General features: G+C 37.4%; 52 protein-coding genes, 1 tRNA gene, 1 rRNA gene and 2 other annotated features (1 of these 56 running past the window's edge). Of the genes, 43 read left to right on the top strand and 11 right to left on the bottom strand.

The window, feature by feature from the left end; translation table 11 throughout:
* The 3 genes in view from B096_RS0103700 to B096_RS0103690 are tightly spaced (at most 8 nt apart) and all read left to right on the top strand, a layout consistent with a single transcriptional unit that may run on beyond the window.
* Positions 1-670, top strand: the 3' portion of a protein-coding gene (locus tag B096_RS0103700; protein ID WP_018579441.1) for an RluA family pseudouridine synthase. The gene continues 239 nt to the left of window position 1, outside the view; 670 of the gene's 909 nt are visible here — the last part of the coding sequence; its start codon lies beyond the left edge, outside the window; the stop codon is at positions 668-670.
* Positions 670-1869: a rhomboid family intramembrane serine protease gene (locus tag B096_RS0103695; RefSeq protein ID WP_018579440.1), complete on the top strand. Its 1200-nt coding sequence runs from the start codon at positions 670-672 to the stop codon at positions 1867-1869. Before B096_RS0103700 ends, B096_RS0103695 begins: the two co-directional genes overlap by 1 nt.
* 8 nt (positions 1870-1877) lie before the next feature.
* The gene (locus tag B096_RS0103690) at positions 1878-2357 is read left to right on the top strand and encodes a deoxycytidylate deaminase (protein ID WP_018579439.1); all 480 of its coding nucleotides are present in this window, start codon (positions 1878-1880) and stop codon (positions 2355-2357) included.
* Here the strand turns inward: B096_RS0103690 and rnhC are convergent.
* On the bottom strand, positions 2344-3225 hold the full coding sequence (gene rnhC / locus B096_RS0103685; protein ID WP_018579438.1) for a ribonuclease HIII: 882 nt from the start codon (positions 3223-3225) through the stop codon (positions 2344-2346). The two genes, B096_RS0103690 and rnhC, sit on opposite strands and share 14 nt — an antisense overlap.
* An 83-nt stretch (positions 3226-3308) precedes the next feature.
* Between rnhC and B096_RS0103680 the strand changes: the two genes are divergently transcribed.
* The 22 genes from B096_RS0103680 (at position 3309) to B096_RS0103575 (ending at position 28679) form a co-directional block, all read left to right on the top strand.
* Positions 3309-3974 carry a CvpA family protein gene (locus B096_RS0103680; RefSeq protein WP_018579437.1) on the top strand — a complete coding sequence of 222 codons (666 nt, stop codon included), beginning with the start codon at positions 3309-3311 and terminating at the stop codon, positions 3972-3974.
* On the top strand, positions 3967-6255 hold the full coding sequence (locus B096_RS0103675; RefSeq protein ID WP_018579436.1) for an endonuclease MutS2: 2289 nt from the start codon (positions 3967-3969) through the stop codon (positions 6253-6255). The genes B096_RS0103680 and B096_RS0103675 overlap by 8 nt, the downstream gene beginning before the upstream one ends.
* Entirely contained in the window at positions 6252-8024 is a 1773-nt protein-coding gene (gene uvrC, locus B096_RS0103670; RefSeq protein WP_018579435.1) for an excinuclease ABC subunit UvrC, read from the top strand. Before B096_RS0103675 ends, uvrC begins: the two co-directional genes overlap by 4 nt.
* Positions 8011-8760 carry a glutamate racemase gene (gene murI / locus B096_RS0103665; protein WP_018579434.1) on the top strand — a complete coding sequence of 250 codons (750 nt, stop codon included), beginning with the start codon at positions 8011-8013 and terminating at the stop codon, positions 8758-8760. The genes uvrC and murI overlap by 14 nt, the downstream gene beginning before the upstream one ends.
* Entirely contained in the window at positions 8757-9227 is a 471-nt protein-coding gene (locus B096_RS0103660; protein ID WP_018579433.1) for a metallophosphoesterase, read from the top strand. Before murI ends, B096_RS0103660 begins: the two co-directional genes overlap by 4 nt.
* Before the next feature lie 58 nt (positions 9228-9285).
* Positions 9286-9361: transfer RNA gene (locus B096_RS0103655), tRNA-Arg, on the top strand.
* 154 nt (positions 9362-9515) lie between these two features.
* Positions 9516-10343 carry a CAP domain-containing protein gene (locus B096_RS0103650; protein ID WP_018579432.1) on the top strand — a complete coding sequence of 276 codons (828 nt, stop codon included), beginning with the start codon at positions 9516-9518 and terminating at the stop codon, positions 10341-10343.
* A gap of 65 nt (positions 10344-10408) precedes the next feature.
* Positions 10409-11407: a sugar-transfer associated ATP-grasp domain-containing protein gene (locus B096_RS0103645; RefSeq protein WP_018579431.1), complete on the top strand. Its 999-nt coding sequence runs from the start codon at positions 10409-10411 to the stop codon at positions 11405-11407.
* Between the two features lie 126 nt (positions 11408-11533).
* Entirely contained in the window at positions 11534-12169 is a 636-nt protein-coding gene (locus B096_RS0103640; RefSeq protein WP_018579430.1) for a hypothetical protein, read from the top strand.
* A 114-nt stretch (positions 12170-12283) separates the two neighbouring features.
* Positions 12284-13555, top strand: coding sequence for a trigger factor (tig, locus tag B096_RS0103635; protein WP_018579429.1), 1272 nt, complete (start codon positions 12284-12286; stop codon positions 13553-13555).
* Positions 13556-13601: 46 nt separating this feature from the next.
* The gene (lon, locus tag B096_RS0103630) at positions 13602-15917 is read left to right on the top strand and encodes an endopeptidase La (RefSeq protein WP_018579428.1); all 2316 of its coding nucleotides are present in this window, start codon (positions 13602-13604) and stop codon (positions 15915-15917) included.
* Entirely contained in the window at positions 15917-16492 is a 576-nt protein-coding gene (yihA, locus tag B096_RS0103625) for a ribosome biogenesis GTP-binding protein YihA/YsxC (RefSeq protein WP_018579427.1), read from the top strand. Before lon ends, yihA begins: the two co-directional genes overlap by 1 nt.
* 60 nt (positions 16493-16552) lie before the next feature.
* Positions 16553-17575 carry a sugar-transfer associated ATP-grasp domain-containing protein gene (locus B096_RS0103620; RefSeq protein WP_018579426.1) on the top strand — a complete coding sequence of 341 codons (1023 nt, stop codon included), beginning with the start codon at positions 16553-16555 and terminating at the stop codon, positions 17573-17575.
* A 68-nt stretch (positions 17576-17643) separates the two neighbouring features.
* Positions 17644-17846: a binding site (T-box leader), on the top strand.
* Between the two features lie 32 nt (positions 17847-17878).
* The gene (locus B096_RS0103615; protein WP_018579425.1) at positions 17879-18454 is read left to right on the top strand and encodes a GNAT family N-acetyltransferase; all 576 of its coding nucleotides are present in this window, start codon (positions 17879-17881) and stop codon (positions 18452-18454) included.
* Complete coding sequence (locus B096_RS0103610; protein ID WP_018579424.1) at positions 18426-21011, top strand: valine--tRNA ligase; 2586 nt, start codon at positions 18426-18428, stop codon at positions 21009-21011. The genes B096_RS0103615 and B096_RS0103610 overlap by 29 nt, the downstream gene beginning before the upstream one ends.
* 84 nt (positions 21012-21095) lie before the next feature.
* On the top strand, positions 21096-21617 hold the full coding sequence (locus tag B096_RS0103605; RefSeq protein WP_018579423.1) for a DUF2812 domain-containing protein: 522 nt from the start codon (positions 21096-21098) through the stop codon (positions 21615-21617).
* Positions 21618-21687: 70 nt separating this feature from the next.
* Complete coding sequence (locus B096_RS0103600) at positions 21688-22704, top strand: LacI family DNA-binding transcriptional regulator (RefSeq protein WP_018579422.1); 1017 nt, start codon at positions 21688-21690, stop codon at positions 22702-22704.
* Positions 22705-22789: 85 nt separating this feature from the next.
* Complete coding sequence (locus B096_RS0103595) at positions 22790-23872, top strand: galactose ABC transporter substrate-binding protein (protein WP_018579421.1); 1083 nt, start codon at positions 22790-22792, stop codon at positions 23870-23872.
* An 80-nt stretch (positions 23873-23952) separates the two neighbouring features.
* Positions 23953-25455: a sugar ABC transporter ATP-binding protein gene (locus B096_RS0103590; protein WP_018579420.1), complete on the top strand. Its 1503-nt coding sequence runs from the start codon at positions 23953-23955 to the stop codon at positions 25453-25455.
* Positions 25456-25467: 12 nt separating this feature from the next.
* Positions 25468-26478, top strand: coding sequence for a galactose/methyl galactoside ABC transporter permease MglC (locus tag B096_RS0103585; RefSeq protein WP_018579419.1), 1011 nt, complete (start codon positions 25468-25470; stop codon positions 26476-26478).
* A 2-nt stretch (positions 26479-26480) separates the two neighbouring features.
* Complete coding sequence (locus tag B096_RS0103580; protein WP_018579418.1) at positions 26481-27641, top strand: galactokinase; 1161 nt, start codon at positions 26481-26483, stop codon at positions 27639-27641.
* Positions 27642-27692: 51 nt separating this feature from the next.
* A complete protein-coding gene (locus B096_RS0103575) occupies positions 27693-28679 on the top strand; it encodes an aldose epimerase family protein (protein WP_018579417.1) in 987 nt (328 codons plus the stop codon).
* 132 nt (positions 28680-28811) lie between these two features.
* On the opposite strand, the gene B096_RS0103570 is transcribed toward B096_RS0103575, so the two are convergent.
* The 6 genes from B096_RS0103570 to B096_RS10220 all read right to left on the bottom strand — a co-directional run bounded on the left by B096_RS0103570 (position 28812) and on the right by B096_RS10220 (position 34333).
* Positions 28812-29855, bottom strand: a complete 1044-nt coding sequence (locus tag B096_RS0103570) for a PTS fructose transporter subunit IIC (RefSeq protein WP_018579416.1) — start codon at positions 29853-29855, stop codon at positions 28812-28814.
* A complete protein-coding gene (locus B096_RS0103565) occupies positions 29852-30175 on the bottom strand; it encodes a PTS fructose transporter subunit IIB (RefSeq protein ID WP_018579415.1) in 324 nt (107 codons plus the stop codon). Before B096_RS0103565 ends, B096_RS0103570 begins: the two co-directional genes overlap by 4 nt.
* 10 nt (positions 30176-30185) lie before the next feature.
* Complete coding sequence (locus B096_RS0103560) at positions 30186-30632, bottom strand: PTS sugar transporter subunit IIA (RefSeq protein WP_018579414.1); 447 nt, start codon at positions 30630-30632, stop codon at positions 30186-30188.
* Positions 30625-32574: a BglG family transcription antiterminator gene (locus B096_RS0103555; protein WP_018579413.1), complete on the bottom strand. Its 1950-nt coding sequence runs from the start codon at positions 32572-32574 to the stop codon at positions 30625-30627. Before B096_RS0103555 ends, B096_RS0103560 begins: the two co-directional genes overlap by 8 nt.
* A gap of 26 nt (positions 32575-32600) precedes the next feature.
* Entirely contained in the window at positions 32601-33206 is a 606-nt protein-coding gene (locus B096_RS0103550) for a bifunctional 4-hydroxy-2-oxoglutarate aldolase/2-dehydro-3-deoxy-phosphogluconate aldolase (protein ID WP_018579412.1), read from the bottom strand.
* A 143-nt stretch (positions 33207-33349) separates the two neighbouring features.
* On the bottom strand, positions 33350-34333 hold the full coding sequence (locus B096_RS10220; RefSeq protein WP_018579411.1) for an excalibur calcium-binding domain-containing protein: 984 nt from the start codon (positions 34331-34333) through the stop codon (positions 33350-33352).
* Positions 34334-34512: 179 nt separating this feature from the next.
* Between B096_RS10220 and B096_RS0103540 the strand changes: the two genes are divergently transcribed.
* The 4 genes from B096_RS0103540 (at position 34513) to B096_RS0103525 (ending at position 39175) form a co-directional block, all read left to right on the top strand.
* Positions 34513-35652 (top strand): exonuclease SbcCD subunit D, encoded by a 1140-nt coding sequence (locus B096_RS0103540; RefSeq protein WP_018579410.1) that lies wholly within the window; start codon positions 34513-34515, stop codon positions 35650-35652.
* Positions 35649-38723 (top strand): AAA family ATPase, encoded by a 3075-nt coding sequence (locus B096_RS0103535; RefSeq protein ID WP_018579409.1) that lies wholly within the window; start codon positions 35649-35651, stop codon positions 38721-38723. Before B096_RS0103540 ends, B096_RS0103535 begins: the two co-directional genes overlap by 4 nt.
* Before the next feature lie 96 nt (positions 38724-38819).
* Positions 38820-38930, top strand: a complete 111-nt coding sequence (locus B096_RS09975) for a putative metal homeostasis protein (protein ID WP_018579408.1) — start codon at positions 38820-38822, stop codon at positions 38928-38930.
* On the top strand, positions 38930-39175 hold the full coding sequence (locus B096_RS0103525; RefSeq protein WP_018579407.1) for a type B 50S ribosomal protein L31: 246 nt from the start codon (positions 38930-38932) through the stop codon (positions 39173-39175). Before B096_RS09975 ends, B096_RS0103525 begins: the two co-directional genes overlap by 1 nt.
* 46 nt (positions 39176-39221) lie before the next feature.
* On the opposite strand, the gene B096_RS0103520 is transcribed toward B096_RS0103525, so the two are convergent.
* On the bottom strand, positions 39222-41024 hold the full coding sequence (locus B096_RS0103520; RefSeq protein ID WP_018579406.1) for a hypothetical protein: 1803 nt from the start codon (positions 41022-41024) through the stop codon (positions 39222-39224).
* A 148-nt stretch (positions 41025-41172) separates the two neighbouring features.
* Positions 41173-43761 (bottom strand): magnesium-translocating P-type ATPase, encoded by a 2589-nt coding sequence (gene mgtA / locus B096_RS0103515; protein WP_018579405.1) that lies wholly within the window; start codon positions 43759-43761, stop codon positions 41173-41175.
* Positions 43762-44025: 264 nt separating this feature from the next.
* Between mgtA and B096_RS0103505 the strand changes: the two genes are divergently transcribed.
* The 9 genes from B096_RS0103505 (at position 44026) to B096_RS0103465 (ending at position 52510) form a co-directional block, all read left to right on the top strand.
* Positions 44026-44763, top strand: coding sequence for an HAD family hydrolase (locus B096_RS0103505; RefSeq protein ID WP_018579403.1), 738 nt, complete (start codon positions 44026-44028; stop codon positions 44761-44763).
* On the top strand, positions 44763-45890 hold the full coding sequence (gene ald / locus B096_RS0103500) for an alanine dehydrogenase (RefSeq protein ID WP_018579402.1): 1128 nt from the start codon (positions 44763-44765) through the stop codon (positions 45888-45890). The genes B096_RS0103505 and ald overlap by 1 nt, the downstream gene beginning before the upstream one ends.
* 29 nt (positions 45891-45919) lie before the next feature.
* Positions 45920-46906 (top strand): zinc dependent phospholipase C family protein, encoded by a 987-nt coding sequence (locus B096_RS0103495; protein ID WP_026254102.1) that lies wholly within the window; start codon positions 45920-45922, stop codon positions 46904-46906.
* 28 nt (positions 46907-46934) lie between these two features.
* Positions 46935-47477: a ribosome hibernation-promoting factor, HPF/YfiA family gene (hpf, locus tag B096_RS0103490; RefSeq protein WP_018579400.1), complete on the top strand. Its 543-nt coding sequence runs from the start codon at positions 46935-46937 to the stop codon at positions 47475-47477.
* Between the two features lie 52 nt (positions 47478-47529).
* Positions 47530-47934, top strand: coding sequence for a cell division protein SepF (locus B096_RS0103485; protein ID WP_003775374.1), 405 nt, complete (start codon positions 47530-47532; stop codon positions 47932-47934).
* Between the two features lie 9 nt (positions 47935-47943).
* On the top strand, positions 47944-48426 hold the full coding sequence (locus B096_RS0103480; RefSeq protein ID WP_039736893.1) for a DivIVA domain-containing protein: 483 nt from the start codon (positions 47944-47946) through the stop codon (positions 48424-48426).
* Positions 48392-48599: a binding site (T-box leader), on the top strand. Its footprint overlaps the gene before it by 35 nt.
* A gap of 33 nt (positions 48600-48632) precedes the next feature.
* Positions 48633-51353 (top strand): isoleucine--tRNA ligase, encoded by a 2721-nt coding sequence (gene ileS, locus B096_RS0103475; RefSeq protein ID WP_018579398.1) that lies wholly within the window; start codon positions 48633-48635, stop codon positions 51351-51353.
* Between the two features lie 2 nt (positions 51354-51355).
* Positions 51356-52063 carry a TrmH family RNA methyltransferase gene (locus B096_RS0103470; RefSeq protein WP_018579397.1) on the top strand — a complete coding sequence of 236 codons (708 nt, stop codon included), beginning with the start codon at positions 51356-51358 and terminating at the stop codon, positions 52061-52063.
* A gap of 9 nt (positions 52064-52072) precedes the next feature.
* Entirely contained in the window at positions 52073-52510 is a 438-nt protein-coding gene (locus B096_RS0103465) for a GNAT family N-acetyltransferase (RefSeq protein ID WP_018579396.1), read from the top strand.
* Positions 52511-52649: 139 nt separating this feature from the next.
* Here B096_RS0103465 and B096_RS0103460 read toward each other — a convergent pair whose 3' ends face one another.
* Both B096_RS0103460 and B096_RS0103455 read right to left on the bottom strand, forming a co-directional pair.
* Positions 52650-53261, bottom strand: a complete 612-nt coding sequence (locus tag B096_RS0103460) for a superoxide dismutase (RefSeq protein ID WP_018579395.1) — start codon at positions 53259-53261, stop codon at positions 52650-52652.
* A 55-nt stretch (positions 53262-53316) separates the two neighbouring features.
* Complete coding sequence (locus tag B096_RS0103455) at positions 53317-54786, bottom strand: carboxypeptidase M32 (RefSeq protein ID WP_018579394.1); 1470 nt, start codon at positions 54784-54786, stop codon at positions 53317-53319.
* A 133-nt stretch (positions 54787-54919) separates the two neighbouring features.
* On the opposite strand from B096_RS0103455, the gene B096_RS0103450 reads away from it, so the two are divergent.
* The 5 genes from B096_RS0103450 to B096_RS0103425 form a co-directional block, all read left to right on the top strand.
* Positions 54920-55405, top strand: coding sequence for a phosphatidylglycerophosphatase A family protein (locus tag B096_RS0103450; protein ID WP_018579393.1), 486 nt, complete (start codon positions 54920-54922; stop codon positions 55403-55405).
* A gap of 43 nt (positions 55406-55448) precedes the next feature.
* Positions 55449-56138 (top strand): hypothetical protein, encoded by a 690-nt coding sequence (locus B096_RS0103445; protein WP_018579392.1) that lies wholly within the window; start codon positions 55449-55451, stop codon positions 56136-56138.
* Between the two features lie 82 nt (positions 56139-56220).
* On the top strand, positions 56221-56742 hold the full coding sequence (locus B096_RS0103435) for an energy-coupled thiamine transporter ThiT (RefSeq protein ID WP_018579390.1): 522 nt from the start codon (positions 56221-56223) through the stop codon (positions 56740-56742).
* A 79-nt stretch (positions 56743-56821) separates the two neighbouring features.
* Positions 56822-57355 carry a DUF402 domain-containing protein gene (locus tag B096_RS0103430; RefSeq protein ID WP_018579389.1) on the top strand — a complete coding sequence of 178 codons (534 nt, stop codon included), beginning with the start codon at positions 56822-56824 and terminating at the stop codon, positions 57353-57355.
* Positions 57356-57525: 170 nt separating this feature from the next.
* A 16S ribosomal RNA gene (locus B096_RS0103425) occupies positions 57526-57671 on the top strand; the annotation flags it as partial.

Here is a 57671-nt window from a genome sequence, read left to right as displayed (position 1 = left end):
CTATGAAGATGATGCTATTTTAATCGTGAATAAACCAAAAGGGCTGATTGTGCATCCTTCTCCCTCAACGCTGAATCAAGCGACATTAGTACACGGACTCTTAGCCCATACGACGCAATTAAGTAACCTTAATGGTGAGTTGCGTCCAGGGATTGTTCATCGTATTGATAAAGATACAACGGGATTGTTGGTGGTGGCTAAGACGAATGAGGCACACGAAATTTTGGTGGAAGATTTAAAACAACGCCTAATTTCACGTGAATATATTGCAATTGTGCACCATCAATTTAAACATCAGAGTGCAACGGTCGACGCACCTATTGGTCGCGATCCCAAAAACCGTCAACGGATGGCGGTTACAGATCAAAACAGCAAGCATGCTGTGACCCATTTCTTTTTAATGGAACGATTCAATGATTACAGTGTATTACGTTGTAAGTTGGATACGGGCCGAACACACCAAATTCGTGTTCATGCTCAGTATATCAAGCACCCTATCGTAGGCGATCAAACGTATAGTTATAAAAATACATGGGAAACGAATGGACAATGCTTGCATGCACAGAAACTAACATTGACACATCCAATAACAAAAGAAGTGATGTCGTTTGAGGCAGAAATGCCACAAACGATGAAGGATGTTATTGAGGAAATCAGGAGGTTAGATTAATGTATAAAAAGTCTCAATATGATGCATGGGTGATTGAAGTTGCAAACTATTTTATGAAGCATTACGAATATCAAATGGTTTCAATGACTCAAGATAGTTCACAAGTGTGGCTTGTGAATCAAAATGTTGAAGACAATGCGATTATTATGGTTACATCTACGGCATTATCTGATTTTGACCGTGATTTAATTTCAAAACATCGCGAAAGTCTCGCACTCGTGTTTAAAACTAAAGCTGAGGGGCTGAATATAAGCGTTAATCAAGAGGATAAAACAGGGGATGACGTTAATGTTGTCGTGGGACCTAATTTTGTTTCACAGACCCCTACTTTAACTCCATTTGGAGATTTGAGTGGATTGTTAAAAGTGAGTCCTAATCCTGACCATTCGTTATCGAAAGCGGTCATGAATTTAAAGAAAACGATTGGTAAAATGCAAAAACAAGCACGTTACCGTTCATTTCCAGTTACAAACGTTATCTCAATCATTTGTGTGGTCATTTTCCTAATTGCACAATATCTAATCTTAATACCGGAAATTAATATTAATACGGTTGCAGTGATGCTGGGAGCATTCTATAAACCCTTTATTGTTCATGCGCACGAATGGTTTCGGTTCATTACAGCAGGCTTTTTACATATTTCCTTCTTTCATTTAATTATGAATTTAATGGCACTGAGAAATTTAGGTATTGTTATGGAAACCGTGATGGGTGGTAAAAAATACTTATTTACGCTTATTGCAGGGATCTTGTTCGGGAATGCATTTGTTTTCATTCTCGATGAAGCGGTGATTGGACTTGGAATTAGTGGTGGTTTATTTGCCTTATTGGGAGCAATGTGTGTCTACTTATTCGAGACTAAAGCAATGCGAAATCCTAAAGTGATGTCGCAAGTATTCCAAGTTTTATTTATAAACCTAATTATCAGTACGCTACCAGGAGTGAGTGCTACGGCACACTTTGGGGGTTTGATTGCTGGAGTTTTATGTGGTTTGATTTTTTCAAAACGAAAAGATTGGGACTATTTACGCAAAGGGACAATGGTGTTGTCAAGTGTGTTTGTCATTGGAATTATTGTGGTTATGACACAACATGCTAGTACATTATCCAGTCCTCGATTGGATATGTCTGTTATTAACAGTTGGTATGAGTTAGGATTTAAAAATTATGCGAACCGCTTAAGCGGGTTTCTGAAGTAGGGGGTATTATGAGTAAACGAAATGATGTAATCACATGGGATGAGTATTTTATGGGGTTGGCTCATTTATCTGCACTTCGATCAAAAGATCCGTCTACACAAGTTGGGGCAGCGATCGTTGATGAACGAAAAAAAATCGTTGGTATTGGCTATAATGGCCTACCAACGGGATTAAGTGATGATGCATTTCCATGGGATCGTGAAGGTGATTTCCAAGCTACAAAATATGCTTATGTTGTGCACGCAGAACTGAATGCCATTTTAAATGCAACTCAGTCCCTGCTTGGATGTACGATTTATGTGTCGTTGTTTCCATGTAATGAATGTTCGAAAGCAATTATTCAAAGTGGCATTAAAGAAATTGTCTATGAAGATGATAAGTATGCGGATACAGATGCGGTTCAAGTTTCAAAACGCATGCTTAATGCAGCTGGAGTTACGTATCGGAAAATGGAACAACCCATTGTCGTAAAAGTTACGAATCGCTAAGAATTCGTTGCGTATTGGCAAAGTGAACTTTAGCAACCTTGTTAAGTTCATCTTTCCCATAACGAGCAACAAATTGTTTTCCAAATACATCCACGTGGGCACCTGCCCCTTTAGGAAATACGCAATCATATTTAGTGGATAATTGATCGAGATATTCTAAAAAGCCGAATCGGGCAATAATTGCACCACACGCAACAGCAATAAATTTATTTTCGGCTTTAGTTTCGAAAATAAGACCTTTGAAAATTTCCGGTTCATCTTTGAGCGCCTTGTAATACGGTTGTTCGGCCATAAATTGATCAATAATGACATGAGGGGGCATCACATACCGTTTCTTTAGATTGAGAAACGCTTGATTATGTAACTTAGCCTTAATCACATTCATATTCATGGTTTGATGTACCCGATTATACTTTTGATTGTTAAGGATTAGAAGGCTGTATTGAAGCTCGCGTTTTAAAATTGGTGCAAGTAAACGAATTTTATCATCGTTAATTTGTTTTGAATCAACAATCTCATTTACGGGGATACGAACCAAGTCTGATTCATTCACAATGCATGCGCAAACGGTAATCGGACCAAAGTAATCGCCTGTACCAACTTCGTCGCTTCCTGCCATTGAGCCTTGAATTGATTTGGCAGGTTGAGATTTAGGTTTGGGAGTTTGTTCAGAATAGGACATAGCATGAAAAGCGGCACCTTCGCCGCTGAAAACAACCTTACCGCTCGTGTAGGCTGTTATGGTTACATCACTGCCTTTGATTTGGTAGTGAGTATATTGAATATCATAACGAATAGGATATCGCGCATATCTTGATTTCAATTCGTTAATTTGTTTGTCTGTTAATTTTACTGTTATAGTTTCCATATTTATAATATAGACTATTTCGTAGGAAATTAATAGATGAACTCTATAAATGTAAGAAAATAAATTTAAAAAGGAGTGGTTTTATGGTAACGTTCCCCAATGATTGGATGGGCTATCTTAATGGTGTCATCATTATTTGGTTTGCGGTTACACTATACATTGGCTATAAAAAAGGGTTTTTATTACATCTCGTCGATGTTGTTGGGACATTTGTATCCTTGTTCGCAGCCTGGATTTTTGCACCTGTTTTTGTCCAAATCTATCAATTCTTTAAAGTTTCCGGTACCGGATTTTTAACGATCAATCAATTGGTAGTTCATCAAATGAATCAATTAATTTGGTTCGTAATCTTATTTATTGTCATTCGTATTGTGCTTTTACTGGTGACCCCTTTGGCTACCGTTATTTCAAAAGTACCTTTAGTTAAACAAGTGAATTCCGCAGTTGGTGGCGTGTTCAGTATTGCCTTTTTCGCGCTTAAACTTCTCTTGATTTGTGTGATATTATCAACGCCAATCATTAAGAATGGACAAGATGTGATTGATAATACATGGCTTGTTTATATTGAGCGTGCGGGGACCCCCATCGTTGGTTCTTTTGATGAATTTATGAATCAAAATACAGCAATTCAGAGTATTATTATGGATCAAAAATTATCACCAAGCCAAGAGGATGCTATGGTGAAATGGCTTCAAAAAAATGGATTTAATGAAATACAAATTAGGGAGTACTTAGAAAAATATGAATAATACATCGTCTCGATTAGAGTTCGATAAGGTGCTTGAGCGAATCGCTCATTATGCTTCATTTTCTCTTGGGAAGCAAGCTGTTTTAGAAACGCAACCTTCGTATTCATCACTAATTGTTAAGCGGGAATTAGCACGTGCTAAGGATGCCTTGCAATTGGTGGTTGTAAATGGATCGATGTCGTTTGGAGGCATTACGGATGTTACTTATGCCTTAACTCTTGCCGAAAAAGGGGGAACCTTGTCGGTAGAAGATATCGTTGATATCGGACGTTTTATGCAAGGTCTTGAACGTCTTAAAAAACAATTTAGAAACTTAGAAGGTTCTTACCCAGCACTTGAAGATTTATTTGAGAGTCTTGAGGTAACCGAATCGACCCTAAAGCATATTGAACATTGCTTTGGTGAACAAGGAGAAGTGCTAGATCGTGCAAGCGCACAACTCGGAGAACTGCGTCGTCAAAGCAAAGCACTTGAACAAAATATCGAAAATAAAACACAAGAATTTTTATCGAAAAATCGTGCAATGTTGAGTGAAGCGGTTGTTTCACTGCAACACGGTCGTCGGACATTTTTGGTGAAGCCTTCGGATAAATATAAACTCGAAGGAACAATCTATGGAGAGTCAGCCAGTGGGCAGTCGGTTTATTTTGAACCGGCCTTTTTAGCACGTATGCAAAATGAATATCAAAGTTTAATTCATCAAGAACAGGATGAAATTGAACGGATTTGTCGGGAAACTTCGACGCTTATTGCAACGGATGCACTACAGTTAATTGCTGATCTTGATACCGTAGCAATGATTGATTGCCTGTTTGCGAAAGCAGAATGGGGTCATCATCATGATGCAGTGGTCGCAACCTTAACCAAAGATCGTATGAATCTTAAAAATGCGCGACATCCTCTGATTAATCCGAAAGAGGTGGTTGCGAATACCTATACATTAACTCCGCCACATAAAATGATTCTAATTAGTGGACCTAACACCGGTGGGAAGAGTGTGAGCTTAAAGACCATGGGTCTTTCAATTCTCATGACCTTGTCGGGATGTCCAATTTGTGCTGAATCAGCCGAAGTGATGCTCGTCGACCAAATTTTCGTCGACATTGGTGATCAACAATCGATTGAAAAATCCTTGTCATCATTCTCTGCTCATATGGAAACGATGACACGTGTTAATGCACAAGCAACCTCAAAGTCAATCATACTTCTTGATGAACTTGGATCACAAACGGATCCGCTTGAAGGAGAGAGTTTGTCGATGGCGATTTTGGATCATTTCCGTGAAGTTGGTTGTTGGGTTATTGCGACAACGCACTTTTCCCGACTCAAAAAATATGGAACACAATATGAGGATATCCTCATTGCAAGCGTTGAATTTGATCTGCAAAATTTAAAACCTACATATCGCTATCGTGAAAATGTTATGGGTGAATCCAATGCTTTTGCGATTGCCCAACGTCTCGGCCTTCAAGGCGACATTATTGATCGCGCGTTTAAGTATAAACAGGAAGGTCAGTATGAAGCAGATCATCTGTTGGAGATTTTAGAAGCTAAAATTAATGAACAAGATAAAATTGAACAAGAACTGATTAAGGAAAAAGAAGCAATTAAAAAACTTAAAGATGATGCCATCTTGAAGCAACAAGCTTTAGAAGCAGCTTATGCACAAAAAGAACAGGCATTGCGGGAAGAAAATCAAGCATTGCTAGAGCAAATGGTTGAAGAAGCCGAACGTCAATTGGATGTGTTGAATAAAACTAATCGTCCTGACATTCGCAAAAAAGCGGTTAAACAAATTCAATCCATGCAGGCAGAGACGGCAATTGATGAAACGATCCGCAAAGGCGACCGTGTACAGTTGAAATCTACAAATCAAGTGGGTGTCGTTGAGTCCATCGAAAAAAATACGGCCTTTGTTTCTATCGGAGGCCTGAAAGTAAATATCGATTTAGGAAAACTCGTACGTATCGCCGGTCCGGCTAAGAAAAATAAACCAAAGCCATCGCGCAGTCACAGTGTGAATGCACGTTCTTCATTTAAGACAGAGCTCAACATCATTGGTCTACGTGTCGCGGAAGCCCTACCCCAAGTTGATAAGTATATTGATGAGTGCGTATTACACAAAGTACCGACATTCAGAATCATTCACGGTCACGGGACTGGTCAATTGCGAACGGCTGTTCACCAAACATTACGACGTAATAAAAATGTGGGTTCCTTTGAATTAGGCGGTGTCGGTGATGGTGGTATGGGCGCAACGATTGTGAAGCTCAAACAATGATTAATAAAACCATTGAAGAAAAACTTAAACTGTTACCGATGGAACCCGGTTGTTATTTAATGAAGAATAAGAATGGCGAAATCATCTATGTTGGGAAAGCGAAACGGCTAAAAAACCGTGTAAGTTCCTATTTTACGGGAGCTCATGATCATAAGACGACACGCATGGTTCGGCAAATTGATGATTTTGAGTTTATTATTACAAGTACTGAGAAAGAATCGTTAATTCTCGAAATTAATCTCATTAAGGAACATCGACCACAATTTAATATCATCTTTATGGATGATAAGTCGTATCCTTACCTCAAAGTGCCGCGTGAAGGTAAACCGGAAGTCTTGGTTGCACGAGATCGCAAGCAATCAAAAAAGTACCATTATTTTGGCCCGTATCCCGATGCCACGGCAGCACGTGATATGGCAGGACTTTTAAATGACTCCATACCGACGGGGGATCAGTTACTTCCCAATACCCTTGCAATTTATAGTGCTTTTAACCGCACCGGGAAACGTTATACGCCAGAAGAACTCGATGTTTGGCGTCAAAACGTAATCAGTATTCTTAATGGTAATATTAAAGGATTTAAAGATGAGTTAGAACGTAAAATGTTGGAAGCGAGTGAGGCGTTAAATTTTGAATTAGCTCAAGTTTATAAAGATAAACTGCATGCCTTGGATTATATTAGTGATAAACAACAAGTTCAATTCTCATTGAATGAGCGATTTGATTTATTTCACTACGCATACTATCAAGGATACATCGCAATTGTTGGATTATTTGTTCGTGGTGGCCGTTTGCTTGAACGAAGTATGGCGGTTGAAGCGTGTATGGAAGAACCTTTAGATGCATTTGTTTCGTTTATTGCACAGTTTTATGAAAATCAACCAGTTCCTAAAACTGTCTATGTTCCTGAATTTGTGAATGCCGAAGAACTAGGATTTGTTTTGGATACGGAAGTTAAAGTGCCTTTACGTGGAAAAAAGAAAGCACTTTTAGAAATTACGCAAAAAAATGCTCAACAGCAATTGGATGATCAATTTTCGGTTCTTCGTGAACGTCAACAATTTAAAGATGACGCCTTAAAAGATCTTAGCGAAGTATTGGGATTTGAAGAAATCATTCATCGAATTGAGATTTTTGATAACTCGCATATTTCAGGTTCTTTCGCTGTATCTGCATGTGTTGTTTATGATGATGGTGAGCCCAATAAAAATCAATATCGTCGCTATAAATTACATCAAGGAAATGATGATGTAGCTTCTATGAAAGAAGTGCTATATCGTCGATATTTCCGTTTGATGCGAGAATCAAAACCAATGCCTGATCTCATTCTCGTGGATGGTGGTAAACCTCAGTTGAATGCAGCTTTAGATGTCTTGCACGACCTTGAACTTGATCTCAGGGTATGTTCCCTTGTTAAAGATGATCGTCACCGTACACACGCATTAATGCGCGAAGATGGTACATTAATTCAAATTGATAAAACAAGTTCACTTTTTAACTTCTTGATGCAAATGCAAGACGAAGTACACCGATTTGTCATTACGTATCACCGTAATCTTAGAAAAAAAGCAATGACTCGATCCATTCTTGATGAAGTCTCGGGTCTTGGACAGGTGCGTCAAAAGGAACTCTATAAAAAATTTGGTTCTTTAAAGAATATTCGCGCTGCATCGCTGGAAACATTAAAAACAGTTTTACCGGAAGAAGTTGCATCGGATTTGTATGATATACTACATATAGATTGGAATGACTATCATGAAAAAAATTAAACAACTTGGAATTTTTGATTCCGGTTTGGGTGGATATAGTATCTATCGTGACCTCAAGCGCCATTTGGAACCGGTCTCGTTGGTGTTGTATGCGGATCAAGGAAATGCACCATACGGTAATCAGTCGCCAGAAGCGATTATCCAGTATACGGAAAAAGCAATGATGTGGTTTCATCGTCAAGGTATTTTAGATGTTATCGTGGCATGTAATACGGTTTCTGCGGTAGCGCTGGAGACGATTCGTTCCCGTTTTCCAGATATGAAAATTGTGGGGATTATCGAACTTACTGTAGAGAATCTCACCCATCCAGAAGCGATGAAGGTCGCGGTTGTTTCAACCCTCGCCACCTTTAATTCACATGCATATCGCGACTTAATTGAATGTAAGTCACCGCTAGCAATAACTGAGCTAGCGCTGCCGGAATTGGTTAATATCATCGAAGGATTGAATCCGAATCTTGATATTGAAAAATATTTAGAAATCGAATTGATTCCGGTGATGGATGCTACAGATTTGATTCTTGGATGTACCCATTTTCCGCTAGTTTATGATGTTTTTTCAAAAATATTCAATGGCAGAATTCATGATTCAATTATCCCGATTCGAAATTATGTTTGTCAGGAATATCAATTTACCGAAACGGGATGTCACACCTATACAACGGGTGACCCGAAAATGATGGAGGCACAAATCCAAAGCCTCTTTGGAGATGAAGAAAAGGTGGAATTAATATGAAAGAAATTATCGTTTGCAGTGATAACCATGGTAAAGCAAAAGTCTTAAAAGATATTTTACAAGCGTATCCAAATGCGGATGCGTACATTCATTGTGGCGATAATGAACTGGACTATGATGCAATGAAACCCTTTCATGCGGTAACCGGCAACAATGACTACTACTACCAATATCCAGAGTATCTGGTAGTTGAGTTGGGTGATACAAGAATCTTTGTGGCTCACGGTCATTTGATGCGTTATCGTAAAATCGAAGAAGACATTATTGCACTTGCGAAGGAACACCGTTGTAACATTGCCTGTTATGGACATACACATGTTCCTGTCGTAAAAGATGTCGATGGAATCCTCTTGGTTAATCCTGGTTCGCTCTACTATAATCGTGATGGATCACCAACCTGTTTCGCAAAAATCACGATTTCTGATGATAAAGTGACTGTTGAGGAATTATTTGAAAGAGATTTATAAAAAGCATTGTATTCTATGCGTCTTAATGATATTATTGTAGACGCATAGAGCACAATTTGTCTCCGTAGCTCAGTGGATAGAGCACGCGCCTTCTAAGCGTGTGGTCGGGAGTTCGAATCTCTCCGGGGACGCCAATATATAAGTTAAACACCATTTCGATGGTGTTTTTTTTGTTTTTTCGTTGAAACTTCACTCATCGCGATTTATAGGCGATAAAATGAGTTTAACAATAGGAATTTATGGTGAATTTTAGTACAATTGAATCAAGAACTTTGTATGGAGGGGCATATGAAAGTAAAGAAAAAGCATATTTTTTTAGTCCTTGGAATGCTTTTGTTTTGTTTAGGATCCGGCTTCGGATACTATAAGGGGACACAGCATCAAATAACAAATCTAGAACCAGAAATAATTCAAAAAAAGAGTCAATCTTTGACTGAAAACGAGGTCGTGACCAAACAACCATCGATAAAAGAGCGAGCGCTACCGTCTGCTGATTATTACGAAGAAGATTATCGCAGTGAGGAAACGATCATTCCTTTTGATATTATTGCGAAACCCGATGCCCAAGTTACATTAGGTGAAGATTACATTGAGCAAAGAGGACAAGAAGGACGCATTAGGACAGTTTATAAAGATCTCTATAAAAATAATGAACTAATCGAATCAACAGTTCACTACACCGAAACGGTTCAAGCACCGATTGCGGAAGTTCATATTATTGGAAAGAAGGAAAATGTTCAAAATAATGAGAAAATAGATCGTGAAGCTTCAATTCTGATGTTTGAAGCAGTCAATCAAACGCGTAAAGAACATCAGTTAGAGCCATTAGTATGGTCTGAAGCACTTTATGATTACGCTGGAATTCGAGCTGTTGATTTAGAACAACGGTTTGAGCATCGTCGTCCCGATGGAAGTTCATGGGATAGTCTTAATCCAAACATGATCTTTGCGGAAAATCTTGCCAAGCGTGCGTTTACGGTCGAAAGTGCGATGGAAGGGTTTATGAACTCACCAAGTCACCGAGCTAATATTTTGGATGATTTCACATCAGGCGCTTGCGCATTATTTGAGGCTGAGGACGGAAATTGGTATTGGGTTCAGTTATTTGGGTATTAACAGGGACTTGTCGGATAAGGAAACAAAGGGTATTATAGATGTAATGTGGTAAATGGAGGATTTGCATGGGTCGAATCAAATATTATTTTAAAAGATTAAAATCATTGGATTATAAAAATATGTGGCGTATTGCTGGAATTATTAGTAAAGAAACAGGCAAGTTTAGACTGTTCATTTTGGTTGATATGATCGGTTGTTCGTTTATTTATCAATCGGGCTATCTTGATTACTTTGAATTTGAGTTTTATTTATTGAATCGCTCGGAGCGTAAGACCTTTATTACGGGGGGAATCGCAAACGCTATTATTGTTAAGTATAATCAAAAAGAATTTAGACATAAATTTGCGGATAAGTCTGAATTCAATAAAGTATTCCGTGAATACATTGGTCGTGATTTTGTCGATTTACGCGAATCATCGGATGAATTGGTAAAAGCTTTTCTCGCATCACATGATGTTGTGATGGCAAAAGTAACCGATAGCCTAATGGGTTATGGCGTTGAACGCTTTGTGACATCGGAAATTGAAGATTTTGAATCATTTAAAAATGAACGTATGGCACGACGTCAGTTTTTAATTGAAGAATACTTTGTTCAACATGAAGCGATGTCCAGTCTGTATCCAGACAGTGTTAATACGCTGAGAATGATTACGTTCTTTGATGGAAAAGATGTTCATGTATTAGAAGGTGTCTTAAAAATCGGAAATGGTGGTCATCTGGATAATTTTGGTGCCGGCGGTATGTATACTGTTTTAGATGATGGAGGTCAAGTGTTGTATCCTGCTTTTGATAAAGATGCGATTGCTTACAAAACGCATCCAATTACAGGCGTTGATATCGTTGGATTTCAAGTTCCGCTTTATGATGAAATTGTTAGCATGTTAGATCGAGCAGCACGTGAGGTTCCACAAATTCAATACGTTGGATGGGATGTGGCCATTGGGCAGAAACGACCATCCTTGATTGAGGGAAATTATAATACGGGTGTGTTCCAAATGAAGCCGAGTTTAACAGGATCTAAAGAAGGGCTTTTACCCAAATTCAGAAAAGTAATTGATATTTAAACCTCAGCTTTGCTGAGGTTTTATTTAGGAATGGGACGCAATTAAAAGATAAGCACAACAAATGCAATACTTTTGTTTTTAATCAAACAAAAGTATGTTAAAATGAAACAGTATGAAAGGAAAAGTATGAACAACTATTATGAAACCTGCATCGACTCAATTCATACCCTTCTAAACGAAGGAAAACAACGAGAAGCGCTTGCGCTTGTTGACGAAGAATTGAGAATGCCTTATGTACCGGAACCGTATTTTTCACAACTTCAAATCATTCGTGATTCCGTTCGAATTGATACCGCACCGTCAAGCAAATATTTCGAAGATATTGATGAACTTGATGAAGCGTTACGTGGCAATGAACTTTTACAGCACAAAGCTATTATCTCTTTGGAGCGGATGAATCTACGCAATGAAATGACATTTGTTCAAAAATGGTTAGTCGATGAATGCATAGAAGATTGGATCAAGAAACAAATTCTATTCTTTCTTATGGACCAGTCGATTGATGCGGTGTTGCAATTAAAACTTAAAATGACAGATCATGTGATCAACACGGCTCAATTAGAAAATCCCTTGTTGTCCGATGCTTATCAAACATGTGTGTTGCAATTAGGTGATATGCTTGAATCTGAAAATCCTAGTCTTTTAATTCTTTGTCTCGGCGCTCTTGAACAACGTGTTCTGGATGCATTCCCGATTCCAATTGATGATTTAAGAGCTGAGGAAATATTAGATACAGTGAATACTTATTTGTATAAAGTATAAAGAATGCAAAAGTCGCTCGATTCAGTTAAAATAGAGTGGTGGTAAGTTTTTAGCACTCGTCTGTTGACTGTGCTAAAAGTTATGTTATAATAGTAACGTACTAGGAGGACAAACATGAAATCTACATGGACATTAAATGAAAACTCAACAGGATTATTAACTGTTGAAGTTGAAGAAAAGGCTTGGAAAAAAGCACAAGAAAAAACTTTAGATAACGCAATTAAAAACGTTGAAATTCAAGGATTCCGTAAAGGACAAGCACCTAAAGAATTAGCACGTAAACATGTTAACGAACAAATGATTATGATGGATGCAGTTAATGCAATCGCTAATGAAGCATTTGTAGCAGGAATGGTTGAACAAAAAATCGAACCTGTTGCAACACCTGAATTAGATATCGAAGCAATGACTGAAGACGCATTAACATTAAAATTTATCGTTACAGTTAAACCAGAAGTTGAATTAGGTGAATACAAAGGCTTAGAAATCAAACGTAAACGCATTACTGTTTCAGCAAAAGATATTGAAGCTGAACTTGAAAAATTACGTGAAGAACAAGCTGAATTACAACTTAAAGAAGGCGCAGTTGAAAACGGCGATACCGTTGTAATGGATTTCGAAGGATTTAAAGACGGCGTTGCATTCGAAGGTGGAAAAGGCGAGAACTATACATTAGAAATCGGTTCAAACTCATTCATTCCTGGATTCGAAGAAGCAATGATCGGAATGGTTTCAGAAGATGAAAAAGATTTAGACATCACTTTCCCAGAAGAATACCATGTAGAAGACCTTGCTGGTCAACCAGTTGTCTTCAAAGTTAAATTACACGAAGTAAAAACAAAAGTGTTACCAGAATTAAACGATGAGTTTGTTGAATTATTAGATGATGAAGAAATTACTTCATTAGACGCATTAAAAGATTCAATTAAGAAAAATCTTAAAGCACAACGTGAACAAGCAGAAGAAGATCGCGTAAATGAAGAACTTGTGGAAACAATTTCAAATAATGCGAAAATTGACATTCCTGCAGCAATGATTGAAGAAGAATTAAATCAAATGTTTAATGAATTCAATCAACGTCTTGCACAACAAGGTATGAACTTCGATCTTTACTCACAAATTCTTGGACAATCTGAAGAAGATGTAAAAGAACAAATGCGTGAAGATGCAGAAAAACGTGTACGCACTCGCTTAACACTTGAAAAAATTGCTGAAGTTGAAGGATTAAAAGTAGAAGACGAAGAAATTGAAAAAGAATTTGCTACAATTTCTGAAGTATATGGCATGGAACTTGAACAAGTTAAAGGTTTAGTTTCACCAGATGCTATCGGATACGATATCTTATTACGAAAAGCGATGGAGCTAGTACAAGAAACTCTTGCTTAATTAAAAGACGCTTAGCGTCTTTTTTATCCTTAAAGGAGGGATTGCTATGAGCGAAAAAAATATAACAATAAGCGTTCCTGTTGTTGCAACGCGTGGTGTTATTGTGTTCCCAGAACAAGAGATTATGATTGAAGTAGGTCGTCATAAAAGCATGAATGCAATTGATGAAGCCGAAAAGTTCTTTAATGGACAAGTCGTGCTTGTAAGTCAAAAAGATATTCTCGTTGATGATCCGCGTCAAGATGAACTTTATGAATTTGGTTCACTCGTAAACATTAAAGCAGTAAAACGTAAACAAGGCTTTTTACGTGTTACATTTACAGGACTCAAACGCGTTAAATTAGATACATTAAATGACGATGGTCGTATGCTATTTGGTTCAGTTTCATCTCTCGAAGATATTATCGGCGAAGAAAATGAAGAAATGGCGTTAGTGCGTCGTATTACCAATGAGATTGAACAAGTATCGGTTCAAAATATTACAATTCCAACAGAAATTGTAAATCAATTAACGATGGGAGTATCTGCATCACAATTGAGTGATCAATTTGCACAGTATTTCCCACTACAATTAGAGCGAAAACAAGAACTTCTCGAAGAGTTAAATGTGAATGAACGTTTACTCATGATTATTGAAGAAATTCAACGTGAGCAAACATTAGCACAAATTGAAAATACGATTAATGAGAAAGTTAAAGATCGTGTTGAAGAGAATCAACGAGAATATTATCTAAGAGAAAAAATGCGCGCGATTCGTGAAGAATTGGGTGATGTTGGAGACGTAGGGGAAGACAGCGATGAATTCCGTGAAATGATTGAAAACAATCCTTATCCTGAATATGTTAAGGAAAAAGCGATGGAAGAATTACGTCGCTATGAAATGTTACCACAAGCATCAGGAGAGTCAGGGGTTGTACGTTCCTACCTTGAGTGGCTTTTAAAGACACCTTGGTGGCAAGAAACGGAAGATATCAAAGACTTAAACCTTGTTCGTGAAAAACTTGATGAGGACCACTTTGGCTTGGATAAAGTTAAAGACCGTATTATGGAATATCTCGCTGTCAAAGAAATGACCGGCAATCTAGATGCTCCAATTATCTGCCTTGTTGGGCCTCCGGGAGTTGGTAAAACATCTCTTGCGAAGTCGATTGCGGATTCACTTGGACGTGAGTTTGTGAAAGCTTCTGTTGGTGGTGTACGGGACGAAGCTGAAATCCGAGGGCACCGTCGTACATACCTTGGATCACTACCAGGACGTATTATTCAAGGAATGAAAAAAGCGGGTGTAGTAAACCCTGTTTTCTTAATTGATGAAATTGATAAAATGGCATCTGATTACAAGGGTGATCCTTCAAGTGCAATGCTGGAAGTGTTAGATCCTGAACAAAACAAACTATTCAGTGATAACTATCTTGAAGAACCATATGATTTATCAAATGTAATGTTTGTGGCGACTGCTAACTATTTGGGAGATATTCCTGAAGCATTACGCGATCGTTTGGAAATTATTCAATTGAGTTCATATACTGAAGAAGAAAAATTAAATATTGCTAAAGAGCATTTGATTCCAAAACAATTGGAAGCAAACGGTCTTAAAAAATCTCAATTCCGTATGAGTGATGCTCAATTACGTTATGTTATTCGTCATTACACACGTGAAGCGGGTGTCCGTCAATTAGAACGTGTTATTGCATCTTTATGCCGTAAGACAGTTCTTGCAATTCTTAAAGATGGCAAGAAATCAATCACTATTAATAAAGATATTATTACTGAATGGTTGGGTCAAATCATTTTTGAATACGGACAAAAAGAGAAAAAAGATCAAGTGGGTGTTGTTACCGGACTTGCTTATACACAATTTGGTGGTGATGTTCTACCAATCGAAGTCACTACCTATGAAGGTAAAGGTCGACTTGTTGTGACAGGGCAACTGGGTGATGTTATGAAGGAGTCTGCAGAAATTGCAATGGGTTATGTTAAGAGTCATGCTCGTAGTTTAAACATTGCTCCTGATTTCTTTGAAAAACATGACGTACAAGTTCACGTACCGGAAGGAGCCGTTCCTAAAGATGGCCCATCGGCAGGTGTTACATTTACAACCGCGCTCATTAGTGCATTAACCAATAATAAAGTTCGTTCTAACCTTGCGATGACTGGGGAAATTACCCTACGTGGTAATGTCTTACCAATTGGTGGTTTAAAAGAAAAATCACTTGCTGCACATCGAGTTGGAATTAATCGAATTGTCATTCCAAAATTGAATGAAAAAGACTTAGCAGAAGTTCCCGATGTTGTTAAGGAAAGTGTTACATTTATCCCATGCGAAACCATTGATGAAGTGTTGAAAGAAGCACTCATTTAATGACATGGAAGACAAATGATGCGCAGTTGATAATTTCAGCTGCGCATTCGTCTCAATTTCCAGAGACGGATCAAAAAGAAATTGTAATGGTAGGAAAATCAAATGTAGGAAAATCTTCGTTGATAAATGCCATTACAAACCGTAAAAAACTTGCTTATGTTGGACAAACACCAGGGAAGACACGTCTAATCAATTTCTATCATATTAATGATGAAGTTATACTTACCGACGTTCCCGGATATGGTTTCGCAAATCGTTCCAAACAGGAGCAAATTCACTACGGTACACTTATGGATAGCTATTTTGAATTGCGTCATCCATCTGTTATGCTGGTCCTTGTCGATGTTCGACGTGGAGTCAGTCAAGACGATATCATGATGATTCAATTTGCGATTCATTATGGTATTCGATATGCGCTTGTTTTAACTAAAGTTGATAAATTGTCAAAAAATAAAATCAACAATATTAAGCGTGAGATTTTTAAAGAATTCCAAGATGTTACGGTTTTAGAATTTTCAAGTCTAAAAAATGAAACGCGTGACCCGATCATTAAGTTTATTCAAAAAAATATTTGATGATCGTGTGGAACCTTTACACTCACTGATACGATAAAGCGATACATGAAAGGGACGAACATGAAAAAATTATTTTGGAAAATTAAGTATTACTTTAAACGCTTGTTCAACATGGATTTCTCAGGTTTTAAAAATGCAATTCAATATGCACATGAAAAGAGCGGACGTTCTCGTGTAGTTCTATTCTTTGATATGATTTGGTGCTCGTTTAAGTATACTGCAGGTTACGTAGACTATAATGAATTTGAGTTTTATGACTTGAATGCGCAACAACGTGCAACATTCATTACACTGGGTCATTCTGCACGTATTGCTAAGTACTATAATGATCCTGAGTTCTTGGATATTTTTGACGATAAGTCAATTTTCGTAAAACGTTTTAGTGATTATGTGCATCGTGATACGTTTGATATTCGCGAAAGTGATGCGGATGGACTGGAAGCATTTGTCCGTAAGCATGGTAAGGTTATGGCCAAACGTACAACGGATTATGTTGGACGAGGTATCGAAGTTGTCGATGTAAATGAAAATCCAACAATCAACTTTGATGATTTATATCAAGCTTTGATGGATAACCGTCAATACCTGATTGAAGAATTCTTCAAACAACATCCAAAAATGAGCGAATTATCACCTACAAGTGTAAATACATTACGGGTGATTACATTCCTCGATGACGAAAAAATACCGCGTATTCTTGTCTCGGTATTGAAATCTGGTTTAGGAAGTCATGTTGATAATATTGGGCAAGGTGGTATGTATACCATTCTTGATGATACCGGTACGGTTGTCTATCCATTTATTGATAAAGACTGTAATCAACATACGAAACATCCGATAACGGGTACTGATTTAATTGGATTTCAAGTTCCACATTATGAACAATTAGTTTCAAGTATTAAAGAAGCTTGTTTGGTGATACCACAAGTTCGTTATATGGGTTGGGACGTAGCTGTAGGTGTGGATGGACCCGAAATTATTGAAGGAAATTCTTCTACTGGACCATTCCAAGTGATTCCAAGCATGTCAGATGAAAAAACAGGTGTAAAACCAATTTATGATCGTTATATAAAAAATTATTAAAAGAGCGAAAGCTCTTTTTTTATATCTGTATGTTCGATTGACGCAAATGACGCGATGTGATAAAATTAAATAAATCGTTGAATAGGAAGAGTATTGTATGTTTTGAGTTTAGAGAGTTGCTGGCTGGTGAAAAGCAATCTCATGCATAGAAGAATGTAGCCTGGGAGATTGGTATCTGAACATAAGTAAGATGCTACGTAGTCGGCGTTAACGACAATGAGGCATACAATGTATGTAAAATAAGGTGGTACCACGATTCATCGTCCTTTGGATGATGTTTTTTTTATTATTTTGGAGGGAAGTATGGAGCAAAAGACAATACCAACACTTGAAACAGAACGGCTTATATTAAGGCCGGTTGTGATTGATGATGCCGATGATATGTTTCTTTATGCTAAGACATATCAGGTAACGCGCATGACGCGTTTTAAGCCGCATCAAAGTGTAGAAGATTCGAAGAAAGTAATTGAACACGTCTTTCTCTCACGACCCGAAAAGGGATGGCCAGAAGCATTTGCGATAACACTCAAAAATAACGGCCGTATGATCGGTACGTGTGATTTTTGGCCCATTAGTGCTTCAGAAGGTGTGTACGAAATGGGGTATGCCTTAAATCCTCGGTTTTGGGGATTGGGACTTATGACGGAAGCTGCATCTGCTGTATTGCAATTTGCATTTGAAAGTTACAAGGTGCGTCGAATGGAGCTCAAGCATTTACAGAGCAACCCTGCTTCGGGTGCAGTTGCAAAGAAACTGGGCTTTGAACAAGAAGGAATTAAACGGCAAGCGGCACGATTGGAAGATGGATATGATGATTTAGTGTGTTATGGACTTTTACAGGAGGAATATTATGACAGAAAAACTATCGAAAAAATATGAACATAGTGAAGTAGAATTAAAAAAATATAACGAATGGGTGGAAAAAGGGTATTTTACAGCAGGAGATACATCAAAAGCACCTTACTCGCTCGTTATTCCACCACCTAACGTTACAGGGAAATTACACTTAGGTCATGCTTGGGATAATACGCTACAAGATATTATTATTCGTTACCAACGCCTCTTAGGTAAAGATGCATTGTACTTACCAGGAATGGATCATGCAGGAATCGCTACGCAAGCAAAAGTTGAACAAAAAATGCGGGAACAAGGAATCTCACGTTATGACCTTGGACGTGAAGCCTTTCTTGAAAAATCTTGGGAGTGGAAAGACGAATACGCAGGACACATCCGTGAACAATGGTCTAAATTAGGCATTTCTGTCGATTATTCTCGTGAACGATTCACTTTGGACGAAGGACTCAATCAAGCGGTTAATAAAGTATTTGTTGATCTGTATAATGATGGCTTAATTTTCCAAGGTTATCGCATTATTAATTGGGATGTAGAGGCTCAAACTGCACTTTCCAATATCGAGGTTATTCACAAAGAAGTGGAAGGTAATTTCTATACATTTGAATATACTGTTGAAGAAACAGGGGAAAAATTAAAAGTATCGACAACGCGTCCTGAAACGATGTTTGGTGACGTATGTATTGTGGTGCATCCGGATGATGAACGTTATGCCCATGTTGTTGGGAAACATGCAATTAATCCCGCGAACGGAGATGTGCTTCCTATTATCACGGATGACTATATCGATATTGAATTTGGTACAGGCGTGATGAAATGTACTCCGGCTCATGACCCAAATGATTTCACAATTGGTGAAAAATATGGTTTAGCGATGCCAATTTGTATGAATCCGGACGGTACGATGAATGAACTTGCGGGTAAGTATCAAGGAATGGAACGATTTGCTTGTCGTAAGGCATTAGTAGCGGATATTGAAGCAGCTGGTAAATTGATTTCAATTGAAAAACATGTACACCAAGTAGGGCATTCGGAACGTACTGATGTCATTGTAGAGCCATATCTGTCAAAACAATGGTTTGTTAAGATGAAGCCACTTGCAGATGAAGTGTTAAAGCATCAAGATGGAGATGAGAAGATTCATTTCTATCCAGAACGTTTTGAAAATACCTTTACACGTTGGCTTGATAATATTGAAGACTGGTGTATCTCGCGCCAATTATGGTGGGGACATCGCATACCGGCATGGTTCCACAACGATACAGAAGAAATTTATGTAGGGCTTGAAGCACCAAAGGATATTGAAAACTGGCATCAAGATGAAGATGTTCTTGATACATGGTTCTCCAGTGCATTGTGGCCATTCTCAACATTGGGCTGGCCTGAAAATACGGCCGATTTAGAACGTTATTATCCTACAAGTGTACTTGTTACCGGATATGACATTATCTTCTTCTGGGTAGCCCGTATGGCGTTCCAAGCTCGATATTTTACCGATTCAAGACCTTTTGAAGATGTATTGATTCATGGTTTGATTCGTGACCAAGAGGGTCGAAAGATGAGTAAGTCATTGGGTAATGGTGTTGACCCCATGGATGTTATTGAAGAATATGGTGTTGATGCATTGCGTTACTTCCTTACAACCAATTCGACACCGGGCCAAGATATGCGTTACATGCCTGAAAAGGTGGAAGCTTCATGGAACTTTATCAATAAAATATGGAATGCTTCACGATTTGTATTAATGCATATCGAGGATGATATTTATGATATCAATCAAGCGAAGTTATCTCAAGTTGACCGTCATATCATTCATAAATTTAATGAAACATTGGAAGAAGTTTCACGTAATATGGATAAATATGAATTTGCACTTGTAGGTAACACCTTGACACGCTTTGTATGGGATGATTTCTGCAGTTGGTATATTGAATTAAGTAAGAGTGAATTACAAAGTAATGACGAAGATGTTGCCTATGCAGCCAAAGCAACATTAGCGCATATGCTTAAAAACATCCTGATTATGCTTCATCCATTTATGCCTTTTGTTACTGAAGAAATCTATTGCGCATTACCGGGTCATATTGAATCGATCAACCTTGAAACATGGCCTGAAAGTATGGTAATTGAAACATCAGATCTTTCGGAAGTTGATTTTATGATTGAGGCGATTCAAGCAATTCGAGAGGTTCGTGTAAACTATGATGTTAAGCCTTCGAAACCATTGAATGTTGAAGTGTTAAATACAGACAATAAGCCTTACATACTCAATAAAGTTCTTTTAGAAATGTTTGAAGCGATGGCGAAGGTTACAATTACAACACTTCCTGATAGTAGTATTGCGCAACCAATTCACGGTGGTGCGATTCGATTAGTACAAGAAGAACTCGTAGATCGTGCGGCATTGCTAGAAAAACTTGAAAAAGAAAAAGCTAAACTCGAGGGAGAAATCCAACGAGGTGAAAAAATGCTTTCAAATGAGAAGTTTATTGCAAAGGCACCCGAATCTAAAGTTCAAGAAGAACGTCAAAAATTAGATGAATATAAACGACAATTAGCACTCGTTTTAGAACAATTACAATAAGAAAAGGACCCATCGGGTCCTTTTTAGTTTGCTAACAAAGGCACGAAGCATGTATAATCGAAATAAGAAGGATAGGTAATTATTATGAAACGAAACAAAACATCATTTTCCATAATCGAATTTAAAGAAGAAGCACAGTATCTTGAACAAAAAGCGGAAGAAGGGTATATGCTAGATTCCTATGATGGCACTGCATACCATTTTGATTTCAATGAACCGGCGAAATTAAATTTTGAAGTAACGTATTGCATTGAACCGATGACCGAAGAAATAAAACAACGGTATTTAGATCAAGGTTTTATCCGGATTTGTGAGTATAGCAGTCAAAAAGGAGGAACATATTATTATTTTGTAAGACCCCGCAGCTTAAATCCTATTGTTTCATTTCAAGAGGATCGCATTGAGGTTATCAAAATGATGGTCCATCGCATCGAGCGATTCAGTGGAATCGTTATTGCCTCGCTGCTCGTCTTTTTTATCTATTTATACATAAATTATCAAAATAATTTATATTTTATTATTATTGGTGCAGGTGCAGTCCTAGGAGCGTATACATGGCAATTACGAAGCAAAGCAATGGCTATTTTAAAAGAAATCAGTAAATAATACTGGTAAAACAAGTAAAAATTTACTAAAATCAGTATAGAGGACTAATTATAAGAAAAAGGAGGATATTATGGCAACTATAAAAGATATCGCATTAAAAGCAAGTGTTAGTCAGGCTACGGTGTCGCGTATTCTTAATGAAGACCCGACGCTTAGTGTTAAAGATGAAACAAGAGATGAAGTCTTTCGTGTTGCGAAAGAACTAAACTATCGTATTAAGAAAAAGAATAAAAAAGCTGATGTACTGATGGTCGGAATCGTGCAATGGATTTCAAGTAACGAAGAAGAAGAAGACCCTTATTATTACTCATTGCGAATGAGTGTTGAAAACTTCTGCATCAGTCATAAAATTCAAATTAAACGCTACTATAAAGAGAACATGGTTGATGTATTTTTAGAAGATGACTTGGACGGTTTAATTTGTGTTGGTAAGTTTTCACACCAACAGGCCAATGATTTGGAGCGTCATTGTCCTGCAATTGTTTTCGTTGATTCCAATCCTGATTCAAGCAAATATTCCGCAGTGGTACACGACTTAGAGGGTGCAACTGCTGCGTCCATTAACTATCTAAAAGAGATGGGACATACACGAATTGGCTATATTGGCGGTCGTGAGTATCTAGGAGCTACTAAAATTGAATACGTAGATCGTCGTGAACGGACCTTTAATAAGCTTATGAGTGAAGACCGTGAAATGGAGTATAATCAAGACCATGTTTATTTGGGAAAATATACCGCACAAACCGGATATTCAAGTGTGTTAGAGGCTTTAAAACAAGAAGTTGTACCTACAGCATTTATTTGTGCCAGTGACACCATTGCGATGGGTGCACTTCGTGCATTGGGTGAGATGAAAGATCAAGTTCCTCATCAAATATCGATTGTTGGTTATAATGATATCGCTAGTGCTAAGTTCTTTAATCCACCACTTACGACTGTAGCATTGGATACTAAGTATATGGGGGAACTGGCGGCTCAACTCTTGACGTTAATGATCAGTTCAAAAAGTTTTATCCCTGTTAAGGTTGTATGCTCTACAAAGTTAGTTGTTCGAGAAACCGTATTTTCAGTAAAATCTTTACTGTAAGCGTTGACATAAGCGCTTACATGGGTTATCATGACCTTGCTAGTGGTAAAACATTTACTAGAATTTAGTACAGGAGGAAGTACAGATGAAGAAATTGAGTAAATTGATTTTAGTATCATTGTTAGCGCTTACTTTATTCGGATGCTCATCCAAGGATGGAGCAAAGGGTGACGCTAAAGATGGCGGTAAGACATATAACATCGGAGTTGCAATTTATAAATTCGATGACAACTTCATGACACTATATCGTGAAGAGCTTGCATCATACTTTAAAGAAGTAGGGGAAAAAGATGGAAATACTTACAAACTTGATGTTCAAGATGGTAAGCAAGACCAAGCAAACCAAACAGAGCAAATTAATAACTTTATCGCCCAAGGTAAAGACTTAATTATTGCGAACATGGTTGACCCAACTGCAGCTGGATCAATTATAAATTCAGCAAAAGCAAAAGACATTCCAGTTGTATTCATTAACCGCGAACCAGAAACACAAGAATTAGAAATCTGGCCAGGAAAAACAACTTATGTTGGAGCCGATGCAACACAATCAGGAACCATTCAAGGTTATATGATTGCCGGTCTTGATAATAAAGGGGACATTGATGGTGACGGTGTTGTGAGTTACATCACATTAATGGGTGACCCTGCAAACGTTGATGCAAAACAACGTACTGAATTCTCAGTTAAAGGTCTTGAAGAAAAAGGCGTTAAAACAAATGCTTTAGCTCAACCTTACCAAGCAAACTGGGATACAGCGAAAGGTCAAGAATTTACAGCGAATGCATTAGAACAATTTGGTAACAAGTTAGAAGTTATATTTGCAAACAATGACGGTATGGCAGTTGGGGCTGTAACGGCAATCGAAGCAGCTGGCCGTAAAGTTGGTGAAGATATCTTCGTAGTTGGTGTTGATGCGATTCCAGATGCAATTGAACTCCTTAAAGGTGGAAAACTAACGGGTACAGTATTAAATGACCACTTTAACCAATCACATACAGCAGTTGATGTAGCACTTGAATTACTACAAGGTAAAGAAGTTTCAGCATACTACTGGCATGATTATGTTGGGGTAACAAAACCTGAAGAAGCAGAACTAAAACGTGCAGAAGCTCGTAAAGAAACTGTAGAAGAAGCAGTAAAACGTTACGCAGAACGTGACGCTCAATAATTTAAAAATACGTTAATGTTAAATCTCAAGTGTGCTTAACGGCACACTTGAATATTTATAAGGATAGGAAGGTGACAGACATGAGCGAATACATCCTAGAAATGAAAGACATTACTAAAACTTTCCCTGGTGTAAAAGCATTAGACCATGTCAATTTAAGATTAAAACCGGGTACAGTTCATGCACTTATGGGTGAAAATGGAGCTGGCAAATCAACATTGATGAAGTGTTTATATGGGATATATCATAGAGATTCAGGATCAGTAATCTTTAATGGAAACGAAGTTGAATTTAAAGATGCAAAGGAAGCCATTGATTCAGGAATTTCCATGATTCATCAAGAATTACAACCCATTCGCATGATGACCGTGGGAGAAAACATTTTCTTAGGAAATTACCCTATGACCAAGTTCAAGACGGTAGATCATAAGAAAATGTACCAAGAAACAGAGCGCCTATTAAAAGAAGTTGGATTGGATGTGGAGCCAACCACTTTACTTAATGAGTTGACGGTTTCTCAAATGCAATCCATTGAAATTGCTAAAGCAATTTCTCATAATGCGAAAGTTGTTATTATGGATGAACCAACATCGTCATTAACTGCTACAGAAGTGGAGAAACTGTTTGCAATTATTGAAAAGTTGACTGAAAAAGGAATTGCTATTGTATATATATCACATAAAATGGATGAAATCTTAAAGATTTCAGATGAAATTACAATCATGCGGGATGGTTGTTATGTCGGTACATGGCCAGCAAGTGAAATGACCAATGATTCAATCATTAAAAATATGGTTGGACGCGAATTAAAGAGTTTGTTCCCACCAAAAACAAACAAACCAACGGATGAAGTAGTATTGCGTGTTGAAAACTTAACGTCACCGAATCCATTGTCATTTAAAGAATGTTATTTTGAATTAAGACGTGGTGAAATCTTGGGGGTTGGGGGGCTCGTTGGAGCTCAACGTACTGAATTGATGGAAGCGATTTATGGAATGCGTGCGATTGATCACGGTATCGTAAAGTTGGGTGAGAATCAATTAGTTGTAAATCGACCTCAAGATGCGATTCGAAATGGAATTGCCCTTGTAACAGAAGACCGTCGTGGGAATGGGATCTTTGGAGTCTTATCGGTATCGGATAATGTAGCGATTGCTTCAATAGATCAATACATCCATAATGGGATTTTGGATGATAAGAAAATAAGCGAAGTTGTTGATAGCAGTATTGATCGATTAAACATCAAAACAGCAAGCAAAAAAACGCATATAGAAAACTTATCTGGAGGGAACCAACAAAAGGTTATCTTATCTCGTTGGTTAGCAAATAATCCTGATATTCTAATTTTAGATGAACCAACACGTGGTATCGATGTTGGGGCTAAATATGAGATATACCAAATTATTAATGAGTTAGCTGCTGAAGGAAAGAGTATTATTATGATTTCTTCGGAAATGGCAGAACTCTTAGGTGTCTCAGATCGCGTTATGGTTATGTGTGAGGGTCGTGTTTCTGGTTTCTTAGATAAAGAAGAAGCAACTCAAGAAAGCGTCATGACACTTGCAACGAAGTTTATGGAATAAGGGAGAAAAATTATGACAACGCATTTATTTGAAAAAAAAGAGAAAAAATTTGATATTAAAGACTTTTTGACAAATTACTCAATGTATATTGTAGTTGCGGTAATGATTCTGTTTACAGGCATTACACAAGATAACTTTTTTACAGTTGGTAACGTATCAAACATTCTTGCAAATACTTCAGTGCGATTCATTATTGCATTAGGAGTTTCAGGAACACTCATTATTAGAGGTACAGACCTTTCAGCAGGACGAATTGTTGGTCTCTCTGCCTTAATAACAGGAACACTCGTGCAAAAGCCTGATTTTGTTGGGAAATTCTTCCCCAATGTTCCAGACATGCCAATGTTTGTGCCACTTCTTATTGTTTTAGTTGTATGTACGATATTTGGAATGATTAATGGTTTAATTGTTGCATATCTTAATGTACCGCCATTCTTGGCAACATTAGGAACACAAATTATGATTTATGGAATCAACATGCTTTATGGACAAAACAAGCCAATTGGTACCTTTAAAGATGAATTTATTCAAATCGGTCAAGGGAAGATTTTTGGAGCAATTCCTTATCTAACCATTATCGCAATCTTTATTGGAATCCTAATGTGGATCTTGTTTAACAAAACAAAACATGGTAAATACATGTATGCAATTGGTGGTAATGAAAATGCTGCGGAAGTATCGGGTGTTAATGTTAGACGTTCTAAAGTTCGTATTTTCGCACTTGCAGGATTCCTCTATGGACTCGCAGGTTACTTATTATCCGCCAAAACCGGTTCTGTAGGACCTTCAGCGGGACAAGGTTATGAGCTTGAAGCGATTGCATCTGCGACAATTGGTGGTGTTTCTACAGCCGGTGGTCAAGGGACGGTTCCGGGTATCTTACTTGGGGTCTTCGTGTTTGAACTCTTAAAAGTGTGTCTATCATACTTGGGTGTTTCACCTGATATGACGAACGTTATTCAAGGGATTGTTATTATTATTGCCGTTGCACTTGATATCCGTAAGACGACACGTAAGAAGTAATTATGGAAAATCAATTAGCACAACAATTTAAAACTGTATTTGGTGTCGAACACGAATTTGATTTTTTTGCACCAGGTCGCATTAATTTAATTGGAGAGCATATAGACTATAGCGGCGGGTCTGTGTTTCCATGCGCGATTACATACGGTACCTATGCGCTCGTTCGTAAGCGCAGCGATAAAGTTCTTAATCTTTATTCAACAAATTTTGAGGATTTAGGCGTGATAACGTCGAATCTTGATGAGCTTGTATATCAAGAAAAAGATGATTGGGCTAACTATCCAAAGGGTGTTATCAAGATGTTTGAACTTGCAGGACATGTTTGTGATACAGGACTGGATATTCTCTATTTTGGAAATATCCCTAATGGTGCCGGTCTTTCAAGTTCGGCTTCAATAGAAGTCCTAACTGCTTGGATTGTAAATAAACTGTTTCATTTCAATGAAGATATGATTACCTGTGTTAAGTTATCACAAAAAGCCGAGAATGAATTCATCGGTGTGAATTGTGGTATTATGGATCAATTTGCTGTGGGGATGGGGCGAAAGGATCATGCAATCTTACTGAATACCAATACGTTGGCATATGAATACGTGCCCGTTGAACTTGGGGAAGCTTCAATCGTGATTGCCAATACCAATAAACGACGTGGACTGACGGATTCCGCGTACAATGAGCGAAGAGGTCAATGTGAAGTTGCCCTTGAAATTCTAAAAACAGAATATAATATTAATCACCTATGTGATCTCTCATTGGATCAATTGGTGGCAAAAGAATCTTTATTTGAGGACAAAGTTGTATACCGACGTGCATACCATGCTGTCAGCGAAAATACACGCACACAACGTGCAGCAGAAGTTTTAAAATCGGGAGATATTAAGGCCTTCGGGATGCTCATGAACGAAAGCCATATATCACTGCGTGATGATTATGAAGTTACCGGTATTGAATTGGACACACTTGTATCCAGTGCATGGAGTCAACCTGGAACAATTGGTGCTCGTGTTACCGGTGCAGGTTTTGGGGGTTGCGCAATCGCAATTGTCGAAAATAAAGATGTTGCTGCATTTATAAAAAATGTAGGCATTGAATATGCGGATAAAATTGGCTATGAAGCAACGTTTTATGTTGCTTCGGTAGGCGAAGGAACGCATCAAATTTAAGGTGTGAAAAGGATGTGCACTCACATCCTTTTCATCATTAGGGGAGGTTGTATGTTAAACGTGAAAAAGGTGATGACTCACCATCAAAATATAAAAGAAATAACGCTCAAAACTGAATGTGCAGAAGCGCGTATTTTAACACTTGGTGCTACAGTAACCACATTTAAATTAAACAATGATGTGAATATTGTAACTTCATACAGAAACTACGAAGACTATATAAACAATGCTGTATACTTGGGTTCAAGTGTGGGTCCTTTAGCGGGAAGGACGCGAGAGGGCTTAATTGTTACTGATGATACGACGTTGGTCCTCAGTCAAAATAATGGCTCCGCACATCTACACGGGGGTTATGCAGGGATTTCAACCCGTAATTTCAATATTAAAAGTCTCTATGATGATGAAGAACCAATCGTCATATTAGAAGGTGATTTTAATCATGAAACGGATGGTTATCCAGGACTCATCCATTACGAAGTGATTTTTCGACTTGAGGGATCGTCATTATCCATCTCTTACACAGCAACACCTTCGGTAAAGATGCCTTTAAACCTAACGAATCATATGTATTTTGATTTACTGGGTGAAGGTGATTTGTCGAATCATCATTTATGTGTTGAAGCGGATGCAGTAGCATATTTGGATCAAGATTTATGTTCAGATGGAACACTTCTTGATGTTTCAGATACGGTGTTTGATTTACGTCACAATCCCTCACTTAAAGAGGTATTAGAAGGTGACCACGAACAATTTCAATACACACGACACCTTGATCACAATTACCAACTTAATGGTGATAAGACGGTTGTTTTATCGGCTAGAGATAAAACACTAACGATTGAAACTACATGTCCGGCAGTTCAAATTTATTATGCAAACTATTTTGATGAAACTTTTAAAAATAGTCTTGGAAGGGTTGCAACCAATCACTCTGCGATTGCGATTGAACCGGAGCATCTTCCAGGTGGTAATGTACCTTGGTACTCTGAAAAGAATCCCTATCAAGAAGTTACAACTTATACATTAACGAACAACTGAACCGACTCTATTTTTAGATATAAAAACTCTAATATGAAGTGATATTAGAGTTTTTTTTATGAAATGATTAGAGTTAAAGTAAAAGAACACACTGGATTGTGTGTTCTTTATAGATTATGAGATTAATATTGTCTATTTTGCTTCAACTGTTTCAATTTCTGGTTTGAGGAATGAAAGCATGATTGCGGTAACAAGAGAACCTCCAAGGATTCCAGCAATAAACCATAGTGGTTGTCCTACTACAGGAAGGACGATAAATCCACCATGAGGTACAGGACAGGTTACACCACCAATTGCTCCAATAATTGCACCAACAGCAGCACCGACCATAGTTGAAGGAATCACGCGTTTGAAGTCTTTAACAGCAAAGGGTATAGCACCTTCAGTAATACCTAAACAACCCATAATACCTGCTGCTTTGGCTGCATCACGTTCTTCTTCAGTATATTTATTTTTAGCAATTAATGTAGATAAGAAAATTCCGATGGGAGGGATAGCTACTGTAATACGGAACATACCGTTTGGTTCGAAAATCCCTTCATTCATTAATGCGAGTGTAAACATTGAGACAGTTTTCGTTACGGGACCACCCATATCGAATGCGTTCATAAAACCAATACAAATCGCAAGTAAGATTTTACTGGATCCATTCATATTTGCAAGGAATTGAATCAAGATATCAACAAGTCCTGACATTGGATTTGCGATTAAGAAGATATAGGCAACACCGACAACAAAAGTAACAAGTGTTGGGATTACAATAATAGGCATAATAGAACGAAGGGTTTTCCCAACTTTCCATGTTTTAATCCATTTAGCAAGATAACCCGCAGCAACAGCGACGAGCATTGCACCAAGGAAACCGGTTTTTGCACCCGTATCGCCTACAGGATTATTAGCGATATAACCAAGAATAAACCCTGGTGCAAGTCCAGGACGACCAGCGATTGAGTTTGCAATGTATGCGGATAATACAGGAATCATCATCGCAAAGGCAGCTTTACCCAATGTATTCAAGGCAATCATAAATTCCCCATTAGGGACAAGTCCTTTATCTGTTGTTGTTGCAGTCATCAGTGAAATGGCAAGCATAACACCACCCGCAACAACAAGAGGCATCATATAAGATACACCACTTAGCATGGCTTTTTGTAAATCTTTAAAGAACTTTTTCATGAACGTGCCTCCTCGATCATTGCGATTGCTTGATCAATCATTTCAGAAGTGTGTGAAATGGCCCGTCCAACATCAGCATTCATGACAAGCTTGTCATCAAAACGTTCTTCACCTTCGATGGAGATACTTACAGCAAGGATAACAATATCTGCTGCTTCAATTTCTTCATCAGTCAATTCATTTTCGATACCCATACTACCTTGGGTCTCTATTTTAACTTCATAACCACGTTCTTTACATTCTTTCTCAAGGCATTCTTGAGCCATGTATGTATGGGCGATTCCAGTAGGGCATGCTGTAATTCCAATAATTTTATACATATTTTTTCTCCTAATTATTTTCTACTTGTTTTAGTAATTCAAATACTTCATGGGCACTGGTTGCATGCATCAGTGCGTCTCTAAATTCTTCATGCATCAGTTTGCGACTGATGTTTGATAAGATTCGTAAGTGAAGCTTATTGTCGGCATTTTCAGGTACGCCAATCATAAAGATCGACTGTACAGGTTCGCCATTACGTTCATCCCAGATAAATGTATCTTGGGTCCGTAAGTATGCAAAGAAAGCCTCGTTTACACCGGAACTCTTGCCATGGGGGATTGCAATTCCAAGGCCCAAAGAAGTCGGTATTTCTGCTTCACGTTCGAATACTTTCTGCTTGAAATTATGAATGTCGTTGACTAAATCACAGTCAGCGGCTTTGGATGCAAGATATTCAATCGCATCTTCTTTATTTGTTATATCAATATCAATATGAACAAGATTTTCCTTAATCATTTTCATTGCCTCCTAATAAGTTATAGAACGATTCTTTATCCAATTTCATTAACACTTCATCAACATATTGTTTCGAGGAAATGAGTTGGTAAATATCTTTGAGTATCATTTTAGCGTGACATATGTCTTCATCCGCAATATTTACAAAGATAATAAGCTGAACATTGTACTGATTCCATTTAATATTTTTTTGATTAAACCAAAATGAAATCACTGTTTTACAAACGTATTTTGTATTGCCATGTGGGATTGAAACACCTGAGATCATATCAGTACCTGCAAGTTGTTCACGTGCATATATTGAGGGGCCATAGTCCTTTGTGACTACGCCGTGATGCTCAAGGTGTGCCACCATCTTGTTAATAACATCTTCTTTACAATCTTCATTTCCGAATAAGATACAATCGGGATCAATGAATTGTGGAAAACATTTTAAGTCAAGTGTATCGGGTTTAAATTTGATATCAATAAAATTGCGTTGATAGTAGTTCGATATGTTTTTTACATCGACATCTGTGAGGATGGGCGATACTTGAATTACGGGGATATGAATGTTTTCGAGGGGGATTGTTGAAATAATAAAGTCGATATACTCGAGATCATTTGTTTCAACTTGTTCTAAAGATGCTACCTCAATAATATCAAGGGGTGGCAATATATTTTTTACTCGAGTTGCTACAAGTTCGGAAGTCGATAGACCGGAATGGCATACGATGAGAACCTTCTGACTTTGTTTTATTTGATCGAGTGCATTTTGAAAATAGATGACGACAAATGAGATTTCATGTTCATTAAAGCGTACACCCAATAGTTCGGATTCTTTTTCAAAAGCAATCCAGGCAAGATCATAGATTAATCGGAATTCATGTTTGATCTGCTCAAGCAAAGGGTTTTTAATGAAAATATTATTTCTAAGTCTTGTCATCATGGGACCGAAGTGATTGGAAAGTTGCGATACCAAACGTTTATTTTGCATTAAATCAATGTGAAGTAATGCACTCATGGTGGCAACAATCCGCTCAACAATAGGTAGATATTGCTGACTGATCTCATCAGTCACTGATTTAAATTCAATTTTATTAGCATTTAAGTGTCGTGCAATATAAATTGTAGATTCTGTCGTAAATTGAACGTCACAACATTTTTCAATGCGATGTAAGATATCAATTGCAATAATTCGATTGGGCAATTCTTTTGCCTCATTGATTACTAATGCGGTGCGATCCAAGGTCATGTGCTTGTTTAATCGCGCACGATAAGTTAGAACTACCAGAATATTAATGATATTAAACAGATAAATTTGCGATATATTTGTTTTGGAAATGTTGGTAAAGTCATTCATAATGGATAAAACACAGTCTACAATGTCCTTACCATAATTAATTCGCATAAATTCAAGTTTATCGTTCATGGATACAATGTCATCTTCATCACAAGTTACATGATTATAAAGCACATAGGTATTTTGAACTTGACGTTCACTTCCATAGAGTTTCGTTCCTTTGGTAGTAGCATGAAATTTTAAGGTGTTAGCCGTCAAATAGCGTTTTTTTATTGCGGTAAAATCTTGTGCAATCGAACTTTCACTTACAAAATAATGTGTTGCGAGTTGATTGTACGTATAGATTTTTTTATTGAAGAGCATTTGCTTAAAAATCGCGCGTTGTCGTTCAAAGGGGGATAGGTAACCGTTTTTATTTTGATATTCTTGTGTTCGGACGGTATCTTTCAGATGTGTAAATTCAACCTGAATTCCTATCCCTGGAACTTTTCTTAGTTCATATCCTTGACGGTTTAAGTAAGGTTCAATCTTATTTAGATCGTAATGTACTGTACGGTTTGATACACCGAGTTCTAAAGCATAGTCAGAAATTGTCCACGTGCTTTGTTGTTTTTTTAGCATATCAAACAATTTTTCTTGTCGTTCAGATAATGGTTTCATACAGTACCTCCTTACTAAATTTTAGCTTATTCTAGACCAGATTCAAATAACCTTAGTGAAGCATTTAAACCCTCTTTATTTTGGTTTAAGATATCTTCTTTCTTAAAGATACCTCCTGCTGATCCAACATATTGATATCCTGAATTGAGGACTTCGCGAACATTTTTTTCGTTCACGCCTCCGACAGCCATGAGGGGGAGGGAGCCTAACGGTTCACATACCTTCTTTGCATAACTGTATGATAATTCATTTGCAGGGAATACTTTCACAATATCCGCACCATTTCGGAATGATTCAGAAATTTCACTGGGAGAAAAAGATCCCGGGATTGCGATAATATTATTTTTATTGCAGTAAGTAAGCATCTCTTTTGACATCATATTGGGTGCTAAAGCAAATTTTGCTCCGGCGTGATGGGCTTTTTTGAGGGCTTCAAGTGATAATACTGTACCAGCTCCAATAAGCAAATGGTCTTGAAATTCATCAGATATCTTTTTGATGATATCAATCGCACCTTCCGTATTGAGTGTAATTTCCATATTTCGAACTTTACTGCCGACAAGTACTTCGGCAACGGTCCTTACTTGTTCATAATTGTATCCGCGTAGAATAACGGTTGCATTACTTAGCATATGATTCCTCTTTTCTGTTTTTGAGCTCACTTATAGTTTAAAGGATGCCCAATCATCCTACCACGACAAAACTTTGCAACAAGTTCTTGCAACAATGTTATACATAAAAAGATAACAGTCTTATCGTGTTACCTTTTTAAAGTTTAGTTTCCTTTTATTTCACATGCCCATCCATCGTTGTCGCGATCAAACTTAGGACGATACGCTTCATGGTCACTTCCGACTCCTTGCGGATAGACTTTCCGTAACTCTGTACAATTTTTAAATGCAACAGGTTGTGGGGCAACTTCAGGCGCGGTAACAGATGTGTTGCGAGTAATCTGAGGCTCATTAAAGATTTCTGATGGTTCAACTTCAGTTGTTTCAATTTTGGTACCCTTTACCCAGATTGCATCCTTTTTTTCTTGTACTGTTCTCTTTGAAGCTTCTTGTTGTTGATAGATAACATCATCACGGTAGATGGTGTGTATTGTTATTTCGTCAAGACCCATTTGTCCCGCTTGTTTTTGATAACTTTCAGTTTCTAAAAGACTATCATCAATTTCTTCAAGTTCTCTATAGGGAAACGTTTTGGTGGTAACGGTATTTTCAGACCGCATGGTATACCAACGAGCTGTAACGCTTCGATTCTGATTTAAGTTCACAGTTTTTACTATTTGACCTGATTCGTCCTCCCAGCCTTTAAAACTGCCTGGTTCGATATCTATAAAATCCTGCTCGATAGGTAACGAAATCTTTGCGTTCTTTTGGCCGCTGGAGGGGGTTTGAGTAGATAAAGGATGACCGTTTGTATCTAATGTTAAGCTGTAAACACGTTGTTCTTGAATTGCAAAGCCAATGAATAGACAAACGACAACGCAGGCTGTAATACCAAGTGGCTTAATATTCTTTTTAAACCATTTCGATCGTGAATGTGTTTGCTGATTAATTGTAGATATTTCTTGTGATTCTGAAATTAATGCAGCTTTTCTTGCTGGTTTTTCATGTTTTATCTCCACCTCTTTATGCGTCTTTTTAAAAGGTTGGCTGTACGAAATTGACTTCATTACAGTAGTAAGTTTTTGTAAAATGTGTGTCTTTGCCTCGGTTTGTTTTTTTGCTGTATTTTTCATTGTTTTTTTTGACATAATGTCCTCCCAATAATTAGATGCTATCACAAGAAAAGCGAAATGCAACTTTTCAGAAAAACGGAAAATATTTAACTGCAAATGTAAATTTTCACTGCCATAAATCGTTTTTATCGGTATGGAATTTGCTCAAGAAAGATGATGAATATGTTAAGATAGAGGGAGAAAAGAGTGATAGTGTGAAAATAGTTCATTTAGCCGATTTACATATCGGAAGACGGTTTAATGATTTAAGTTTAATTGAAGATCAACGGTATATTTTAGACGAGATTTTAAAATCATTGGATACAATCAAACCGGATGTTTTAATCCTTGCGGGCGATATTTACGATAAAGCGAATCCAAGCGCGGAAGCTTTTGAAGTGTGGAATGACTTTATCACCCACTTATCTAAACGGGATATGCACGTATTGATAATTTCGGGAAATCATGATTCGCAAGAGCGCTTGGGAGTAGGGCGTGCACTTTTTGAAGAGCATCAGATTCATCTTGTATCACATTATGATGGTGAAATAACTAAAGTTGTACTAAATGATGAATTGGGTGCAATTAATTTTTATTTAATTCCCTATCTCAAACCTTCTATGGTAAGGAATTATCATTCTGACTTTGAAGGAACATCATTTCAAGATGCTTTTGAGTATGTAATGGGAAAAGAAAAGATATCAAATACGGAGCGGAATGTTATGATTGCCCATCAGTTTGTCATCGCAAAGGGAGCTCTTCCCAAATTATCTGATTCCGAAATTGGTCCGTCTGTAGGAGGATTGGATGCAATTGATGCAAGTTTATTTGAAGGGTTTGATTATGTGGCATTAGGACATATTCACCGTCCTCAAAAGATTGGTAACGATACCGTACGGTATGCGGGGTCTCCTTTAAAATATTCCTTTTCGGAAAGCATGCATGTTAAGTCCATGCCTATCATCACATTGGAAGATACGGTTTCGATTGAATTGTTACCCCTTAAACCCAAGCGTGATGTGCGTGTGCTCAAGGGGCCACTCGATGCTTTATTTCAAGTAGGAAAACAAGAATCGACACAAGATTTTATTCATGCAACGTTAACTGATGATCTAGTGCAAGGGGATGCATTAAATAAACTTCGTAGTGTATTTCCAAATCTTGTAAGCATGGATTTTGAAAATTCACGTACCGGGACACAGCAATCGTTAGCACGAGCAGAAACTATTTTAGACCAGAAACCTTTTGACCTGTTTAACGAATTCTTTCAAACGTTAAATGGCCGAAGTTTTAATACTGAAGAAGCGGCTGTTGTACATGATGTACTTGAAGAAATCAAGGAGGAAACACGATGAAACCGATGCAACTCACCATGCGCGCATTTGGTCCATACTATGCGGAAACCACAATCGATTTTACTCAATTCCATGATGGTCTTTTTCTAATTACTGGGGATACGGGTGCTGGCAAGACAACCATCTTTGACGCCATCTCATTTGCCCTTTATGATGTTGCGAGTGGCAGCCAACGTCAAACGGACTCATTGCGGAGCGATTATGCTGACGCTTCGATTCCGACTTATGTGGATTTTTCATTTTCACACCGAAGTCTCAACTATCGTATTATTCGACAACCGCGTTTTGAGCGTCTAAAAGCCCGTGGGGAAGGAACAACGTTACAAAATACAACAGTTCGTCTCATCCTTCCGAATGGACAAGAAATGGATGACAACAAAGCAGTAAATGCCAAAATTATTGAACTCCTCGGGCTTGATGCCCAGCAATTCAAGCAGATAGCGATGATTGCACAAGGAGAATTTTTGGAATTATTGAACGCATCAAGTAGCAAGCGCTCTGATATTTTTAGAACGCTTTTTGACACGAGTTTTTATCTTAAATTACAAGAAAAACTCAAACAGCGTAATCTTGCCATGAAACGACAATTAGAATTGATAAAAAGAGATGTTGAGGGAATCTTGAAGGGGCTACCTGATATGGAAGATGGTGTAGTGTATACCGGATATAATCTCGATGAAGTTTTAGATTGGATTATCGATCGGAACACTGTTTTTACCTTACAACAAGCGGACTTTATCAAACAACAAACAGTATTAAGTGAGCAACGTGACCGTGTCCTTGAAAACATACAGATTCGAGAAGCATATCAAACCAGTCTTTTGATGCTCGAAACTAAGCAAAAAGAACAGGAAAAACTTAAGTGCGAGACAATGTACTATCAAAAACTTCGTCAAACGATTGATGATGAAACCATTATCCTTAACAAACTGATGCCACTTTATAAACGTATTAATGAGTTGGAACAACAGGGTCAAACTTTAACAATGCGTTTTAATCAAGAACAAGAACACTTTATTGAAGTAAAAGAGGGCTATAATAAAGCAAAATCGGATCATGAGGGGCGTACAGATAGGCTTCAGACAATGGAAGCACTAAAGCGCCGTTACGAACATTATCAGAAAATGTTGCCGCAATATGAAGCTTTAGGAGAAAAAAATAAACAGTTTTCTGAAATTGGTGCCGAAATTAAAAAGCTTAACCTTGCACATGTTGAAGCAATTGACAAAGTTCACAAAGCAACGGAGGCGCAAAAAGAACTTGATGCTCATCTTACAACCTTAAATCAGATAGAAAAAGAGCAACTTGTTTTACAGAATGAACTGAAGATGATGGAACAGGAACAAGTAAAAGCTTTTGATGGCTTGGCGCGATTTGAGCAAAAACAAAAACTTGAACTCGAATTACAACAGCAACAATCGAACTTTCTAAAAGCAGATGAACGCTACGTACAAGCCCTTAAAGATTTAAATCATCATGAATCTTTGTATTATAGCGAACAAGCGGGTTTATTAGCTCAAAAATTAACTGATCAAGATCCGTGTCCTGTTTGTGGGTCTCGAGAACATCCGCAACCGGCAGTCACGTCTCATTCCGTTTTAACGTTTGATGCAATTCAGGTGTTAAAAGCGAAGGTTTCAGAAAAACAAGAAAAACGTACTGCAATAGCCCAAAAATGTAGTAACTTAAAAATACAGATTGAGAGCATTGATCAATTTATTCTAGACCATAATGTATTGGATGAAGTTGAACTTAAAGAAATTGTAGTGACTCAAAATAAAGCAATTCGTGAACTAAAAGATGCTCTGCATGCTGGAATATCAAAACAGGAACAGTTTAAACAGGCGTGTGTTCCTTTAACTAAACTGAAACATCAACTTCCTGAATTGGAACGATCGGTGGAAATTATTCAAGGTCAAATACAAACTGCAAATCTCAAACAGGTAGGACTTCAAGAACAAATTAAGATGATTCAATCGGGGCTGGAATTCGAAAGTTTCGATGCATTAGTACAAGTAATGAAACCCCTTAAAGCTGAGATTGAGACGCTGCAAGTTGAAGAAAATAAAAAGATGGAAGCTTATCAACAAGCTTCAAATCAATTAGAACAATCGAAGACAAAACTAGAAGAAATTATGAAACAACTTGAGGACCACAAAAAAAGTTTAGCAGAAGCTTTGAAAAATTATCAGCAAGTTGGAAGCCACTATCAAATTGACCTTACAACCATCATGTGGAATGAAATCGACGAACAAAAAGTCAAAAAGCAACAAGAGGCGTTGTTACGTTATGAACGAGCTATTTTAGAAGTTGAATCTGAACTCAAACAATTAAAAACTCAAGTTGAAAAGAAACCAAAACAGGATATGGATCAACTGATGAGTGATAAAACCCGCATCGAAACAGATTTGGAAAGTATCAGAGCACAACTTCAAATATTAACTACCCAAGTTTCGACGTTGGGATCGATTCAGAACAGACTTAGCGCCATCAAACGCCAAACGACGACAATGGAGCGAGAAGGTGCTATCTTAGAAAGTCTTTCGAAAACTGCGAATGGTGACTTAAGTGGCAAACAAAAAATAGCCTTAGAAAATTATGTGCAGTCGGCTTATTTTGAGTATATTGTAGAAGAAGCAAATAAACGTTTTTCGGTTATGACATCAAACCGTTATCTTCTACTACGCCAAGAAAAAGCAGAGAAACTCAATGCTAAATCGGGGCTTGATTTAGATGTATTTGATCAATATACCGGGAAAGTACGATCTGTTAAATCTTTATCTGGTGGTGAGTCTTTCAAGGCATCGTTATCATTAGCGCTTGGACTTTCGGATGTAATTCAACGTTTCTCAGGAACCATTCGTGTTGATGCATTGTTTATTGATGAGGGATTCGGAACCCTAGACGAAGCATCCTTACAACAAGCGATGAAGTCATTAACAGACTTAGCTGGAACAGCTGAATTTGTGGGTATTATATCTCATGTTCCTGAATTAAAAACGTTAATCGAACAACAAATTGTAATTTCCAAAACGGATAAAGGAAGTACTATTGAAACGCGTATTCTCTAAGACTGGTGTTTAGCATCAGTCTTTTTTTATTGACAACTAAAAGCGAATCTTATATCATCTAAATGCAAAACTTTTGCAACAAAAGGCGGGGAGATAATGAAAAATGATCGTGCTACTGCATACAGAAATCTCAAGTCACCGAATTTAAAGACACGAAAAAGAGCATTAAGAATTTTAAAAACATATACCAAAAAAAGGAAAAAATAATGAAAAACAATATACATCCGGATGATCACAAGATTGTATTTCTCGATATAAATACCCAAACAAACTATCTTATCGGTTCATCAGTTAAAACCGATACTTTAATAAAACTTGATGAGGGTCCGATATTACCGTGTGTTCACAATGATCTATCCGCTGCATCTCATCCATTTTATACAGGAAAGCAACGGCAAATGTGTCTTGATGGCCAAATTACGAAGTTTGAACGACGCTATAAAAAAAACTGAACCCTTACTTGGTAACCAAGTAAGGGTTCATTAATTATAGGAATGTCTATTTTTGATTGCGTTTTTTAAAGTATAAGATGGCCAGACCTATCCCTGCCATGGTCATACCGGCACTTCGGTTCAACGTACTTACACCTGTTTTAGGTAAGGTAGCAACATCCTTTTGCGATTGCATCATGTTAAGCGGACGCTGAGGCGCTTTAGGCTGATTGGGTGCTTTAGGTGTTGAGGGATTAATTGGTGATTCAGGTGTTGAAGGATTACTTGGTATTTCTGGTTTGGAAGCCGATTTAACGTGCACTACAATATCCGGACCTTCGACTGTTTTTGATTTAGTCGTGATTGCTTTCAAATGTACTGCATAATCACCTTCTGAATCAAATTTGACACTTGTTTCAAAATCTGAATCAATGATACCCTCTGGTGTTGTCAATGAACGGTTTAAAGGATTCAAACCTTTTTTGACTAGTTTTGCATGAATGTCTTGCAAGAATTGCGCTTCAGGTACATTATCATTTAAGTAATAGGTGATTTCTTGATCGGCGGTTAGCTCGTATGTTTCCTCAACTAGGGTTACAATTAAATCACGATTTTGTGCGAGCATATTTGTACTCAATGATCCCGGTTGTTCAATGGAAACAATTAAGCGGTAAGATCCTACTTGCGACACAGAGCCATCGGAATCAAAAAGATCGTCTTTGGTATAAATAGTTCCATCTTCTGCTTCAAAACCAATTACTGTAGCAATATGATGTGCAAAAAGCGGTTCCGTTTCATTATAACTTGGATCGAATGGATTTTTAATTGTCAACTCAAAATAATCTAACAAATCCTGCTCAAATACTTCAAAGTCGTCACGATGATCGAGCGTTGGAGTTTCAGTTGCATCGATTAAAGTTAAAGATTTCGGATTATTATAAGGTTCTTCTGGAACCTCAAGAACGTTATTTTCAAGATGATAAGTTACATTATTTGCCATCGGATAATTTACAATTTGGTTTCCAAAGAGATAGATATCTACGTCAGCATTTTGCAATGAATCGATGTCTTCTTGCGTAATAACGGTTAATGCACTTGATTGTAAGTCAATGTTGATCAAATCTGGCATTGCCTCAAGCCCTTTCGGAAATTCAGTAAACTGATTATTCGCTAAAAATAAGCTCTGTAGTTTGGTGAGTGCTGATAAATTAGGAAGTTTCGTAAGATTGCTATCAACGACGAATATTTCCTCTAAATTTGTCATTGAAGCTATTGGTGCAAGATCATCCTCTGTCAAATTACCGATAAAATCAATGGATTTAACACGATTATGTTGCGCTAAAATGGCTAAACCATGGGCGGCACCTGTGTCAGAGCCTGCTACTTTAATTGTTTTTAAATTAGGAAGTGAATAGTATCCTTCGGGCAAAGCGTCTACGTCAGAGAGTTCTTCATAAATTAAAATTTCAACTTTATTTAAATAAGGTAATAGCCATTCTAATTCAGATGTAAGGTCACCCTGTAGCGTTTTTAATTCAAGTCGTTGAAGATTATCAAGATATTGAAGCCCTTCAAAGCTGAATACATCGAGGGGATCTTGGCCACCAATTTCAAGAGTAGTAATTGTAGAAAGTTGTCCTTGGGAAACACCCGAGCTTTCGTTATGCAGTGGGTGATTGTGAGCTTTTAAAACCGCTGCACGGACCGCAGGGTCGGGAAAAAGATCTTGATACGTTCCAATAAATGGATCCGCATATGATGATCCTAATGGAGGGAAGGGCGATGCCTCAGTGGCATGGATGGATGTTGCACCGGTAAAACTTAACGCAATGGCAACAGTTGAAAGTAATACTTTAAAATTTTTGTTCATGTCATGTCCTCCTTCATATAGACCTATTATAGAAAACAAATAAAAAATATGAAGATTTTGTCATGAAATGTGAAGATTATGTATTGTAACTGTGAAAAATAGCAATTATAGATAAAAAAAGGAACGCACGTGCGTTCCTTTTTTGGTATTAATCAAGCGGTGTCCATACAAATTTTTTAACAATTGCAGTTGTAATCAAGTAGAGACCCACGATTCCAAGTACATAAGCGAGATGATTCAAGCTTAAGATTTGAAGCTCAATGGTGTGTGCAAGTGGCGTAAGAACAAAGAATAATGTAATGACGACAGCAAGCGTAGACACTCCGACAAGAATTGATGCAGGTTTGTTTTTGAATGAGAATGGTTTTTTAGCACGAATCACGAAGATAATGAGTGCTTGAGATAGGATTCCAAATGTAAACCAGAATGTTTGGAATAAAGTTGCTTGTTCGGGTGTATTGACTCCGAGAACAAACCAAAGAACAATAAAGCACATAATATCAAACACAGAGCTTAATGGTCCAAATACAGACATAAAGTGAACGAGACGCTCAGATTCTAATTTACGTGGTTTATCGAGATCAGACTCGTCACAGTTATCAAATGGAATACCTGTTTGAGCTAAGTCACTGAGTAAATTTTGAACGAGAATATGAACCGGTAATAGCGGTAAGAAGGGTAAGAATACACTGGCAACGATGACTGAAATCATGTTCCCGACGTTCCCACTTACTGCCATTTCTAAGTATTTGATCATATTAACAATCGTTTTACGACCTTCCATAATTCCTTTTTCAAGTACTGTTAAATCTTTTTTAAGAAGAATAATATCAGCACTTTCTTTAGCAATATCTACGGCGGTATCAACAGAAATACCAACATCGGCTTGTTTTAATGCAAGAGCATCATTAATCCCATCTCCTAAGAATCCAACTGTGTGATTATTGGCTTGGAAAGCCTCAACAATACGTTGTTTTTGTACTGGAGATATTTTGGCGAAAAGATGACAAGTTCCAACCACTGACTGAAGTTCTTCATCCGTCATTTCTTCGATATCTTTACCCATATAAGTAACTTCAGTATCAATACCAACTTTACTGCATACTTTTTTAGCAACACCTAAGCTATCACCCGTGATAACGACAACGTCAACACCGTGACGATTTAAACTTTCGATAGTTGGTTTTGCACTTTCTTTAGGTGGATCCAAGAAACCAATAAATCCAATAAGAACGAGATCTTTTTCATCCTCGACGCCAAATTCGTGGTCCGTAGGGAGTTCGTTTTTCTGTGCGACAGCAATCATGCGTAATCCATCATTGTTATGTTGCATATAAACATCCATTGCTTCTTCACGAGTTTGATCATCAAGTGGGAACACTTTTCCATCACGATCAATATGGGAGCAAAGTTTCATAATTTCTTCAACCGCACCCTTTGTGATTAATTGTTTTTTATCATTGCTATCTTCTAGAATAACACTCATTCGACGACGTGCAAAATCAAAAGGGATTTCATCCACGATGGTATAGTAATTAACTAAGTCATCCATATTGTAACTTGTTGCACGTTCAATAATTGCAAGGTCAATTAAGTTTTTAAGACCACTTTGGAAGTAGGAGTTTAAATAAGCATGACGAAGTACACGCATGTCATCTTCTCCAGTAGTATCCATATAACGTTCTAGAATAATATCATCCTGAGTGATTGTTCCCGTTTTGTCGGTACATAAAACATCCATTTCTCCAAAAGAAGATATTGAACTTTGCGACTTTACAATTGTTTGATGTTTAGACATGTTGATAGCACCGCGTGCTAAACCACTGCTTAAAACAACAGGAAGCATCTCAGGTGTTAAACCAACGGCAACGGTGAGGGCGAATACAAAGGATTCAATTGGGTTTGCTTTAAATACCCAGTTGATAATAAAAATTGCGGGTAACATGATAAGCATGAGTTTCATTAATAAACGGCTAACGGTTGAAATACTGTTTTCAAAACTATTTGGACGTTTTGTATTCTTAAGGGAACGATTCATTTGCCCCAAGTAAGTATCACTTCCGGTACGAATAACAACAGCGCGTGCCGAACCTGAAACAACATTAGTACCCATTAGACATAAATTGGTGAAGTCGCTGTCTGCGTCAGTTTGACTTTCATCAAACTTAACAAATTTTTCAATCGGTTGCGATTCACCGGTTAAGGTTGCTTGTGATATAAATAAATCCTTTGCGGATATGACGCGCATATCGGCGGGAATAATATCACCGGCTGATAAGCGAACCACATCTCCGAGAACAAGGTCATCAATTGGGATTTCAATAAATTGACCATCACGAAGTGCGGCGGTTGTATTGGAAACCATATTTAATAATTTTTCACTTGCAGCGCTAGAGCGTTCATCCTGAATGAATGAAATTAATGTAGAGATAATGATGATTACGGCAAGAATTGAAATTGTTAAGTAATCTTTTTCCTGAGTTAACATGATATCGGTAATAAATGTAATCACAATTACGACCATTAAAACAAGGTTAAATGGATTGATTAAAACATTAACAAAACCAATTAGAGGGTTTTTCTTTTTTTGAGGCTTGATCTCATTCGGACCATATTCTTCGAGCTTCACCTCGGCTTGATTGGATGTATAACCCTCTGGGGACGCATCCAATTGTTCAAACAATTCTTCTTGGTTGAGCTGAAGTGTTTGAATGAGCTCTTTATTTGTTTCTGACATATTTATAAACTCCCTTCATACTGTCATGTATGAACAAAATTTATCGATGACTTTCTTGAGGTGTACCCAAGGGGTCATCATCCAAAGATCGTTCACTAATACTATCATTCAGGCAACTCTGACCTTCCATTGGTTTCCACCTCCTCGTATTTAAAACTATAACAAATTGAGGGTCATTAAGCAATAATATGAGTGACAGATTACAAGTTAATGGTAAGAATATTTAACACTTATGATATAATTCAAAAAAGTGGGAGGTAACACATGAAAAATGTAAACTTGAGCAATGAACTCGGAATTGATACAGTACTCTTTGATTTGGACGGTACAATTCTACCGCTTGATGGGGATGACTTTGAACGGACTTACTTAACTTCGATAACACAAAAAGTTTCACACTTGATTGAACCTAAGGAAATGGCAAAAGCCCTTTGGAAATCCAGTGAAGCGATGATTAAAAATACAGATACATCGAAAACCAACGAAGTTGTATTTTACGGACACTTTGAAGGGATTGTAGGAACAAAAACAATGAAAGCAATTGATGCAATCTTAGACGATTATTATGAAAATGAATTTGATTTGGTGGAAACGGTGACATCCATCTCAAAACCTATGGTTGAGACGGTTCATTACCTTAAAAACAAAGGATATAAAATTATTTTAGCAACAAATCCACTCTTTCCAAAACTTGCGACAGACAAACGCATTTGGTGGTCGGGGCTTGAATTGGATGATTTTGATGACATTACTCGATTTGAAAAAAATCATCATTGCAAACCCAATCCAATGTATTATGAAGAGATTATACGTGATAATGATTTAAATCCAGAAACATGTTTAATGGTCGGAAATGATGTGGAAGAGGACATGATGGCCTCTCAATTTGGAATGAAGACATGGCTTCTAACAGATAATCTTATTCATCGTGGCAGTGAATATAAATGTGATTGGACGGGTAACCGTAGTGAACTTATAAAGAAAGTGAAGGAAATATTATAATGCGTATTGGATCAGTAAAAGAGCAAAAGAATTTTGAACAACGAGTAGGGATCATGCCTTCGCACGTGATTGAATATCTTAAACATGGTCATGAGGTATTTGTGGAAGCGGGACTTGGGGAAGGTAGTGGGTTTTCGGATGATGAATATCGAAAACAAGGCGCAATTGTTTTAGAAACTGCATCCGCTGTTTGGGAACAGTGTGAAATGATTATAAAGGTTAAAGAACCAATCGCAGCAGAGTATTCATTAATGCAGCCAAATCAAATCCTCTTTACCTATTTGCATCTCGCCGATAATTTAGAATTAACACAGGCTTTACTCGAACGCAATGTGACCGCTGTTGCCTATGAAACGGTAACAGATGAAAAAGGTCGTTTACCCTTACTCAAACCAATGTCCGAAGTGGCGGGGCGACTTTCCATCCAAGAAGGTGCAAAATATTTAGAAAAAACATTTGGAGGGAAAGGAATTCTTCTTTCAGGTGTCCCAGGTGTACGGGGTGGTCATGTTGTTATTATAGGTGGTGGTGTTGTAGGTATGAGTGCCTGCAAAACAGCTTTAGGAACTGGTGCAACCGTGAGCGTATTGGATCGAAACTTAGATCGTCTAGCCTATATTGAAGATGTCTTCGGTACAGCTGTAAATACAATATATAGTGACACAAAAAATATTGAAGATGAATTACGACGTGCCGATGTTGTGATTGGGAGTGTACTATTGCCTGGAGCGCGTGCACCGAAATTAGTAACCCGAAAACATCTAAAAATTATGGAACCAGGTACAGTTTTGGTTGATGTTGCGATTGATCAAGGCGGCTGTTTTGAATCAAGTCACCCGACGACACACAGTGAACCGGTTTTTGTTGAAGAAGGTATTGTGCACTATTGTGTAACCAATATGCCGGGAGCTGTTCCTCAAACCTCAACCTACGCACTTGGGAATGCAACTTTGCCGTATGGATTAAAAATTGCAGATGAGGGAATTCATAATGCGGTAATGAACGATGATGGGATTAAAAATGGTTTAAACATTTTTCGTGGCTATGTGGTAAATGAAGCGGTAGCGAATGCTTTAGAAATTGAATTTACGGAATATGAAAACTGTGTTAAAATGGTGCAACTTTAATCGTTATTTGATAGAATGTAGTAAAGGAGGTGGCCGTCATACCAAATGTTATTACACATGGGCTGATGGCACTCGATGTTTATAACGAACTTGATGTGTCTACAGTCCAAAAGGCGATAAAAAAACACCCTCGGGCGTATCTATTAGGTAGTAATGGTCCTGATATCTTGTTTTACTACAAAGTATTTCCTTGGCAAGATCAGGAACTTAATAAAATCGTCGCTGATTATGGTGGGATTGTGCACCGGACTCATGTTAATGATTTTTATAATCAAGCCGTGAGCTTTATAAAGGAAATGAAAGATGAACGTAGGAAAGAAATATTAATTGCGTTTATCGCAGGACATTTTCAACATTGGGCATTGGATTCGCTTGCACATCCATTCGTATTTTATCGTGGTGGCGAAATTGCAGGCGACACGCGCTATTGGCATTTTCGATATGAATCGATGCTGGATTCACTGATGGTTTCGTATGTCAAACGTCGTGATATGACTACACTGAAGCCAAAACGTTTTGTCGATGTATCAGAGGAAGAACGTCGCGTTATCGCTTCGTTTTACCAGATGATGCTATCGCAAGTATTTGGCATTTATCTTGAACCGCGCGTGATTGAAGAAGCAATTGATTCATTTAAAAAAATTCTGAATTATTTATACGATCCGCACAATATTATGACTCCAGTGATTCAAAAACTGGAACGTAAAATGGCTGATCCGTGGGCGTTTTCAAGTCATATTGTGAATTCAAACATTGATGCAACATATGATGTTCTGAATTTAAAACGTGATACATGGTCAAACCCAACAAATATCGATGAAACATCGAACGAGACATTTATGGAACTCTATGAGTCATCCATTGTGCTTGGTTGTGAATGCATCGGGACTTTAAACGATGCATTAAATCACAATGAACCTGTTGAATTCGATGCACTACTGGGTGATCGTCGTTATGATACAGGGCGTCCACCAGGGCGCGAGATGAAATACTACGATAGTATTTATCAGAAATAGAAAACAACAATAATAGGGAGGGTTTTATATGTTAGTTTATATTCATGGAAAAAATGTGGAAATCACAGATGCAATGCAAGAAAAGGTGGAAGAAAAATTACAATTCTTACACAAATACTTTGAAGTAGATGACTCATGGCGTGCAAATGTGGTAGTCAATGTTTATCCGGAAGGGTCAAAAGTTGAAGTGACAATTACTTCAAAAATTGGACCATTACGTGCAGAGGTTCTGCATGAAGACTTCTACGCAGCACTTGATCGTGTTGTTGATAAATTAGAAGATCAAATTCGTCGTCATAAAACAAAGATTTCACGTAAAAATCGTGAAGGCTTATCACAAGCTTTCTTAAATATGATTGCGGAATCAGAAGCAAAAGAAGAATCTAAACTTGTTAAAACAAAATCCATTGTGGCCGAAAAAATGAATCTTAATGATGCAATTGTAGATATGGAAATGTTAGGCCACTCATTCTTTATTTATACTGATGATGAAACATCAGATGTTGCGGTTGTCTATAAACGTCATGATGGCGATTATGGGTTGCTTGAAGTTGAGAGAGATAACGATTAATTTTCATCAATAATTATGGTATGATGTAATTATCAAAACGGAGGTTTGAACGATGAGCTTTAAAGATAAACTTAAAAATATTCTTACACCAGTTGAAGATGAATATCTTGAACTAACTGACGAGGAGGCTGAGAGCTTGAGCGAATATGAAACACCACGCGCATCATCAGAAGCGCCTAAATTACCTTCAGATACAAAAATGGTTTTATTTGAACCGCGATCTTTCGAAGAATCTGAAGAAGTTGCCCGTTATTTAAAAGAAAAACGCGCAGCTGTAGTAAACTTACATCGATTACAACGTGACTATGCACAACGTACGATTGATTTCTTAACGGGAGTTGTGTTTGCACTTGATGGTTCAATTCAAAAGATTGGCCATAATGTAATTCTGTGTACACCACGTACCATAGGAGTTCAAGGGGAAATTAGTATGAACCTTGAAGATTTAGATCAGTAGTAATTGAGTATGTCTCATAAACCAAAATTTAGAGTTATGCGCCAAGGTTATGATCGCTTTGAGGTTGATCAGATGATTACCAACTTGGAACATGATAAAACCATTTTGTCTAAACAAATTGAACTTTATCAAAAACAAGTAGAGTCATTACAAGAACAACGTGATATAATCAAAAAGCGATATCAACAATTGGTAAGTGAAACTGGTGTTCGTGAGAAGGCGGCAGAAGAAATGTCGCGCCTTGCCTTACGTGAAGCAAATTCAATTATTGATACAGCCTATACGAATGCGGACATGATTGTTCGGGAGGCGATGTCTACATCGCGTCAAGTACTCGTTGAAATAGCTCGTATTTCAAATGAATCTAACGAACTCCGTGACGAATTAAAAGAAAAAATTATGGAATTAGAACATGCAATCGACGGATTAACGCTGCCGGATGCACCCAATTCCAAACTTATTGGTGAAGATCAAGACAAATTAGAAAAATAAATTACTTCAGAGAGCTTGTGGTTGGTGAAAACAAGTAGTAACTCTTTCTAGTATCCCTTGTGAACCTTACTTTTGAAATTACAGTAGGAAGTACGTATGACGGCGTTAACGTTTAGAGATTACAGATAAAATCTGTAAATTTAAGGTGGTACCGCGTTACAGACGCCCTTATTAGGGCGTCTTTTTTATATGTTAGGAGCGAAATTATGAACTATAAAGATACATTATTGTTACCTAAAACAGATTTTGAAATGAGAGGAAATCTTAATAAAAAAGAACCTGGACTTCAAGCTGATTGGGATGAAATGAATTTATATGAAAGAATGCAAGAGGTACGTGAAGGAGCACCCCTATTCACAGTGCACGATGGCCCTCCGTATGCAAATGGTAATATCCATATTGGGCATGCATTAAATGGAATTCAAAAAGATTTAATTGTGCGCAGTAAATTTATGGCTGGATATCAAACGCCATTTAGACCAGGATGGGATACACATGGTTTACCGATTGAAAATGCGATCCAAAAATTAGGTGTAAATCGTAAAGAAATGCCTGTTTATGAATTTAGAGCACTCTGCGAGAAATATGCTCATGAGCAAGTGGCAATTCAAATGGCTGATTTTAAATCATTGGGTAAAATTGGTGATTATAAAAATCCTTATTTGACACTCAATAAAGATTTTGAAGCAACACAAATCCGAGTTTTTGCTGAAATGGCAATGAAAGGGATGATTTACAAGGGGTTAAAACCAGTATACTGGTCACCTTCAAGTGAATCTGCTCTTGCAGAGGCAGAAATTGAGTATAAAGAACGCCGTGACGCTGCAATCTTTGTTGCTTTTGATGTTGTTGACGGTAAAGGTGTATTGGATGCGGGCGATAAACTTGTAATCTGGACAACGACGCCATGGACAATTCCTGCAAACCTTGCAATCTCTGTTAATGCGAATATGGATTATGTTCTGGTAAAGACTGAAAAAGGAAACATGGTGTTTATGGAAACACTCATGGAATCGGCACTTAAAGAACTTGAACTTGAATCGGAAGAAATTCTAAAACGATTTAAAGGAAGCGATATTGAGGGAGTTACAACTCAGCATCCATTATATGATCGTTTATCACCAGTTTTAAATGGAGAACACGTTACAGATGAAGCAGGAACAGGCTGTGTCCATACGGCTCCAGACCATGGGGTTGATGACTTTAATGTTTGCGCCCTTTATGATATCAAGCCAATTAGCCCAGTGAATGAACAAGGTGTTCTAACAGAGGTTACGGGAGAGTTTGCGGGTTTGTTCTTTGAAGAAGCTAATAAAGCTGTCACGATGAAATTAGAAGAACTTGGTGCACTCTTAAAAATGGGTTGGATTAAACACAGTTACGCACATGATTGGCGTACCAAAAAACCTATTATTTATCGTGCAACAACACAGTGGTTCGCTTCCATTGATTCTGTACGTCAAAACGTTCTTGATGAGATTGAAAAAGTAGAATGGACTCCCAAATGGGGTCAAAAACGTATGCATAACATGATTGCAGACCGAGGTGATTGGTGTATTTCACGTCAACGTGTATGGGGAGTTCCAATTCCTATTTTCTACGCAGAAGACGGTTCACCTATTATCGAACAAGATGTCTTTGATCATGTAGCTGACCTCGTTGAAGAATTTGGTACGAATGTATGGTTTGAACGTGAGGCCATCGACTTATTGCCGGAAGGTTATCAACACCCAAATTCACCAAATGGTATCTTCAAAAAAGAAACAGATATTATGGATGTATGGTTTGATTCAGGGTCTTCACACACTGCAGCACTTAACCATTGTAAGACACCATTACCTGTTGATGTTTATGCTGAAGGATCGGATCAATATCGTGGTTGGTTTAACTCATCATTAATAATTTCCGTAGCTTTATATGGCTTTGCGCCTTATAAACAAGTAGTCAGTCATGGATTTATTATGCATGATGATGGTGAAAAGATGAGTAAATCCAAAGGGAATGCACTCAGTCCGCAAACCATTACTGAAACCTTAGGTGCTGATATCTTGCGTCTATGGGTTGCAAGTGTTGATTATCATTCAGATATTAAAATGTCACAAGATCTGTTGAAGCAAGTGTCTGAGGCGTATCGCAAAATTCGTAACACTTTCCGCTTTATGCATGGAAACCTAGCAAATTTTGATATCGAACAAGATGGTATTGCAATTGAGGAATTATCTTTATTAAATCGATACGTACTCAATGAAGTCATTCGTGTCAATAAAGAAGCACAAGAAGCTTATAAAGCATTTGACTATCAAAAAGTTACAACTGCTGTAGTGAGTTCACTCACCAATATGATGTCTTCATATTATTTAGATTACACAAAAGATATTCTCTACATTGAAAAAGAAAATGATCGATCAAGACGAGAAATTCAAACGGTAATTTATCATGCACTAATGATTTATTCACGCATTATGGCACCTATTTTAGTGCATACAACGGAAGAATTAAATAAAGTTTTCAGACCTGAAGATGAAAGTATTCATTTACAGGAATTTAGTTCACTCGTAGATCCAATTTTATCTTCGGAAGAAGAAGCATCGATGAATATGCTGTTGAAACTTAGAGAATCTGTATTTAAAGCACTTGAAGAAAAACGTTCGGAGAAAGTGATTGGTAAATCACTTGAAGGTCATGTTCGCCTTCATCTCAATGAAGAAAATACAAATTGTGTCAAGGATGTACTTGGAAAACATGCCGCTCAATGGTTTATCGTATCCAAACTTGAACTTGTAGACGAAAAATTACCAGAAGTAATGGGATTCGAAGTCGCGGTTCAAAAAGTTGAAGGTCATACGTGTCCACGTTGCTGGAATATTGTTGATACAGTTGGTGAAGATGAATTATGCCCACGTTGTCATGAAGTTATAAAGGCTTAAGTATGCATATTACATCATTACAAAATGATACGATAAAGCATCTTACTAAATTAAGTAAGAAAAAATATCGTGATGCTCATGCTGAAATACTTGTAGAGGGTGAGCATCTTATACAGGAAGCTCAAACAGCTGGCATCGTAAAAAAAACAATTGGTTTATCAGACTACAATGATATCCAAATTACAGAACACATTGCTCAAAAGTTATCCACTACAATTTCGGGATCGACACAATTTGCGTTGATCTCGAAACCAAAATATGAATTGCAAAAAAAAGAACGGTACTTAATCTGTGATGGTGTCCAAGATCCTGGTAATCTAGGGACGATCATACGAACTGCATACAGTTTTGGTTTCGATGCCGTAATTTTATCGGAGGATTGTGTTGACGAATTCAATGATAAAGTGATTCGTGCTACGCAAGGTTCAATATTCCACTTTCCGGTAATACGTATGTCACTTGATCATGCAATCCAACAACTTCAGCAATGGGATGTCCCAGTGTATGCCAGTTACTTAGGCGAGAACACTTATAATTTACAAGAAATCAAGCCCGTCCCGGTTGCGGTCGTTATGGGTTCAGAAGGCAGCGGTGTTTCTGAGTTGGTATTGCAACTTTGTGACGGCACTGTTAAGATAGAAACATCACAATTCGAATCGTTAAATGTCGCAATTGCTGCTGCAATTGTGTGCTACACGCTTCGTAAATAAGGAGGAACTATGGAACTAAGAGCATTTACGAGTTCAGATCTATCATTGTACTCAGAACTTGCCACCAAATTTCTAACAAGTCCTGCGTGTTTTGGTGAACCTGATTTAGACCTATTTCAAAGAAATTTTAATCACATCGTCAAGGAAAACGATTGTTTTGGTTGGTTTCTAATTGAAGAAGGCCATGTATGTGGTTATTTATTGAGTTCAATCATGTTTTCGACTGAGGTCGGTGGCATGCAATTATGGGTTGAAGAATTAAGTGTAGAAGAAGCGTATCGCGGTCAAGGTTTAGGGACGCAAGCATTGTCGATTCTTATGGATCAATTTCCTGAAGTCATTCGTTTTAGACTTGAAGTGACACCAAGTAATGAGGGTGCTAAAAATCTATATGAACGATTGGGCTTTAAATTTCTTAAATATGAACAAATGATTTTAGATCGTTAAAAAACTGTAGCACTAGAATGATTCATGAAGAATCTCTAGGCTACAGTTTTTTTTATCGATAGAGAACCAAAACTCATCGCGTATTTAATCTACAAAAAAACACCAAACTTATTGTGCCTAAGTCGGGTGTTTTTTTTGATTATTTGTTTTCTAAATACAACTGATCTACTTTTTCCCAGTTTATTATTTCGAAGAAACTGTTGATGTAATCAGGACGTCGATTTTGGTAGTTTAAGTAATACGCATGTTCCCATACATCAAGACCTAAAATAGGAATCAAACCATCTGTCAAGGGATTATCTTGGTTTGGAGTAGAAACCACTTTGAGTGATTTGTCATCAGCGATAACTAACCAAGCCCAACCACTTCCGAAGCGTGTTTTAGCAGCGTTCGAGAATTGTTCTTTAAATGATTCGAAAGAACCAAATGATGCGATGATTGCATCCATTAATACTTCGCTTGGTTTTTGACCTTTATTAGGTGAAAGAAAATCCCAGAACATTGTGTGGTTAAGGTGCCCACCACCATTGTTACGAACTGCACCACGAATATCTTCAGGAACATTATTTACATTTTGAATTAAGGATTCCAATGATTCTTCTTGGAGCTCTGGATATTTTTCAAGAGCCGCATTCAAATTTGTTATATAGGCTTGATGATGTTTGCTATGATGTATTTCCATAGTTTTTGCGTCGATTTGTGGTTCTAAAGCATTATATTCATATGAAAGTTTAGGTAATGTATATGTCATAGTAAGTCCTCCTCTATGTAATTGAATTGTAACAAAGAAAGAACAAATGGTCTAACTAAATGCCTAGAAGTTTAGAATACTTTTCGATGAGGTAGTCAATGTAATAATTAGGGTTAAAACTTTCGTTTGTAACCATTTCAATAATTGTCTGTGTATTATACATGCCACCATACTGATGGATATTCTCTTTCAACCAAGCAAATAAACTGGACATATCTCCTTTTATAAGAGCAGAATCAACGTCAATATCTTCACGCATTTTATGCATGAATTGTGCAGCATACGCTGTGCCAAGTGCATAAGTAGGGAAGTAACCGAAGGATGCATCACTCCAATGAACATCTTGTAGAACACCTTCGCTTGGGTTTGTTGGGGTGATACCTAAGAATTGCGTCATTTGATCTGCAAAAAATGTATCCAGTCCCTCAGCGGAATGATTATTTTCGAAAATTTCTTTTTCGGCGTTATAACGCACCATAATATGTAAAGGATACGTTAATTCATCGGCCTCAACACGAATGTAACCTTTCTCTACATAATTAATCCCGAGAATAAAGTGATCGAGATCAATGTCGCCTAAAACGTGGGGGATAATTGCCTGAAGTTTAGGGTAAAGAGGAGTCCAGAAAGCTTTACTTCGACCAACCATGTTCTCCATTAGACGTGATTGAGATTCGTGAAGACTCATACTCATACTGTCGGCGATTGGATATCCTTCAAAATCAATATTTACTTGATGGTTATACATGGAATGTCCTATCTCGTGGATGATTGAAAATATATTGGAAGTGAAGTTATCTTCATAATAGTGAGTTGTGATACGAGAATCGTTAATCGAAAAGGTACTGCTAAATGGGTGTGCAGCTAACCCCATATATCCAAACGAGGCATCGTAACCCATATGATCTTTAATTAAAGTCGAAATCATATCTTGTTCGTGTTCTGACACATAAGCGGATAAGAACTCGGGTTTTGGTCCTTGAGCTTCGATAACTTTGTCGATAAATGGGACGAGACGGTTTTCGAGGGTAGTGAAAAAACCTTCAACGTGCTGTTGGCGGAGACCTTCTTCATAGTCATCCAAACATGATTCATAGATGCTTAAATCTGAATTGCGATATCCAATCATTTTTCGTTGACCTTCAATCAGATTGTTGAGGTCGTTTTTAAAGAGGCTATAGTCGCAATTTTCGCGAGCATCTTCCCAAGATTGTTGAGAATCGTACTTTAATTTATCAAATGCTACGTACTCATCGGCGGGAATGTTTTTTATTTTATCAAGTTGTCTAAGTTGTGTCTTTGCGCTTTCTGCGATAATGGGATCCACATGGTTCTCGTTATCCTTTAATATTTGATACGTTTTGGGGTCGGTGAGGAGATTAAAATATTCTCCTGATAAGATCGACAAAGCTTTGTTACGAAAGGGTGCGCCACTACGTGGGGCGATTGTGAGAGCGTCGTAGCTCATTGTTGTAATTGCAAGATTTAAACTATTTAATTTATCCAGTAATTCATTGTACGTCATAAAATGACCTCCTATTTCTTCCTTATATTGTAACGCAAGACCGATTTAAATGAAATAAATAATAGGGTAATACCCCACTTCTATTTTTTCTGTGGAAAGTAATGTATAATAAATTAACATGGGAGGGTTTAATATGTACGAAAAATGTGTGGAATTATTAAAGAGTCGTGGTGTAACAATTGAGGATATCGTAGAATGTGTAATCTTTTTACAAAAAGATTATGTAGATAATCTCGAGTCAATTGACATTCATGCAATCATAAACAGTGTACTCAATAAACGCGAGGTTCAACATGCGTTGATTACAGGGATAAATATTGATATTGCGGTTGAGAATGATGATTTCGGTGGTAGTTACATTGAAGACATTATTCATCGTGATGAGGGACTTTATGGAATTGATGAAGTTTTGGCGTATGGTATATGTAATTTATACGGGTCAATTGCATTAACCAATTACGGATATATTGATAAAGTAAAACCTGGGATAATCGGAACCTTAAATGATCATAATCAAGGACAGTGTAATACTTTTTTAGATGATATAGTAGGTGCAATCGCAGCTGCTGCAGCAAGTAAATTAGCACATAGTCAACATCATGAAGAGAGTGCTATGTAGTTGAGAGTATATTTGCTAAAATAGAGAAAAGGTGGTGAAGTTTGTGTATTCTTCAAAAGATGTTGCAACTACAATGGATAAGCTGCTAAAACGCTTGGAAGTTCAGAAAGATGGTTTGGTGCTCGTTCATGAAAGTGATGGTTTTGACCCATTCTATTCTAAAATTATTTTAGATAGCATTCAAAGTCATATGAAAGATGGCACCGTATGTGTCTTTGGAGACTGTGAGTTTAATTCGGATGTGTTGGTTAAAGATATGGTTCCTTATATATCAAATCAAGAGCGACTCGTGCTTTCGAGTGGTAAAATGATGCAATTGATGACGCTTCAGCAAGAATGCATTTATGTAACACATCCAAGTTTGATGATTGCAACAGCAGGAAAGTTTAGCAGGTATTTTGGGCGTCCAACCGAAATTGACTTTCCTTATGGAGAACATTCGGTCTTCACAGATTTTTATGATTTAAATGCGACGCTCATTCTTGTTGGTGATATTACCGAATTATTTGAAGCTAAATTTGCGTATGCTTCCAGCAATCAACGTGTAATACGGAAAACGGGGTGTCTCAAGGATAAAACGGTTGTGTCTTATCTCGACATTGTTCCCAATTATTCATTGATACACGACTTAGTGTTTAATTCTAAACTATTACTCTCTGAGCAATTGGATGGTCAACGTGTCTACGGGGTAAAATACCGTGATTTCATCGATTATTTAAAAGAGGTTTTATGAACCTCTTTTTTATTATTACAATAAACTATATAATTAAAACAAAAATAAAAATTTATTATGATGTTAAATTAGAGGAGATTCAATGAAAACGAAAGATTTAGTATTAATAGCAATGTATTCTGCGGTTTTTGGTGTCTTGGAATACATCACGGTAACGTTTGATATTTTAAGACTGCCGCAAGGGGGATCAGTTTCTTTGAGTGTGGTTGCAATTATCTTAGCGAGTTATCATCTTGGGTTTAAAAAGTCTCTTATGGTGGCATTCTTATCATTTCTTTTGAAATTCATGATAAAGACGCCAACAGTTTTACATTGGTTTCAATTTATTTGTGATTACATTTTTGCTTATTCGGCCTATGCTCTTGCGGGATTAGTTCCGGATTTGAGTGTGTATGATTTAAAACTGCCGGTTGGGGTTGTTGTATCGAATGGTTTAAGATTTATTATGCATATGATTTCAGGACTGGTGTTTTACTCGGAGTTTTACAAAGGAAATGTTTTTTGGGGCATCTTTGCTTATAATGCTGCTTATATGATTCCAACGACAATCATTTCTTTTGCGTTGGTTTTAGCCCTAAAGCCAAAGTTGGTAAAATATTTCTAAGTGTGAGCGTTTGAATTTGAATTAACAATAGAATTTGATCGTATATTGTGTATAATGTTAAAGGATGGGAAGTGTTGATATGTTACCTAAAATCGGGGAAGTTATATATATTCAGAGTTTTAAACATGACGGATCGTTACACAGAACTTGGTCAAGCGGGACTGTCTTGGATGTGGATGAAGAAAAAGTAGTCCTGATTACATATAAAACTTGGGTAGTTGAGTCCGATGGAAGACGATGGTTTACACGAGAACCCGCTATTTGTTTTTATTATTTAGATCGTTGGTATAACGTTATTTCAATGATTCGCAACAAAGGGGTTTATTACTACTGCAATTTGGCTTCACCAAGTGTTTTTGATGAAGAAGCCTTAAAAAATATTGACTATGATTTGGATGTGAAAGTTTTTCCAGACGGTAAATATATACTTTTAGATGAAGACGAGTTCGAGGAACACCAACGATCGATGAATTATTCTCAAGAAATTATCAATACGGTAGTTGAGGAAAAAGATCGATTGGTCAATCAGGTAAAGAACGGTAGTTACCCATTCATAGAAGAAGAAATATATAAATATTTCGATAAATATTTAACGATAAAAGAATTTAAATAATTTTGTTAAAATATTTGACAAAAGCAATTATATGGGATATTATATACAAGCGCTAAGGGAAACCGAGTGCAAGAAATGGTCTTTGAAAACTAAACAGGAAACGTCAATTTCAAAAAGAAATACGGATAAATAAATAAACAAAACTCGTCAGAGTTAAAAAGAGAAAGAATCAAATGGAGAGTTTGATCCTGGCTCAGGATGAACGCTGGCGGCGTGCCTAATACATGCAAGTCGAACGAAGTGAAGAGGAGCTTGCTCCTTGGAACTTAGTGGCGAACGGGTGAGTAATACATAAGCAACCTGCCTCGATGCCTGG

The organism is Erysipelothrix tonsillarum DSM 14972, from assembly GCF_000373785.1.
GTDB classification, from domain to species: domain Bacteria; phylum Bacillota_I; class Bacilli_A; order Erysipelotrichales; family Erysipelotrichaceae; genus Erysipelothrix; species Erysipelothrix tonsillarum.
This window is presented reverse-complemented; position numbering and strand designations above follow the sequence as displayed.

Bases quoted from the DNA above. Each gene is read 5' to 3' on its own strand.
- B096_RS10220 (WP_018579411.1), bottom strand. From the start codon at position 34,333: ATGTCAAAAAAAACAATGAAAAATACAGCAAAAAAACAAACCGAGGCA.
- B096_RS0103560 (WP_018579414.1), bottom strand. From the start codon at position 30,632: ATGATTAAGGAAAATCTTGTTCATATTGATATTGATATAACAAATAAA.
- B096_RS0103565 (WP_018579415.1), bottom strand. From the start codon at position 30,175: ATGTATAAAATTATTGGAATTACAGCATGCCCTACTGGAATCGCCCAT.
- B096_RS0103430 (WP_018579389.1), top strand. From the start codon at position 56,822: ATGTTACCTAAAATCGGGGAAGTTATATATATTCAGAGTTTTAAACAT.
- B096_RS0103535 (WP_018579409.1), top strand. From the start codon at position 35,649: ATGAAACCGATGCAACTCACCATGCGCGCATTTGGTCCATACTATGCG.
- B096_RS0103645 (WP_018579431.1), top strand. From the start codon at position 10,409: ATGGGTCGAATCAAATATTATTTTAAAAGATTAAAATCATTGGATTAT.
- B096_RS0103465 (WP_018579396.1), top strand. From the start codon at position 52,073: ATGGAACTAAGAGCATTTACGAGTTCAGATCTATCATTGTACTCAGAA.
- mgtA (WP_018579405.1), bottom strand. From the start codon at position 43,761: ATGTCAGAAACAAATAAAGAGCTCATTCAAACACTTCAGCTCAACCAA.
- B096_RS0103460 (WP_018579395.1), bottom strand. From the start codon at position 53,261: ATGACATATACATTACCTAAACTTTCATATGAATATAATGCTTTAGAA.
- lon (WP_018579428.1), top strand. From the start codon at position 13,602: ATGAGCGAAAAAAATATAACAATAAGCGTTCCTGTTGTTGCAACGCGT.
- B096_RS0103435 (WP_018579390.1), top strand. From the start codon at position 56,221: ATGAAAACGAAAGATTTAGTATTAATAGCAATGTATTCTGCGGTTTTT.
- ald (WP_018579402.1), top strand. From the start codon at position 44,763: ATGCGTATTGGATCAGTAAAAGAGCAAAAGAATTTTGAACAACGAGTA.
- B096_RS0103570 (WP_018579416.1), bottom strand. From the start codon at position 29,855: ATGAAAAAGTTCTTTAAAGATTTACAAAAAGCCATGCTAAGTGGTGTA.
- B096_RS0103505 (WP_018579403.1), top strand. From the start codon at position 44,026: ATGAAAAATGTAAACTTGAGCAATGAACTCGGAATTGATACAGTACTC.
- tig (WP_018579429.1), top strand. From the start codon at position 12,284: ATGAAATCTACATGGACATTAAATGAAAACTCAACAGGATTATTAACT.
- B096_RS0103450 (WP_018579393.1), top strand. From the start codon at position 54,920: ATGTACGAAAAATGTGTGGAATTATTAAAGAGTCGTGGTGTAACAATT.
- B096_RS09975 (WP_018579408.1), top strand. From the start codon at position 38,820: ATGAAAAATGATCGTGCTACTGCATACAGAAATCTCAAGTCACCGAAT.
- B096_RS0103695 (WP_018579440.1), top strand. From the start codon at position 670: ATGTATAAAAAGTCTCAATATGATGCATGGGTGATTGAAGTTGCAAAC.
- yihA (WP_018579427.1), top strand. From the start codon at position 15,917: ATGACATGGAAGACAAATGATGCGCAGTTGATAATTTCAGCTGCGCAT.
- B096_RS0103575 (WP_018579417.1), top strand. From the start codon at position 27,693: ATGTTAAACGTGAAAAAGGTGATGACTCACCATCAAAATATAAAAGAA.
- B096_RS0103585 (WP_018579419.1), top strand. From the start codon at position 25,468: ATGACAACGCATTTATTTGAAAAAAAAGAGAAAAAATTTGATATTAAA.
- B096_RS0103555 (WP_018579413.1), bottom strand. From the start codon at position 32,574: ATGAAACCATTATCTGAACGACAAGAAAAATTGTTTGATATGCTAAAA.
- B096_RS0103650 (WP_018579432.1), top strand. From the start codon at position 9,516: ATGAAAGTAAAGAAAAAGCATATTTTTTTAGTCCTTGGAATGCTTTTG.
- B096_RS0103550 (WP_018579412.1), bottom strand. From the start codon at position 33,206: ATGCTAAGTAATGCAACCGTTATTCTACGCGGATACAATTATGAACAA.
- B096_RS0103690 (WP_018579439.1), top strand. From the start codon at position 1,878: ATGAGTAAACGAAATGATGTAATCACATGGGATGAGTATTTTATGGGG.
- B096_RS0103620 (WP_018579426.1), top strand. From the start codon at position 16,553: ATGAAAAAATTATTTTGGAAAATTAAGTATTACTTTAAACGCTTGTTC.
- B096_RS0103660 (WP_018579433.1), top strand. From the start codon at position 8,757: ATGAAAGAAATTATCGTTTGCAGTGATAACCATGGTAAAGCAAAAGTC.
- B096_RS0103605 (WP_018579423.1), top strand. From the start codon at position 21,096: ATGAAACGAAACAAAACATCATTTTCCATAATCGAATTTAAAGAAGAA.
- B096_RS0103590 (WP_018579420.1), top strand. From the start codon at position 23,953: ATGAGCGAATACATCCTAGAAATGAAAGACATTACTAAAACTTTCCCT.
- B096_RS0103485 (WP_003775374.1), top strand. From the start codon at position 47,530: ATGAGCTTTAAAGATAAACTTAAAAATATTCTTACACCAGTTGAAGAT.
- murI (WP_018579434.1), top strand. From the start codon at position 8,011: ATGAAAAAAATTAAACAACTTGGAATTTTTGATTCCGGTTTGGGTGGA.
- B096_RS0103675 (WP_018579436.1), top strand. From the start codon at position 3,967: ATGAATAATACATCGTCTCGATTAGAGTTCGATAAGGTGCTTGAGCGA.
- B096_RS0103615 (WP_018579425.1), top strand. From the start codon at position 17,879: ATGGAGCAAAAGACAATACCAACACTTGAAACAGAACGGCTTATATTA.
- B096_RS0103600 (WP_018579422.1), top strand. From the start codon at position 21,688: ATGGCAACTATAAAAGATATCGCATTAAAAGCAAGTGTTAGTCAGGCT.
- B096_RS0103640 (WP_018579430.1), top strand. From the start codon at position 11,534: ATGAACAACTATTATGAAACCTGCATCGACTCAATTCATACCCTTCTA.
- B096_RS0103470 (WP_018579397.1), top strand. From the start codon at position 51,356: ATGCATATTACATCATTACAAAATGATACGATAAAGCATCTTACTAAA.
- ileS (WP_018579398.1), top strand. From the start codon at position 48,633: ATGAACTATAAAGATACATTATTGTTACCTAAAACAGATTTTGAAATG.
- B096_RS0103595 (WP_018579421.1), top strand. From the start codon at position 22,790: ATGAAGAAATTGAGTAAATTGATTTTAGTATCATTGTTAGCGCTTACT.
- B096_RS0103525 (WP_018579407.1), top strand. From the start codon at position 38,930: ATGAAAAACAATATACATCCGGATGATCACAAGATTGTATTTCTCGAT.
- hpf (WP_018579400.1), top strand. From the start codon at position 46,935: ATGTTAGTTTATATTCATGGAAAAAATGTGGAAATCACAGATGCAATG.
- B096_RS0103580 (WP_018579418.1), top strand. From the start codon at position 26,481: ATGGAAAATCAATTAGCACAACAATTTAAAACTGTATTTGGTGTCGAA.
- B096_RS0103520 (WP_018579406.1), bottom strand. From the start codon at position 41,024: ATGAACAAAAATTTTAAAGTATTACTTTCAACTGTTGCCATTGCGTTA.
- B096_RS0103480 (WP_039736893.1), top strand. From the start codon at position 47,944: ATGTCTCATAAACCAAAATTTAGAGTTATGCGCCAAGGTTATGATCGC.
- uvrC (WP_018579435.1), top strand. From the start codon at position 6,252: ATGATTAATAAAACCATTGAAGAAAAACTTAAACTGTTACCGATGGAA.
- B096_RS0103455 (WP_018579394.1), bottom strand. From the start codon at position 54,786: ATGACGTACAATGAATTACTGGATAAATTAAATAGTTTAAATCTTGCA.
- B096_RS0103680 (WP_018579437.1), top strand. From the start codon at position 3,309: ATGGTAACGTTCCCCAATGATTGGATGGGCTATCTTAATGGTGTCATC.
- B096_RS0103610 (WP_018579424.1), top strand. From the start codon at position 18,426: ATGACAGAAAAACTATCGAAAAAATATGAACATAGTGAAGTAGAATTA.
- rnhC (WP_018579438.1), bottom strand. From the start codon at position 3,225: ATGGAAACTATAACAGTAAAATTAACAGACAAACAAATTAACGAATTG.